Source organism: Streptomyces sp. NPDC023723, assembly GCF_040639815.1.
Classification (GTDB): Bacteria; Actinomycetota; Actinomycetes; order Streptomycetales; family Streptomycetaceae; genus Streptomyces.
The window spans coordinates 427,316-484,986 of sequence record NZ_JBFAAP010000001.1; the positions used below are offsets into that span (position 1 = coordinate 427,316).

Consider the following 57,671-nt stretch of genomic DNA (forward strand, 5'->3'; position numbering starts at 1 on the left):
TGGGCACCCCCGGCGGGCGGCTCGGCGCGGAGGAGACGCACACCGCCTGACGGCGGCCCGCCGGTCCGGTTCAGCCGGGGATGTTGTCGAAGGGGGCGGTCAACTGGCGCAGCAGCCCGGCCAGTTCGACACGCTGGGCGCCGGACAGCTCGGCCAGGATGGCCCGCTCCTGGGCCAGCAGTCCGGCCAGCGCCTGATCGGCCCGGTCCTGGCCCTCGGCGGTGAGCCGGACCAGCACCCCGCGCCGGTCGCTCGGGTCGGGCAGCCGCTCCACCAGGCCCTTCTTGGCCAGCCGGTCGATGCGGTTGGTCATCGTGCCGGACGTGACCAGGGTCTGGGTGAGGAGCTGGCCCGGGGAGAGCTGGTACGGGGTGCCCGCGCGGCGCAGCGCGGTGAGCACGTCGAACTCCCAGGGCTCCAGCTGATGCTCGGCGAAGGCCAGCCGGCGGGCCCGGTCCAGGTGCCGGGCCAGCCGGCTCACCCGGCTGAGCACCTCGAGCGGTTCCACGTCGAGGTCCGGGCGCTCCCGGCGCCACGCTGCGACCAGTCGATCGACCTCGTCCTCCATGACGATCAGTGTAGTGGTTGTGTCGATGTGAAGTCTCTTGATGCCAACTATCTTGACATGAAGATAATTTGAGGGTCAGGCTGGAACACCCGTCGTAGAGGTAGATGTAGACGTAGCCGTAGACCCGCTCCGGGAGGCCCCATGCCCGCCACTGCCCCCACCTGGGACCCCGCCCAGTACCTGCGCCACGCCGGTCACCGCGCCCGCCCCTTCACCGACCTGCTGGCCCGCGTCCCCGGACTGCCCGGCGACCCGCCGCGCATCGCCGACCTGGGCTGCGGCCCCGGCACCGCCACCGTGCTGCTCACCGAGCGCTGGCCCACCGCCCGCGTCACCGGCTACGACAACGCGCCGGCCATGCTGGACCGGGCCCGCGAGCAGGCCGGCCCCACCCCGGCGGGCGGCCGGCTCGACTTCGCCACCGCCGACGTCCGCACCTGGACCCCCGCCGAACCGCACGACCTGATCATCAGCAACGCCACCCTCCAGTGGGTGCCCGGCCACCGCGAGCGGTTCGCCGACTGGATCGCCGGCCTCGCCCCCGGCGGCACCCTCGCCTTCCAGGTCCCCGGCAACTTCGACGCCCCCAGCCACCGCCTGATGCGCGAACTGGCCGCCGCACCGCGGTGGCGGGCCCGCCTCGCCGGTGTCCTGCGGCACGGCGACGCCGTCCACACCCCCGGCGAGTACCTCGCCGACCTCACCGCCCTCGGCTGCGCCGCCGACGTCTGGGAGACCACCTACGTCCACCTGCTGACCGGCCCGGACCCGGTCCTCGACTGGGTGCGCGGGACCGGGCTGCGGCCGGTGCTGGACGCCCTCGACGACGACCCCCAGGCCCGGGACGCCTTCGTCGAGGAGTACCGCACGGTGCTGCGCGCCGCCTATCCGCCGGGGCCGCACGGCACGCCGTTCCCGTTCCGGCGGGTGTTCGCGGTGGCACGCACGGGGGCAGCGGCGTGATCACCGGGACCGGCCGGGTGCGGCTCGCCGCGAACGGGCCGTACGGGCCGTACGGGGAGATCGTCGCGTGCGCGGCCACCGCCCGGGGCGGCGGAAGGGCGCCGTCGAAGGCGTAGTAGAGGGGAAGCCCAGCCGCTCGACCGGTGATTCCGGCTTGGAGACGTCCAGCTGCGTGCCCCGGCCGCCGCGAGGACCGGCGGTGATGGCCGCCGCCGCTAACTCTTGCGGTGCCCGATCAGCCGCGGCTTCTGGTTCAGTCCGTCCAGCCCGTGCCAGGCCAGATTGACCAGATGGGCGGCGACCTCCGCCTTCTTCGGCCGGCGCACGTCCAGCCACCACTGGCCGGTCAGCGCCACCATGCCGACCAGCGCCTGCGCGTACAGCGGGGCCAGCTTGGAGTCGAAGCCGCGGTTCTTGAACTCGCGGCCCAGGATGTCCTCCACCTGGGTGGCGATGTCCGAGATCAGGGAGGCGAAGGAACCCGTGGACTGGGGGATCGGGGAGTCGCGGACCAGGATGCGGAAACCGTCCGTGTACTCCTCGATGTAGTCGAGCAGCGCGAACGCCGCCTGCTCGCACAGCTCCCGCGGGTGCCCGGCGGTCAGCGACGACGTCACCATGTCGAGCAGCCGCCGCATCTCGCGGTCCACCACCACCGCGTAGAGCCCCTCCTTGCCGCCGAAGTGCTCGTACACCACCGGCTTGGACACCCCCGCCTTCGCGGCGATCTCCTCCACCGACGTGCCCTCGAAACCCTTCGCGGCGAAGAGGGTGCGACCGATCTCCAGCAACTGTTGGCGGCGCTCGGCACCGGTCATCCGGGTGCGGCGCGCGCGCCGCGGCTTGTCGTTGCCTGGGGTACTGCTGGAGTCGGTCGCCACGGCTTCCACTATGCCGCCTTGACCGTCTCCTTCCGGCGGCGGGAGCCGTTCTCGTCCGGCTCCCGGCGCGAATCGATACGTGAGCGTGACGGCCAGCGCACGTCGTAGGCCCAGCCGAGCTTCTCGAAGATCCGGATGAACCGCGCCGAGGAGTCGATCTGGCCGCGCTCCACCCCGTGCCGCGCGGAGGTCGGGTCGGCGTGGTGCAGGTTGTGCCAGGACTCACCGCAGGACAGCACCGCCAGCCACCACACATTGCCGGACCGGTCCCGCGACTTGAACGGGCGCTTGCCGACCGCGTGACAGATCGAGTTGATCGACCAGGTGACGTGGTGCAGCAGCGCCACCCGGACGAGTGAACCCCAGAAGAACGCGGTGAACGCGCCCCACCAGGACATCGTCACCAGACCGCCGATCAGCGCCGGCAGCGCCAGCGAGGCCGCCGTCCACAGCACGAACTGGCGGGAGATCGCCCGCAGCGTGCCGTCCTTGATCAGATCCGGCGCGTACTTCTCCTGCGAGGTCTGCTCCTCGTCGAACATCCATGCGATGTGGGCCCACCACAAGCCCTTCATCAGCGCCGGAACCGTCTCCCCGTACCGCCACGGCGAGTGCGGGTCGCCCTCGGCGTCGGAGAACTTGTGATGCTTGCGGTGGTCGGCGACCCAGCGCACCAGCGGCCCCTCGACCGCCATCGACCCGGCGATCGCCAGCGCGATCTTGAGCGGCCGCCTGGCCTTGAAGGAACCGTGGGTGAAGTGACGGTGGAAACCGATGGTGATGCCGTGGCACCCGAGGAAGTAGAAGAAGACGAGGAGGCCGAGGTCCAGCCAGCTCACGCCCCACCCCCAGGCCAGCGGCACCGCCGCCGCCAGCGCCAGGAACGGAACCGTGATGAACAGCAGCAGGGTGATCTGCTCGATCGAACGCTTGCGCTCACCGCCCAGCGTCGCGGGAGCGGCGGCGAGGCCGGGAGAGTCGTCGGGAGCCTTCGGAGAGTCCGGGATCACATCGGAACTCGTGGTCATGCGCGTCCCCTGGGGGGTCGAGGGTAGAGGTCAGGATGCCGGGCCGCGGACACCGTGCGGTCGTTCCTACGGTTCCGTAACCTACGGCAACGTAAGTATGGCAGCGCGTAGTCGCTCAGCAAGAGCCCGTGAGCCTGCGCGTCCCGGTGGACACCTATCCTGGGAGTCGGTCGGACAGCGCGGTCCGCTCTGACTCTTTCCCGGACACCCGGCCCCGTAAGCGGCACCCGCCGCGCGAGGACGCCGTCCGGGTTCCCTCCCAGACGAGCTTCAACACTGCAAGGAGCCGCACCTGTGAGCAGTGCCGACGACCAGACCACCACGGCGACCACCAGCAGCGAACTGCGCGCCGACATCCGCCGGCTGGGCGATCTCCTCGGAGAGACCCTCGTGCGGCAGGAGGGCCCCGAGCTGCTGGAGCTCGTCGAGAAGGTCCGCCGACTCACCCGAGAGGACGGCGAGGCCGCCGCGGAGCTGCTGCGCGGCACCGAACTCCAGACCGCGGCCAAGCTGGTCCGCGCCTTCTCCACCTACTTCCACCTCGCCAACGTCACCGAACAGGTGCACCGCGGCCGGGAACTGCGCGCCAAGCGCGCCGCCGAGGGCGGCCTGCTCGCCATCACCGCCGACCGCCTCAAGGACGCCGACCCCGACCACCTGCGGGAGACCGTCGCCAACCTCAACGTGCGCCCCGTCTTCACCGCGCACCCCACCGAGGCCGCCCGCCGCTCGGTGCTGAACAAGCTGCGCCGCATCGCCACCCTGCTCGACACCCCGGTCATCGAGTCCGACCGGCGCCGCCTGGACACCCGCCTCGCCGAGAACATCGACCTGGTGTGGCAGACCGACGAACTGCGCGTGGTCCGCCCCGAACCCGCCGACGAGGCCCGCAACGCCATCTACTACCTGGACGAACTGCACGCCGGGGCCGTGGGCGACGTCCTGGAGGACCTGACGGCCGAGCTGGAACGGGTGGGAGTGAAGCTCCCCGACGACACCCGGCCGCTCACCTTCGGCACCTGGATCGGCGGCGACCGCGACGGCAACCCCAACGTCACCCCCCAGGTCACCTGGGACGTCCTCATCCTCCAGCACGAGCACGGCATCAACGACGCCCTGGAGATGATCGACGAGCTGCGCGGCTTCCTCTCCAACTCCATCCGCTACACCGGCGCCACCCAGGAACTGCTGGACTCCCTCACCGCCGACCTCGACCGGCTCCCCGAGATCAGCCCCCGCTACAAGCGCCTCAACGCCGAGGAGCCCTACCGGCTCAAGGCCACCGCCATCCGGCAGAAGCTGGAGAACACCAAGACCCGGCTGGCCCGCAACACCCCGCACCAGGCCGGCCACGACTACCTCGGCACCGCCGAACTCCTCGACGACCTCCGCCTGCTCCAGACCTCGCTGCGCGAACACCGCGGCGGACTCTTCGCCGACGGCCGCCTCGCCCGCACCATCCGCACCCTGGCCGCCTTCGGCCTCCAGCTCGCCACCATGGACGTCCGCGAACACGCCGACGCCCACCACCACGCCCTCGGCCAGCTCTTCGACCGGCTCGGCGAGGAGTCCTGGCGCTACGCCGACATGCCCCGCGAGTACCGCACCAAGCTGCTCGCCAAGGAACTGCGCTCCCGCCGCCCCCTCGGCCCGACCCCGGCCCCCGTCGACGCGGCCGGCGAGAAGACCCTCGGCGTCTTCCAGACCGTCAAGCGGGCCCTGGAGATCTTCGGCCCCGAGGTCATCGAGTCGTACATCATCTCCATGTGCCAGGGCGCCGACGACGTCTTCGCCGCCGCCGTCCTCGCCCGCGAGGCCGGCCTCATCGACCTGCACGCCGGCTGGGCCAGGATCGGCATCGTCCCCCTCCTGGAGACCACCGACGAGCTGAAGGCCGCCGACACCATCCTGGAGGACCTGCTCTCCGACCCCTCCTACCGGCGCCTGGTCGCCCTGCGCGGCGACGTCCAGGAAGTCATGCTCGGCTACTCGGACTCCTCCAAGTTCGGCGGCATCACCACCAGCCAGTGGGAGATCCACCGCGCCCAGCGCCGGCTGCGCGACGTCGCCCACCGCTACGGCGTACGCCTGCGCCTCTTCCACGGCCGCGGCGGCACCGTCGGCCGCGGCGGCGGCCCCTCCCACGACGCCATCCTCGCCCAGCCCTGGGGCACCCTGGAAGGCGAGATCAAGGTGACCGAACAGGGCGAGGTGATCTCCGACAAGTACCTCGTGCCGTCCCTGGCCCGGGAGAACCTGGAACTCACCGTCGCCGCCACCCTCCAGGCATCCGCCCTGCACACCGCCCCCCGCCAGTCCGACGAGGCCCTCGCCCGCTGGGACGCCGCCATGGACGTCGTCTCCGACGCCGCCCACACCGCCTACCGGGCCCTGGTCGAGGACCCCGACCTGCCGACGTACTTCCTCGCCTCCACCCCGGTCGACCAGCTCGCCGACCTGCACCTGGGCTCCCGGCCCTCCCGCCGCCCCGGCTCCGGCGTCTCGCTCGACGGACTGCGCGCCATCCCCTGGGTGTTCGGCTGGACCCAGTCCCGGCAGATCGTCCCCGGCTGGTTCGGCGTCGGCTCCGGCCTCAAGGCCCTGCGCGAAGCCGGCCTCGACACCGTCCTGGACGAGATGCACCAGCAGTGGCACTTCTTCCGCAACTTCATCTCCAACGTCGAGATGACCCTCGCCAAGACCGACCTGCGCATCGCCCAGCACTACGTCGACACCCTCGTCCCCGACGAGCTCAAGCACGTCTTCGACGTCATCAAGGCCGAACACGACCTGACCGTCACCGAAGTCCTCAAGATCACCGGCGAGCGCGAACTCCTCGACGCCCAGCCGGTACTGAAGCAGACCTTCAGCATCCGCGACGCCTACCTCGACCCGATCTCCTACCTCCAGGTCGCCCTGCTCAAGCGCCAGCGCGACGCCGCCACCACCGGCCAGGACCCCGACCCGCTGCTCGCCCGCGCCCTGCTGCTCACCGTCAACGGAGTCGCGGCCGGACTGCGCAACACCGGCTGACCCACCCACGGCACCACCGATGCCCCCGCGCCGCACTCCCGGCCCGGGGGCATCGTCATACGGCCACGAACGCCGCCGTCAGCAACACCACTCCCGCCCCCGCCAGCACCCACGCCGCCCGGGTCCGCCGCAGCCCGCCCGCCACCACCACCGACGCCAGCAGCAGCGCACCGCCCATCGGCACCCACGCGTACAGCACACCGGCCGGCCCCGACCGCACCGCCTCGGCATCCTCCGGCTTCAGCACGACCGCGTACGTCTCCCCCTTCGCCACGGCCACCGAATCCGCCAGCTCCACCCGGTCCCGGGCCACCGACCCCGCCGACCCCGGCGTGTACGGACCACTGCACACCCCGTCGGCACACGCCGTCACCTCGACCGTGCCGCGCTCCCGGCCCTTGGTCAGCATCACGTACTGCGCACTGCCCCACGACGCCCACACCCCGGCGATCAGGATCAGCACGGCGACCGTGCCCATCGCCGCCACCCGACCGAACGACACCACCGCAGAAGGCATGGCCGCGATCCTTGGCCATGCCCGCACACAAGGTCAACCTCGGTGGGCGAAACCGGAGCGAACAAGCAGAACGTCAGGAGTTGTACGCCGACTGCGCCCGCTCCAGCCCCTCCAGCACCAGCGCCTCCACCGCGTCCGCCGCCCGGTCCACGAACCAGTCCAGCTCCTTGCGCTCCGCCGACGAGAAGTCCTTCAGCACGAAATCCGCCACCTGCATCCGCCCCGGCGGCCGCCCGATCCCGCACCGCACCCGGTGATACCCCGGACCCATCGCCTTCGTCATCGACTTCAGCCCGTTGTGCCCGTTGTCCCCGCCGCCCAGCTTCAGCCGCAGCACCCCGAAGTCGACGTCCAACTCGTCGTGCACCGCCACCACCCGGTCCGTCGGCACCTTGTAGAAGTCCCGCAACGCCGTCACCGGACCACCCGACAGATTCATGTACGACATCGGCTTCACCAGCACCACCCGCCGCGAGGCCGGCCCCGGCGCACCGAACCGCCCCTCCACGACCTGCGCCTGCGCCTTCCCGTGCCGCTTGAACCGCCCGCCCATCCGCCCGGCCAGCAGCTCCGCCACCATGAAACCGACGTTGTGCCGGTTCCCCGCGTACTCCGGTCCGGGATTGCCCAGCCCCGCGATCAGCCAGGGAGCGCCGGAATCGGTCGTCACGTCCATGTCTCCTCAATACACGGTCAGCCGCTGCCCCCCGAAGGGAACAGCGGCTGATCACCCGATGATGACGGGGCTCAGGCCTCCGCGGCCTCGTCGCCCTCGTCCTCGGCGGCCTCCTCGGCCTGCGCGGCCAGGACCTGGAGGACCACCGTGTCCTCGTCGACACCCAGCTTGGTGCCGGCCGGCAGCGGGATGTCCTTCGCCAGGACGGAGGCACCGGCCTCCAGACCCTCGACGGAGACGGTCACCGACTCCGGGATGTTCGTGGCCTCGGCCTCGACCGGCAGCGTGTTCAGCACGTGCTCCAGCAGGTTGCCGCCCGGCGCCAGCTCACCCTCGGTGTGCACGTAGATCTCGACGCTGACCGTCTCGCCACGCTGCACCAGCTGAAGGTCGACGTGCTCCAGGAAACCCTTGATCGCGTCGCGCTGCACCGACTTCGGGATGGCCAGCTCGCTCGACTTGCCGTCGATGTCCAGCGCGATCAGCACGTTCGGCGTACGCAGCGCCATCAGCAGCTCGTGCCCCGGCAGCGTCAGGTGCAGCGGGTCCGAACCGTGCCCGTACAGCACACCCGGAACCTTGTTGTCACGACGGATACGGCGCGCGGCACCCTTGCCGAACTCGCTGCGCGTCTCGGCGACGATCTTCACCTCGGAAGACATGATCACTCCTCGTAGAACCTAGAGATCGGACGTGGTCACCCGGCCACGAACGGCCTGCTACGAAGAGCGCGTCGATAACGGACAGCCGAACCCGTGACACACGAGTACGGCCTCCCTCGCCGAGCAACTTCGACAGTCTACTCGGCACGGGAGGCCGCACCCAAAACGATCTACGACGATGACGGCTTACTGCTCGTCGAACAGGCTCGTCACCGAACCGTCCTCGAACACCTCACGCACCGCCCGCGCGATCGTCGGCGCGATCGACAGCACCGTGATCTTGTCCAGTTCCAGCTCACCCGGCGTCGGCAGGGTGTTCGTCAGCACGAACTCACTCACCTTCGAGTTCTTCAGCCGGTCCGCCGCCGGACCCGACAGCACACCATGCGTCGCCGTCACGATGACGTCCTCCGCACCGTGCGCGAACAGCGCGTCCGCCGCCGCGCAGATCGTGCCACCGGTGTCGATCATGTCGTCGACCAGGACGCAGATACGTCCCTCCACATCACCCACGACCTCGTGCACCGTGACCTGGTTCGCCACGTCCTTGTCCCGCCGCTTGTGCACGATCGCCAGCGGCGCGCCCAGCCGGTCGCACCACCGGTCCGCGACCCGCACCCGGCCGGCGTCCGGCGACACGATCGTCAGCTTGTCCCGGTCCACCTTCGCGCCCACGTAGTCCGCCAGCAGCGGCAGCGCGAAGAGATGATCGACCGGCCCGTCGAAGAAACCCTGGATCTGGTCGGTGTGCAGATCCACCGCCAGGATGCGGTCGGCGCCCGCCGTCTTCATCAGATCCGCGATCAGCCGCGCCGAGATCGGTTCACGGCCCCGGTGCTTCTTGTCCTGCCGCGCGTAACCGTAGAACGGCACGATGACGGTGATGGAGCGAGCCGAGGCACGCTTCAACGCGTCGATCATGATCAACTGCTCCATGACCCACTTGTTGATCGGAGCCGTGTGGCTCTGGATCAGAAAACAGTCCGCACCGCGAGCCGACTCCTGATACCGCACATAGATCTCACCGTTGGCGAAATCGAACGCCTTCGTCGGGACGACCCCGACACCCAGCTCATGGGCGATCTCCTCGGCAAGCTCGGGGTGGGCGCGGCCGGAGAAGAACATCATCTTCTTCACGCCGGTCGTCTTGATCCCGGTCACAGCACTGTCTCCTCAGAGGTGTCGCAGCCGGAGCAGAGCGGACGTCCCGGCTGGTAAGGGTGCGGGTGTGCACTTATCACGGTACGACGAGTTCGACGCACCGGTTTCCGGTCAGTCCTCGGCACCCGGCTTCCCGGACGCCTCCTCGGCCGCCCTCGCGGCCGCGCTCCCCGGGCGCTTACGAGCCACCCAACCCTCGATATTCCGCTGCTGGCCCCGGGCCACGGCCAGCGAACCGGGCGGCACGTCCTTCGTGATCACGGACCCGGCGGCGGTGTAGGCACCGTCCCCGACCGTGACCGGAGCCACAAACATGTTGTCCGACCCCGTACGGCAGTGCGAGCCGACGGTGGTGTGGTGTTTGTCCTGTCCGTCATAGTTCACGAACACACTCGCGGCACCGATGTTCGAGTACTCACCGATCGTCGCGTCCCCCACGTACGACAGATGCGGCACCTTCGTGCCCTCACCGATCGACGCGTTCTTCGTCTCGACATACGTACCGATCTTGCCCTTGGCCCCGAGCCGCGTCCCCGGCCGCAGATACGCGAACGGCCCGACGGTCGCCTCCGCGCCGACCTCCGCACCCTGCGCGACGGTGTTGTCGACCCGCGCGCCGGCCCCGACCCGGGTGTCCGTCAGCCGCGAGTTCGGCCCGACCTCCGCGCCCTCGGCGAGATGCGTGGCGCCGTGCAGCTGCGTGTTGGGATGGACCGTGACGTCCCGCTCGAACGTGACCGTCACCTCCAGCCACGTCGACGCCGGGTCCACGACCGTCACTCCCGCCAGCATCGCCGCCGTCAGCAGCCGGTCGTTCAGGATCCGCCGCGCCTCGGCGAGCTGCACCCGGTTGTTGATCCCGGCGATCTCCCGGTGGTCGCCGGCCACACAGGCCCCGACCCGGTGCCCGGCCTCCCGCAGGATGCCGAGCACGTCCGTCAGGTACTCCTCGCCCTGGCTGTTGTCCGTCCGCACCTTGCCCAGCGCGTCGGCGAGCAACTGCCCGTCGAACGCGAACACCCCGGAGTTGATCTCCCGGATCGCCCGCTGCGCGTCGTCGGCGTCCTTGTGCTCCACGATCGCGGTGACGGCACCGGTGCCCTCGTCCCGCACGATCCGGCCGTACCCGGTCGCGTCCGGCACCTCGGCGGTCAGCACGGTCACCGCGTTCCCGTCGGCGGCGTGGGTGCCGGCCAGGGCGGCGAGCGTCTCGCCGGTGAGCAGCGGAGTGTCCCCGCACACGACCACGACGGTCCCGTCGACGCGGCCGCCCAGCTCCTCCAGACCCATCCGTACGGCGTGCCCGGTGCCGTTCTGCTGCTCCTGGACGGCGGTACGGGCGGCGGGGGCGACCTCGGCGAGATGCGCGGCGACCTGTTCGCGGGCGTGCCCGACGACGACGACCAGGTGCTGCGGGTCCAGTTCACCGGCGGCGGCGAGCACGTGGCCCACCAGGGAGCGGCCGCAGATGTCGTGCAGGACCTTCGGCGTGGCCGACTTCATACGGGTGCCCTCACCCGCTGCGAGAACGACGACGGCGGCCGGGCGGTTGGCGCTCACGGGATGCCCTTCGGCTGTGAGTGGGGGTGGACATCCGCAGGATACCGGGGGGTTACGTGAGGAACATGGGTGTGGGCCCTGACTGTGCTGTCAGGGCCCACGGTGGCGGGGCTCCCGGGGCAGGAGTCGAACCTGCGTCTTACCTGGATTCAAAGTCCAGTCGCCCCTACCGACAGAGCAACCCGGGAATGCCGGGAGCCAGCCTACGGGGTTCGTTGTTCAGCTGCCACCACTGTCCCCTTCCACCAGCCCTCGATGCGCCGGTACAACTCGGCTCCATCTCTCACGTCGACTCGGAGGCATCCGTAGTAGCTGTCGCCCGTGTTCTTCCGGTTGGTGCGGGGGTTGTGTTTCTTCGTAGTCGTTTTCAGGAACTGGGTCGGGTGGACGCCTACATGGCCCGCCCAGAACTGCTCGGCGGCGGAGACGTCCGCTGTCTCGTGAATGTGCACCGCGAACCGGAGGCGTTCCGGTGGGGTGTCCAGCAGCTTCAGCCAGGCCAAGAAGACGGTGATCATGTCGGGGTCGCTGTTGACAAACGTGACGCGCTCGCGCCGACTCCAGGGCTTGCTCTTGGAGCCCTCGGCCCAATAAAGGCCGACACCCAGCAGGAACAATTCGCGGTCGGTCATGCCGCCGACCTCGTCTGCGGCCGACTGCGTTGTCAGTTGGCGCTCCTCCTCACGCAAAAGCAGCTTGACCTCCCACCCGCGCTTCGCGATGGCCGATGCCTCTTCGCTCGATCGCCGTCGCCGCTCCGGCCTCGGCAGATCCCGTACCCACAGCGAGATCGAGCTCTTGCTGCACCCCAGTTCCACCTGGATCTGGTCGTACGTCCAGCCCTGGAGCCGGAGTTCCCGCGCCTGTTCCCGTAGGTCGTCCTTGGCGTTCGGCCGCTTCGTCCACTCCGGGGGAGGCTCGCCCTCCAGGAGGCGGTTGAGGATGTCGTTGTTGTACACGTGCAGCCGGTCGCGGATCTGGCGGCGGCTGAGGCCCGCGCGGCGCAGCGCCAGTGCCTGTTCGCGCAGGTCCTCGAAGTCGGCGTACTTGTTCGGTGAACGGGTCATGGCGATACCGTCCGGGCGGAATGTGAGGTTCCGGAGGTGAACGGTGAGCGGTTCACGCGTTCGAGGGATATCGCGTCGTATCGCTACCGTACTGTCACCCTCCGTGGTGTAGCCGAAACCAGCAAAACTCCCCGGAAATGCGCGGCCACGCGCCCGTAGGCTGGAGGCATGACCTCGACGGGGGAAGACCATGTGACGGCCCGGGGTGGGCCTTGGTGGTGGGAGCGGCGGCGCGGTGCGGTGCTCGATGTGAGCCTCGCGGCCGTGTCGGCGTTCGAGTGCGCGGCGGAGGGCGTGCCCTTCGCCTGGGACGCCGGGATTCCGGTCGCGGCGGGGGTGCTGTTCGGTCTGCTGGCCGGTGCCGTGCTGCTGGTGCGCAGGAAGTGGCCGATCGCGGTGGTGCTGGTGGCGATCGCCATCACGCCGGCGCAGATGGGCTTCCTGATGGGGATCGTGGGGCTGTACACGCTGGCCGCGTGCGAGGTGCCGAGGCGGATCATCGGCGCGCTGGCCGGGATGTCGCTGCTGGGGACGCTGATCGTGACGTTCGTGCGGGTGCGGCAGGGCATGGCGGCGGGGGAGCTGGGGATCGGGGACTGGTTCGTGCCGTTCGCGGCTCTCGCGACGTCGCTGGGGCTGACCGCGCCGCCGGTGCTGCTCGGGCTGTACGCGGGGGCGCGGCGGCGGTTGATGGAGAGTCTGCGGGAGCGGGCGGACGACTTGGAGCGGGAGCTTCAGTTGCTCGCGGAGCGGGCGGAGGAGCGGGCCGAGTGGGCGCGCAACGAGGAGCGGACGCGGATCGCGCGGGAGATGCATGACGTGGTCGCGCATCGGGTGAGCTTGATGGTCGTGCACGCGGCTGCTTTGCAGGCCGTGGCGCGGAAGGACCCGGAGAAGGCGGTGAAGAACGCCGCGTTGGTGGGGGACATGGGGCGGCAGGCGCTGACCGAGTTGCGGGAGATGCTCGGGGTGTTGCGCAGTGGGGCGCCGCCGGAGCGCTCGGGGGTGCCGCTCGCGGCGGTGGGGGCGGCTGCCGCGGCGGCGGCTTCGCGGGCGGCCGAGGCGGACGGTGAGGGGCCGTCGTTGTCGGAGCTGGACGAGTTGGTGGGGCAGTCGGCGGCGGCCGGGATGGTGGTGGATCTGTCGGTGCAGGGGGACGCGCGGGTGTATGCGCCGGTGGTGGAGCAGACGGCGTTCCGGGTGGTGCAGGAGGCGCTGACGAACGTGCACAAGCACGCGTCGGGGGCGAAGACGTACGTGCGGCTGGCGCATCGGGTGTCGGAGATCGCGATGCAGGTGGAGAACGATCCGCCGCCGGAGCCGGCGTCGGCGTCCGCGGCGGGGCTGCCGTCGGGGGGCAACGGTCTGGTGGGGATGAAGGAGCGGGTCGCGGCGCTGGGCGGGGTGTTTGTGTCGGGGCCGACGGACGCGGGGGGTTTCCGGGTGTCGGCGGTGATTCCCGCGGCGGCGGTTTCCTGACGTCAGACGGTGCTGAGGCGGCTGGGTTCGGTGCCGGTGACGAGGGCGGCGAGGGCGTGGTCGAGGTCGGGGCCGAGGTACCAGTCGCCGGTGTGGTCGAGGGCGTAGACGCGGCCGTGGGTGTCGATGGCGAGCAGGGCGGCGGTGTCGGTCTCGGTGCCGAGGGGGCAGACCTCGGTGTCGAGGGCGCGGCCGAGGTCGCCGAGGGTGCGGGCCAGGTGGAGGCCGTGCAGGGGGTCGAGGTGGAGGGCGGCGGGGGCGATCTGCCGGCCGGGTGCGGCGGGGGTGACGGTGAGGCCGCCGAATTCGGCCCAGGCTTCGACGGCGGCGGGGAAGACGGTGTGCCGGTGGCCGGCGGGTGAGGTGTGCTCGCGCAGGGTGTCGGCCCAGTATTCGGCCTGTTTGATGTCCCAGCGGCCGGGCTGCCAGCCGGCGTCGCGCAGGGCGGCGGCGACGGGGGCGGGGAAGCGGGTGGTGGTGCGGTCGGGGTGCATCGGCCTTCGTTCGTCGTCCGTGCGGGCGGTGCGGGTGGGTGCGGGTCCGGTCAGTCGGTGGTCGTCGTGGAGTCGACGACGCGGACGCCGAAGTGGGCGCTGAGGGCGGTGCAGGTGCGGCAGGGGGCGGCGAAGGTGCCGTGCAGGGGGTCGCCGTCCTCGCGGATGCGGCGGGTGGTGAGCTTGGCGTGTTTGAGGGCCTTGCGGGCCTCGCCGTTGGTCATGGGCCGGCGGGCGGCGCGTTTGCTGCGGGCGGCGTCGGCGGTGGTGAGGTGCCGGGAGATGAGGATGGTCTCGGCGCAGCGGCCGGTGAAACGGTCGCGTTGGGAGCTGGTGAGGGTGTCGAGGAAGTCCTGTACGAGGGGGTGCAGGGCGGGGGGTGTGTCGCCGCGGGCGGCGGTGCCGGTGAGGGTGGTGCCGCGGACGGAGAGGGCGGCGGCGACGGTGGGGAGTATGCCGTCGCGGCGGTGGTGCAGGACGGGTGCGTGGCGGGTTTCGGTGCTGCTCCAGCCGATGCGGGGGTCGCCGGCGCGGGGGTCGTCGGACCGGTCCGTCGCGGGGCCGGCCGGGTGTCCTGCCGGGTGTCCTGTCCGGTGTCCCGTCGGGTGTCCCGTCTGTGTCGCACTCATGATCGTTTTCCCCTCCTGAGCATCCCCCGAAGGTCACAGACTGCCAAATGGCGTGGCTGGTGGGGAAGCTGGGGCGCGGTGACACGCCCGGATATGGGCGGTCTGTCACCGGTGCGTGACGGCTGGTCACGGAAGCGGCGGGGCGCGGCGCCGGTGCCGGTGACCGGTGTCGGCGTACCGCATAGGCTGTCGGCACCGCGTGCGATGGGGTGATCCAGGCAGTGCGCGGGCGATCCACGGACCATCGACGGACATATGCCGCAGGGGGCAACCGCCATGACGACAGGTCGGCTCGGGCTGGGGGTTCCTCCCGGCCGTCAGGCCGGGGGAGGGGCCGTGCCGCCGAACGCGGCCTACGCCGGGCAGGTCGTGCATTTCCCGGATCCGGTGCGGGCGGCGCGGCACCCGGGCGGGGTACGGGTGGACGGGAGCGGGTTCCCGGATTTCTCGCCGTACGCGCGGGCGGCGGCGGAGGTGGCGGAGCCGCCGGGCGGTTTCGGGGTCGATGAACTGCGGCTGACGGACTACGTGTCGGCGAACGCGGCGCTGGCGGCGTCGGGGCACGCGTTGTGGGACACGGTGCCGGCGGTGGCGACGCCGCACGGCTGGACGTGGCATCACGTGGTGGGGTCGCGGCGGCTCGAGCTGGTGCCGGTCGAGGTGAAGGCGTTGCTGCGGCACCACGGCGGGATCGCGACGGCGGCGGTGGATCAGGGCAAGCGGGGGACGCGGCCGTTGCAGGAGACGAGGCCGGCGCATTTCGGGCTGCCGAAGTCGGGGGTGGCGGTGACGGAGCAGCAGGTGCTGGGGGTGGAGGAAGACCTCGGGTACCGGCTGCCGGGCGGGTACCGGTCGTTCCTGAAGGCGGCGGGGGGCTGTGCGCCGGTGGGGACGGCGCTGGACGCGGAGTTGGGGCTGCTGGTGGATCAGCCGTTCTTCACGGTGCGTGAGGAGGCGGCGGTCAATGACCTGGTCTACGTCAACAAGTGTCTGCGGGACCATCTGACCAAGGACTATCTGTGCGTGGCGTTCGTGCAGGGCGGGCTGCTGGCGGTGAAGGTGCGCGGGGAGCGGGCCGGTTCGGTGTGGTTCTGCGCCTACGACGACGCGCGGGATGTGGATCCGGGGTGGTCGCCGGCCGAGCGGGCGGAGCGGTTGCTGCTGCCGTGCGGAGCGGATTTCGACGCGTTTCTGTCCCGGCTGGCGGGTTCGCCGCCGGAGTTGGAGACGGTGGCGGATCTGATGGTGGACGGCGGGTTCGCGCGGGCCGTTCCGGTGGCCGGGGAGTGAGCTGACAGATGGTGACGTTCGCGCAGGCGCAGGAGCGCGCCGAGGAATGGGTCAACGGGGACGTGCCGGCGTACCAGCACCGGGAGGTGCGGGTGCGGGAGTTCGGGCTCGGGTTCGTGGTGTGGGCGGAGGACCGGGCGGACGGGCCGCGGTCGGACGGCGGTGCGCCGCGGCTGGTGATCGCCCGGGACAGCGGGGACGCGACGCTGTGGCCCGGGCTGCCGGTGGGTGAGGTGATCCGCCGGTACGAGGAGGAGTACGGGCGGGCCGGCGCGGTCGCGGGGCCGGCGCCGGCGGCGGCGCGGGTGGATCTGAACCAGACGTCGTTCCTGTTGTCTCCGCCGCAGTGGTTGCAGGAGGCGGCGGACAAGCTGGGGATCGCGGACCGGCGGCGGGGGAGCGGGGCGGCGGATGCCGCGGCGGATCCGGAGCCGGTCGCCGGGGCTGATGCAACTGGCGGGTCCGGGTCCGGTGTGTCCGGGGCCGGGTCGGCTTCCGCGGGGGCCGCTCCGGTGAGTGGTGCGGCGTGGCCGGCCGCGGAGGGTACCGAGGGCATGGATGCGGCGGGCGTGGGCGGTGGTGCGGGGGCCGGTGCGCCGGTCGTGCCGCCCGGGGCGACGCCGTGGGCCGGGACGGACACCAACGGGGACGGCGGTGAGGACCGCTCCGTGCCGCTGCCGGAGACGGTGTTCGCACCGCAGTTGGACGACGACGAGGCCGCCGGCGTGGCCGACGTCGGCGGCAGGGACGCGGCGGAGCCGCCCGGGGCGATTCAGGACGCCGGCACGGCGAAGCTGACGCGGGGTGGCGGGCTGCCGCGGACGGCCGGGGGGCCGGTCGGCGCGGCGGCAACGGCGCCGGCGCCCGGGAGTCCGTCGGTGCCGCCGGTGCCGGGTGCGCCCTCGCCGGCGTCCGCGCCGCCGCCGATGCCGGCTGCGGGCCCGCAGCCGCCGCACGCGCCAGGTGTCCCCGGCGCCCCCGGCGGCGCGTCGCCCGGCGGTGTCCACCAAGCCGCCACGATGCTCGCCGGGCCCGGTGGCACGCCGCCGCCTCCCGGCGTACCGCATCCTCCCGCGCCCCCCGGCGCGCCCGGCGCCGCAGGAGGTCAGGCGGGCGTGCACCACGTCCCCACCGTGCTGGCCGCGCCCCCGGTCGGCGGCCCCGGCACGCCCCCGCCCGCCCCCGGCGTGCCTGCCCCCGGCGTGCCTGCCCCCGGCGTGCCGCAGGGTGCCGTACCGCCTTCGTCGCCGCCTCCGGCGTACGGGTATCCGCCGCGGCCCGCCGGGCAGCCGACCGTCGGTCCCGGGTACCAGGCGGTGCTGCGCTACCGCGCGCAGGACGGTTCCGAGCAGCAGCTGATCCGGCGGTCCGCGCCGGGCACCCCGCATCCGGAGTGGCAGATCTACCACGAGCTGCGGGCCATGAACGTGCCGCCGGACCAGGTGCTGGAGCTGCACACCGAGCTGGAGTCCTGTGAGCTGCCGGGCGCGTACTGCGCGCGGATGATCCGGGAGCAGTGGCCGCAGGCGCGGATCACGTCGATCGCGCCGTACGGCACCGATCACGCGAGCCGGCAGCAGGGCATGGCCCAGCTGATCAGTCATCAGGGCGAGTTGCATCAGGTCGCGGACGGCCCGGCGCGGCCGGCGCCGGTGCGGGCGCCGCTGCCGTCGGTGCCGCCGGCCCCGCCGCTGCCGCCGGAGGGCATCGCGCAGGAGCTGGCGGCGGCGTTCGGGCCGGGGGTGTTCCGGTTCGAGCAGGCGGCGGTGTCCCGGCAGGGGGTGCCGCCGGTGGTGGCGCACACGCTGGTCGTGGCGGGGCTGCCGGTGGACATGGGGCCGTTCTTCTGGGCGCAGGCGCAGCCGGGCCGTCCGGTGCCGACGCTGGCGGAGCTGGCGGCCGAGCGGGGGGTGCGGCCGGCCTCGGACGCCGGTTCGTACCTGGTCGTCGGCAGTGATTTCGGCAAGGCGATCTGTGTGCAGTACGGCACGGCGAACATCGTGGCGGTGCCGGTGGAGGCCGGTCCCGGCGGTGCGCCGGTGCCGCCGCAGTTCGTGAACACGGGGCTGCCGGAGTTCGCGCGCGCTCTGGCGCTGCTGGGGCGGATGTGGCGGCTGCGGTACGGGCTGAACCAGGAGCAGGCGGGCCGCTGGACCGTCGACTTCCAGGCCCAGCTGGCCGCGCTGGACGCGGTGGCGCTCGGTTCGCCGGAGAGCTGGTGGTCGGTGCTGCTGGAGGAGATGTGGGACGGGCTGCTGTGACGCGGGTTGCTGTGGCGCGGGCTGCTGTGACGCGGCGCGGCTGAGCGCCCCCCGCCGGTCGTGAGGGGCCGGGCTTCTCGGATGGGCCGGGCTTTCCGGATGGGCCGGGCTTCCTGGATGGGTCGGGAGGAGCCCGGTCCTTCCCCATGTGCCCGGAGTGTCGCGTTATGAGCACTTACGTCACATCTATAAAGATGTGCGGACATGAGCACCGCACCGATGCCGCCCCGAGGCTTCGTCCCCGTACGGGGACGTGGCTACCGTCCCGAGCAGGTCGAGGCGTGTGCCGCGGTCCTCTTCGAGGAACGGGACGCCGCTTGGGAGCGGGCCGCCCGGCTCACCGTGCTGGCCCGGGAGATGGCGGAGGAGCTGGCCGCGCTGCGGGAGACGGTGGCCGGGCTGGCCCCGCAGGACTACGAGGTGCTCGGCGCGGGCGCCCGCGATCTGTTCCGGGCCGCGGGCGAGGAGGCCGACGCGGTGCGCGAGCGGGCGCGGGCGGAGGGCGAACGCCTGGTGGCTCAGGCGCGGGCGTACGCGGCGGGCGTGACGGAGTCCGTACGGGCGTACGCCGACGCGGTGCGCGCCGAGGCCGATGAGCGGGCCCGGCAGCGGCTGCTCGCGGCGCGGGCCGAGGCCGACGAACTGCGGATCGGGGCCCGGCGCGAGGTGAAGGCGGGGCGCGGTGAGGTGCTGGGCGCGCTGCGCGAGATGCGGCGGCGCACCTCCGGGATGCTCGCCGAGCAGGCCCGGGAGCACGAGGCGCGGTGGGCCGCGGCCGAGCGGGAGGACGCCGAGCGGGCCGCCGCGCTGGACGCGCACCACGCGGAGCTGCTGGACCGCGCCGAGCGGGAGCTGGCCGGCGCGGAGCAGGACCTGGCCGCCGCCGAGGAGTCGGCGCGGCGGCGGCCGGAACAGGCGCGGGACCGGGCGGCCGAGCTGGTCGCCGGGGCCCGGGCGGACGGGGAGCGGATCGCCCGGGAGACGGAGCGGGTGCTGCGCGAGCACGGGGAGCGGTGGGACGACGTGCAGGCGCAGCTGGACCAGGTCCGCGGCCGGCTGAGCGCGCTGACGGGGCGGGCGGTGGAGTGACCCGCCGGCACCGTCGCCCCGGTCAGGAGGCCGGACCTCCGCGTGCGGTGCCCGCGTAGAGGTCCGCCTCCAGGGCCTCGTACCGGGCGCGTTGTTCCTCCGCCGGTTTCCGGCCGGAGAGCAGGGTGCCCAGCCAGCCGAAGGCGAAGCCGGCGGGTATGGAGACCAGGCCGGTGGTGGTGAACGGGAACCAGTTGAAGTCGGCGTCGGGGAAGGCGGCGACGGGGGTGCCGGAGACCAGGCTGGTGCCCGGGGTAAGGGCGAGCACGACGAGGCTGCCGCCGATGAGGGTCCACAGCAGGCCGGTGCGGGTGTAGCGGCGCCAGAAGAGGCTGTAGACCAGGGCGGGGCACAGGGCCGAGGCGCCCAGGCAGAAGGAGAGGGTGGCCAGCGGCTGGAGGCTGCGGTGCTGCACCAGGACGGCCAGCGCGATGGTGGGGATGCCGACGGCGACGGCGGACAGCCGGGCCATGGTCATCTCCCGGCGCGGGGTGAGCGGGCGGGGCCGGGTGGCGAAGACGTCGTGGGCGAGGGAGTTGGCGCAGGCCAGGATCATGCCGGCGACCGAGGCGAGCAGGGTGAGGAACATGGCGGTGCCGACGGTGGTGAACAGGAAGGTCTCCACCATCGTCACGTCGGTGCCGAAGGCGGCGCGGGAGCCCAGCAGGTAGGCCGAGTTGCCGGCGGCGTCGGTCTCGGCGACCGTCTCCCGCCCGACCAGCGCCGTCGCGCCGAACGCGACCACGGTGACGACCACCACGAACAGGGCCGTCAGGGAGACCGCCCAGGACATCGACCGGCGTACCTGGCGGGCGCTGGAGGCGGTGTACATGCGCATGGTGACGTGCGGCAGACAGGCGCCGCCGAGGACGACGGCGAGCTGCGAGGAGAGCATGTCCAGGCCGGGCTGCGGGCCGGCGGCGTACTCCAGGCCGGGGTGCAGGAACGCCTGCCCGGCGCCGCTGTTGCGGGCGGCGGCGTTGAACAGGCTGGCCGGGTTCCAGTCGAACCGGTACAGGAGCAGCAGGGTGACCACGGCGCCCGAGCCGAGCAGCATGACGATCTTCATGATCTGGATGAGGGCGGTGCCCTTCATGCCGCCGATCGCCGCGTAGCTGATCATCAGCGCGCCCACTCCGATGACGCAGCCGGTCTGGAGCGACTCGCTGCTGAAGCCGAGCAGGAACGACATCAGCTGTCCGGTGCCGGCCAGTTGCACCAGCATCATCGGGACCAGCGCGGCCAGGGTGACCGCGCAGGCGGCGACCCGCACCGCGCGGCCGGTCATCCGGCGGGCCAGGACGTCGCCCATGGTGAACCGGCCCGCGTTGCGCAGCGGTTCGGCCATCAGGAACATCAGGAGCAGCAGCGACAGGGCGGTGCTCAGCGCGAGGACCACCCCGTCGAAGCCGAACAGGGCGATCACGCCGCCGGTGCCGAGCACGGTCGCGGCGGAGATGTAGTCGCCGGCGATGGCCAGTCCGTTGCGCAGTGCGGAGAGCGAGCCGTACCCGGTGTAGAACTCGTCCAGGTCGTCGCGGTCGGGGCCGGTCATCACGCACAGCAGCAGCGTGATGGCGGCGACGGCGGAGAACCCGACCAGGAACATCGCCTGGGCGCTCTCGCTGAAGCCGGTCATCGGCGCGCCTCCCGTCGCGCGTCCACTTCGCTCGCCTTGCGGATGCGGTCCACCAGCGGGTCGACGCGGCGCCGCGCGGTGTGCTCGTACAGGACGATCGCCAGCCAGGTGACGGGCAGTTGGAGCAGGGCGAGGAGCATGCCGAGGGGCAGGCCGGCGGTGATGTCACCGGTCAGTGCCGACGGGGCGAACGCGGCCAGGCACAGGAACACCAGGAAGTAGCCGAGCGCGGCGAAGGTGGCGACCCGCCGCTGTCTGCGGTAGGCGGTGCGCAGGGCGCGTACGTCGCCGCGCGCGCGGATGGAGGGCAGGCGGAGTGTCGCGCTGTCCTGCGGTACGGGGGTGAGGAAGGCGGGCACTGGTGGTGGTGGTGGTGGCGGTGACGTGTACGGGTCATGGGACATCCCGTGCTGCTCCTTGCGAGGCTCGGGTCCGCTGTGGACGGACCGCAGGGAGAGGGGGGTGCGGTGCTCGCACGCTACCGGCCGGTTGTGGGACGTGTGGGGTTTTCCCCAAACTGAGTGGTCGGTATGTGGAAAACCCGGGATTCCGGTTCGTTCGGTCCGGCCGCCCGCCGCGGCCGCCCGGTCCCGGTTGTTCAATCCGGCCGTTCAGCCCGGCCGTTCAGTCCGTGAGTACCGGGAACTTGCGCGGGGCGAGGATCAGCAGCACCAGGAACGCCAGCGCCGCCGCCCCCGCCGCGCCGAGGTAGACGGCGTGCACGGCCTCGGCGACGGCCCGCCGCAGGGCCTCGTCCGCCACCCCGGCTCCGGCCGCGGCTCCCGTGCCGGTTCCCGCGTCCAGCGCCCTGGTCACCGAGTCGAGGTCGCTCGCGCCGCCGAGCCGCGCGGCCAGCACCCCGTTGGCGATCGCCCCGAAGACGGCCGCCCCGGCGGTCTGGCCGCTCTGCCGGCAGAACAGCACGGACGCGGTCGCGGTGCCCCGCTGCGACCAGCCGACCGTCGACTGCACGCCGACGATCAGCGGAAGCTGGAACAGGCCGAGCGCGCCGCCGAGCAGCAGCATCAGCAGGGCCGGCTGCCAGGCCGCGCCGGGATACGGCAGGAACGGGAACGCGAACAGGATCAGGGCGGACGTGCCGATGCCGAGCAGGGCGGTGTCGCGGAAGCCGATCCTGCGGTACACGTGCTGGCTCAGCGCCGCCGACACCGGCCAGCTCAGCGTCCACACCGACAGGACGAACCCGGCGGCCACCGGCGCCAGACCCAGTACCGACTGGGCATACGTCGGCAGGAACACCGTGGGCGCCACCATCAGCAGGCCGAGCGCGCCGAGCGCCAGGTTGACGGCGGCGATCGTGCGGCGCCGCCACACCCAGCCGGGCATGATCGGGTCGGCGGCCCGGCGTTCGACGGCCACGACGGCCGCCAGCAGGACCGCTCCGGTCCCGAACAGGGCGAGCGACGGCGCGGACAGCCAGGGCCAGGCCACCCCGCCCTGCACCAGCGCGGTGAGCAGCACGCCGCCGCACCCGAACACGGTCAGCGCGCCCGCCCAGTCGGTACGCGGGCGCGTGCCGTCGCTCTCCCGGCGCGGCTCGTGCAGGTGGCGGACGACGAGCCAGAGGGCGACCGCGCCGACCGGCAGGTTGACCAGGAAGATCCACCGCCAGTCGGCGTAGGAGGCCAGCAGTCCGCCGACGGCGGGTCCGGCGACCGCGGACACCGCCCATACGGTGGACAGCCGCGCCTGTATCTTCGGGCGGTCCTTGAGCGGGTACAGGTCGGCGGCGAGGGTCTGCACCGTGCCCTGGAGCGCGCCGCCGCCCAGGCCCTGCACGACGCGGAAGGCGATCAGCGCGGCCATGTTCCAGGCCAGCGCGCACAGCAGCGAGCCCAGCAGGAAGAGGGCGGCGCCCGCGACGAGTACGGGTTTGCGGCCGAAGGTGTCGGAGAGCCTGCCGTACACCGGGAGGGTGACGGTGACGGCCAGCAGATAGCCGGAGAACAGCCAGGAGAAGACGGAGAAGCCGCCGAGGTCGCCGACGATCTGCGGGACGGCGGTGGACACGATGGTGGAGTCCAGGGCCGCCAGTGCCATCGCCAGCATGAGCGCGGCGACGACCGGTCCGCGCCGGCCGCTGCCGCCGGCCCGCGCGGTGTCACGGGTCGCGTCCTTGGTGCCGTCCACCCGGGAACCCTCCTCAACTGGGGGTATCAGCTTCGCACTTGAGGCCGACGCGGCGGGAGGACGCGGGCCGGGTGGAGGCCGGGTGCGTCCGAGGGTGGAGGGCGACCCTGAGACGCGGTCCACCGGAGGGTGGACTGCCCCTAGGGGTATCTCCGTACTACGGCTCGGGGAGGGTTCGTACCGCCGGAGGACGAGAGTGGCCCCGTGCGGTCCTTAACCTGGTCCTACACCGCTGGGGGGCGGTGAACCGGACCCGCGGGGGTGGGGTTTGCCCCCGGAGAAGACTGCGCTGAACACCATCGCGGACGGGTACCGCAGGCGGCCAGACTCTTCTCCGTCACCACGTAAGCGCACTGCTCGCCGCCGGCACCGGCGGCTCATTCGATGACCGACATAGGAGACTTGCCATGACATCGGCCGTGACCATTCCCGCGCACGGGAGCACTGGAGGACGTACGGCCGTCGCCGCGCGGGCGCGGCAGGTCGTGAAGGCGTACGGGTCGGGGGAGACCCGGGTCGTCGCCCTGGACCACGTCGACGTGGACATAGCGCGCGGGGAGTTCACCGCGATCATGGGTCCGTCGGGGTCGGGCAAGTCGACGCTGATGCACTGCCTCGCCGGGCTCGACACCGTCACCTCCGGGCAGATCCACCTCGCCGAGACCGAGATCACCGGTCTGAAGGACAAGAAGCTCACGCGGCTGCGCCGGGACCGGATCGGTTTCATCTTCCAGGCGTTCAACCTGCTGCCGACGCTGAACGCGCTGGAGAACATCACGCTGCCCATGGACATCGCCGGCCGCCGGCCCGACAAGGCGTGGCTGGGCCGGGTGGTGGACACCGTGGGGCTGGCCGGTCGGCTGGGGCACCGGCCCACCCAGCTCTCCGGCGGTCAGCAGCAGCGGGTGGCGGTGGCGCGGGCGCTGGCCGCCCGGCCGGAGATCATCTTCGGTGACGAGCCGACCGGCAACCTCGACTCCCGGGCGGGCGCGGAGATCCTGGACTTCCTGCGCAGGTCGGTGGACGAGCTGGGCCAGACCATCGTGATGGTCACCCACGACCCGGTGGCGGCCAGTTACGCGGACCGGGTGCTGTACCTGGCCGACGGCCGCATCGTCGACGAGATGCGCAGCCCGACCGCGGACGCAGTCCTGGACCGGATGAAGGACTTCGATGCCCGGGGGCGTACGTCATGACCATGCTGAAGACGTCGATGCGCAACTTCTTCGCGCACAAGGGCCGGATGGCGCTGTCGGCGGTGGCGGTGCTGCTGTCGGTGGCGTTCGTGTGCGGCACGCTGGTGTTCACCGACACGATGAACACGACGTTCGACAAGCTGTTCGCGGTCAGCTCCGCCGACGTGTCGGTCGCCCCGAAGGACGCGGCGGACGAGGACACCCCGCAGAACGGCGTGCCGTTGTCGCTGCCGGCGGCCACCCTTTCGACGATCCGGTCGGCGGACGGCGTGGAGTCGGCCGAGGGCGCGGTCTTCTCGATGAACGTGACCGTGGTCGACGCCGACAACGACAACGTGGGCGCCACCAGCGGCGCCCCGACCATCGCCGGCAACTGGACCAAGAACGACCTGCGGTCGATGGAGATCACCTCGGGGCACGCCCCGCGCGGCCCGACCGAGACGATGGTCGACGCGGACACCGCCGACAAGCACGACCTGAAGATCGGTGACGAGCTGCGCACCATCGCGCAGACCGGCGACTTCAAGGCGCGGATCGTCGGCATCGCCGCCTTCACCGTCACCAACCCCGGTGCCGCGGTGGTCTACTTCGACACCGCCACCGCACAGCGTCAACTGCTGGGCGGGACGGGCCGGTTCAACCAAGTCAACGTGACGGCGGCGGCCGGGGTCTCCGACGCGACCCTCAAGCGGAACGTCGCGCGGGCTGTGGGCGGCGGCTCCGGTTACAAGATCCAGACGGCCAAGGAGGCGTCCGACGAGGGCCGTTCGGAAGTCGGCGAGTTCATGGACGTCATCAAGTACGCCATGCTCGGCTTCGCCGGGATCGCGTTCCTGGTCGGCATCTTCCTGATCATCAACACCTTCTCGATGCTGGTCGCCCAGCGCACCCGTGAGATCGGCCTGCTGCGGGCCATCGGCTCCTCCCGCCGCCAGGTCAACCGCTCGGTCCTGATCGAGGCACTGCTGCTCGGCATCGTCGGCTCCGTACTCGGTGTCGCGGCCGGCGTCGGCATCGCGGTCGGGCTGATGGAGCTGATGTCGGCCGCGGGCATGAACCTGTCCACGGACGACCTGACCGTGAAGGCGGCCACCCCGGTGGTCGGCCTGGTGCTCGGCGTCGTGGTCACCGTCCTGGCCGCCTACCTCCCGGCCCGCCGGGCCGGCAAGGTCTCCCCGATGGCCGCGCTGCGCGACGCCGGCACCCCGGCCGACGGCAGGGCGGGACGCGTCCGCGCCGCGATCGGCGTGGTCCTGACCGGCGCGGGCGGCGCGGCGCTGTACGCGGCGGGCACGGCGGACCGGGCGAGCGAGGGCGCGTCGCTGCTCGGCGCGGGTGTGGTGCTGTCCCTGATCGGCTTCGTCGTGATCGGCCCGCTGCTGGCCGGTGTGGTGGTCCGGGTGCTCAGCGCGGTACTGCTGCGGGTCTTCGGCCCGGTCGGCAGGCTGGCCGAGCGCAACGCGCTGCGCAACCCGCGCCGCACCGGCGCCACCGGCGCGGCCCTGATGATCGGCCTGGCCCTGGTGGCCTGCCTGTCGGTGGTGGGTTCCTCGATGGTCGCCTCGGCCACCAGTGAGCTGGACAAGTCGGTCGGCGCGGACTTCATCGTCGAGGGCAACCAGCGGATCGTGCCGGGGGCCGAACAGGCGATGGAGCGGACGCCGGGCCTGGCGCACGTCACCCGCTACAAGATGCTCGACGCCACGCTGACCTCCCCCGACGGCAAGAAGGACGACGACGGCGTCACCGCCGCCGACGCCACCTACGCCGAGGACCTGCGCCGCCCGACCACGGCCGGCGACCTGTCCGCCGCGTACGGCACGGACGCGATGTCGGTCGGCTCGGACTACGCGAAGAAGCACGGGGTGGGCGTCGGCGACACGATCTCCGTCGCCTTCGAAGGCGGCCGGACGGCGAAGCTGAAGGTCGCCGCCATCACCGACGACGACACGGCGATCGACCAGGGCGCCCGCTACCTCAGCATCGAGACGATGCGGAAGTACGTGCCGGCCGCCGCCGTGCCGCCGAACACGATCATGTTCGCGAAGGCGGCGGACGGCCAGGAGGCCCAGGCGTACGCGGCCCTGAAGAAGTCCCTCGACGCCTACCCGCAGTACCAGGTCCGCGACCAGACCGACTACAAGCAGGAACTGAAGGACCAGATCGGCCAGTTGCTGAACATGGTCTACGGCCTGCTCGCCCTGGCGATCATCGTCGCGGTGCTCGGCGTGGTGAACACGCTGGCCCTCTCGGTCGTCGAACGCACCCGGGAGATCGGCCTGATGCGGGCCATCGGCCTCTCCCGCCGCCAGCTGCGCCGCATGATCCGCCTGGAGTCCGTGGTCATCGCCCTCTTCGGCGCCCTGCTCGGCCTCGGCCTGGGCATGGGCTGGGGCACCACCGCCCAGAAACTCCTCGCCCTGGAGGGCCTGAACGTCCTGGACATCCCCTGGCCGACCATCACCGGCGTCTTCGTCGCCTCCGCCTTCGTGGGCCTGTTCGCCGCGCTGATCCCGGCGTTCCGCGCGGGCCGCATGAACGTACTGAACGCGATCGCCACGGAGTAGCCACCTCCTGAAGACCACCGTGTACGGGGGACACGGGGGAACGGCGCCGGGGAGTCACGGACTCCCCGGCGCCGTCGCGCGCCGGTGCCGGACGCGCCGTGGCGGGACGGGGCGCTGGCCCGTTCGGGACGTCCGGGGGGTGCCGAGGGGATGGGTTCCCGGCGATCAGTTAGACGCAGCGCGACCGGTCGTTACGTTCAGCGCATGACACCCGCGCGGCGCCGGGCCGCCGGTGCGCCGAGGGCGGACGGTTCCACCGAGCTGAGGAGTACACCGTGAACGGACAGCCCATCGCCCGCCCCACCGGCCGCGTCCGCCCCGGCGGGCTCGTCGTGGCCGGGGGCTTGGTGGCCACCGCCGTCGTCGCCGTGGCCCTCAACGCCGCCGTCGCCGCGATCGCCCACGCGGCCGGCGCCTCCGACGACTTCGAGCAGCTCCACCTGTCCGACTACGCCTTCCTCACCGTCGTCGGCGTACTGGCCGGCGCCGGCGGCTGGGCCCTGGTCCGGGCCCGCGCGGCGCACCCCGCCCGGGTGCTGCGCACCTGGATACCGGTGATCCTGCTCATCACCTTCATCCCGGACATCCTCCTCGGCACCTCCGACCAGCCCGGCACGAGCTGGGGCGCGGTCATCGCCCTGATGGTGATGCACCTGGTCGTCGCCGCGGTGGCCATCCCGGCCTTCCGCGTCCTGCTGCCGCTCTCCGACGGACAGGACTGACAGGGACGTCAGCGACAGCGGGGGCAGGCGCACGGCGGATACCGGCTGAAGAGTTCCGGCAAGGTGCCGGGTGTCACGGTCCGCTTGCCCCGTACCTGGGTGCGCGCACCGGTCCGCGGATCGACCCGGTACACCCGGATGGTCATGGCCATTGCCGACCCCCGCCGACCCGTGCGAGCCGGTAGCCGCCCCACAGTTCCTGACCCTCGTCGCACCCCTGCGCTACGGTGGCGCCCCGCTTGCACACTTCGCACCCGCGGGCGTGCTCGAACCAGAGCCGGTAGGCGCGCTGCCAGTCGGCCTCGGCGACGCTCACCGGCCAGCTCCCGTGGTCTGCGGGGCCGTCCAACTGGCGGGTGGCAGCACCCACGCCGGGCTGTACGGAACCGGAACCGGAACCGGCACTGGCACCGCCCTGATCGGGGCGCCCTCCGGGCTCGCGGGCCCGCGCCGGACAGACGGCTCCGGCGCAACGGTCCTCAGCCATCGCAGAACCGTGCGGATAAGGTCTTTCAAAGCGTCGCTCCTCGCAGTGTCGGCCATGCCCCGTGCCGCTTGTGCGGTTGCGGGTTCTCCCGTGGCGGGATGCGGTGGGCCGACGACCCTGGCAATCGGATCGTCGATGTCCGCCTACAGACGGTCTCAAGGGCGCGCGACACCGGGGATATGACAACCTGTGACACGGAGTCGATCTTGTCGGAACGTTCGATGACCATCACCGGCACGCGCAGCACCGGACACCGGAGCCGCACCGAGTACGCCGGCCTGTTCGGCGAGTACCTCGGACCCTTCGCGAACTGTGCCCATTTCTACGTCGGCGGCGCGAAAGGCATCGACTCCCTGGCCCTGCTCTGGCTGGCGCGCAACACCGGGGCCGGACTGACCGTGGTCGTTCCCGGTGTCGTGGACCAGCAGCCCGAAGAGGCACGGCAGGCCATCGCCCGAGTGCGCGACCGCATCGCGGAAGTGGTTCAGCTGCGAGCCCCGGAGCTGAACACGGCCGCTTACCACGCGCGGAACCGGTGGATGGTCGACCGCAGTTCGATGACCATCGGCTTCCCCCGGGTCGGACAGACACAGTCGGGGACCTGGCAGACGTTGACGTACACACACGATGAGGGGAAACCTCATCTGGTCGTGCCCGTTTAGCCGGTCCTCTGCTCCACCATGAGGACATGGACGACAGGGCCGCAGGGGCGGCCGCACTGAAGGCGCTGCGCAAACGGCGTGGCTTGTCCTTGGCCGGTCTGGCCCGAGCAGTGATCTCGCGCGCTGCCGAACTGCGTCAGCCCGCGCTCCCGAACGTGGTCGGCGTCCAGCGTTCGGTCGCCCGCTGGGAGTCCGGGAGGCCGACCCGGCCGGACGAGCGGTACCAGTTGCTCCTCGCCCACGTCTACGCCCGCACCCCTGCCGGTGAGACCGCTCTTGGCGCCGGCTCCGACTTCGCGCACTACTTGGACGCCCTCGGCCTTCTGGGCGAGAGCGAGGCACGCGTCACCGAGCTGCGCACCACTCTTCTCCGGGCGGTGACCGATGACGGCGGCGGGATGCTCGCACTTCTCGCGCCCGGTGTCCGCGCCGACCTCACTGCCGCCCTGGCCGACCCGACGCGGACCGATGAGGACACGCTCGTGGGGCTTGCCTCGGTCGTCGCGGACGTCAACGCGGAGGTCGGCTCACTCCCGATGGTGCGTCTCCAGTTGCTGCTCGCCCCCGCGGTCGAAGCTGCCAGGCGCCTCCTCACCGGCCCGGTCCCGGTTCCTGAGCCACTCGTCGCTCGGCTGCGGACGATCGTGGTCGCGGGAACCGCGCTGGCCGGCAGGCTCGCCTTCGAGACACGGGACGACTCCGCGGCGCGAGCGCTGTACACCGAGGCCACCCGGGAGGCAGGGCTGCTCGATCAGCCGTGGACGCGGGCCGGGGTCCACATGAGTCACGCGCTAGTCACCCTCTACTCGGCCCAGGGACTCGACGGCGCCAGGTGCCTGGCCGATCAAGCGGTACGGGCGGCACACACCGGGGAGAGCACGCTGGTACGGGCTCGCGCGCACGCCTTGCAGGCCGAACTCGCCGCCCGTGCCGGAGAGGGCCGCCAAACAGCCGCCGCCCTGAGGCTTGCCTGGTACGACATGGACGCGGATCACCCCGGAGACCCGGTGCCCACAGCCTTCTCGACGGCACACTTGCGAGGCTTCGAAGGCGTCTGCGAACTGTATGTCGGCGACCCGGCGGCGGCACACGACCGGTTCGCCCATGCGGCCGGTGCGCTGGTCGCTCCCCGGGAGCAGGTACAACGGGCCATCATCACCACCGATCAGGCACTGGCACGGGTCCGGCTCGGCGAACCGCGAGCGGCAGCCGAACTCCTCCACCAGTGCGTGGCCACGGTGGCCGACACCGGCGGCCGGGTGCCGGCGCTCCGGCTGCGGCGAGCACGGCGGGAACTGAGACCTTGGCGGCGCGAGACCTGGGCGGCCGACCTGGACGACCACCTGATGGACGTGCTCGGGGCGTAGTGATCGAGCTACGGCGGTGGGTGACGACGTCGAGGAGATCGGACATCCGGTACTTCATGGTCGCCGACCAGCGGTCCCTTGAGGTCGCCGAGCACGGGCTGTGGGCGCCGCCCCATGACGACCCTCGCGGTGACCGGGCACATGGACTTGACGGAGGGCAGCGTGTCTCTGGTCCGTGTCGCCCTGGACGACTTGCTCAAGCCGTACGTCGACGACGGCGACCTCGTCGGTGTCTCCTGCATCGCCAAGGGCGCTGACTCCCTCTTCGCCGAGACGGTCCTCGCCGCCGGTGGACGGCTCACCGTTGTCATCCCCTCCCGGGACTACCGCCAGAACAAGGTCAAGCCGGCCCATGCCGCACTCTTCGACCGGCTTGTCGAGGCCGCCGAGGAAGTCATCGTCCTCCCGAACGAGACGGCCGACCGGCAGGCGTACGAGGCCGCCAACGCCGTACTCGTCGAACGTGCCGACCGGCTGGTCGCCGTATGGAACGGCGAACCGCCCACCGGCAAGGGCGGCGGGACAGCCGACACCGTCCTGGCAGCGCGGGCTGCGGGTGTTCCCGTGGACGTGGTGTGGCCGGACGGCGCCACCCGCCGGGGCTGAACGCGCCCGTCGACGGGATTCCCCGGCCTTCATCTGTAGTGGCCGGACAGTGGCCATCGGCCTTTCGGTGTTCTGGGCCATCCGACGCAGCGGATCGTTCCAACGGGTGAAGCCCGGCGGGGCGACGTACCCTGGACACCCCCGCCCCGCGCCGCGTGTCGGGCCCTTCGTGTTGTCCACCCAAGGTCCACCCGGGTCCATCCCGGGATTCACAGTTCGGACGGAAAGCCTCTCCATGAGCCTGCACGGTCTGCTCGACGCCGTCGTCAAGGACACCGCCCTCGCGGAAGCGATCGCGGCGGCCGGTGACGGCAACCGCACGCATGTCGACCTGGTCGGACCGCCCGCGGCCCGGCCCTTCTCGGTGGCCGCGCTGGCCCGTGAGTCGGGCCGCACCGTGCTCGCCGTCACGGCGACCGGGCGGGAGGCGGAGGACCTGGCCGCGGCGCTGCGCTCGCTGCTGCCGTCCGAGGGCGTGGTCGAGTACCCGTCCTGGGAGACGCTGCCGCACGAGCGGCTCAGCCCGCGCAGCGACACCGTGGGGCGGCGGCTCGCGGTGCTGCGCCGCCTCGTCCACCCGCGGGCCGACGACCCGGAGACGGGACCCGTCTCCGTCGTCGTGGCGCCGGTGCGGTCCGTGCTCCAGCCGCAGGTCAAGGGGCTGGGGGAGCTGGAGCCGGTGGCGCTGCGCAGCGGGCAGACGGCCGATCTGGAGGAGGTCGTCACCGCCCTCGCCGCCGCCGCGTACGCGCGGGTGGAGCTGGTGGAGAAGCGGGGGGAGTTCGCCGTACGGGGCGGGATCCTGGACGTGTTCCCGCCCACCGAGGAACACCCGCTGCGGGTCGAGTTCTGGGGCGACGACGTCGAGGAGATCCGGTACTTCAAGGTCGCCGACCAGCGGTCCCTGGAGGTCGCCGAGCACGGGCTGTGGGCGCCGCCCTGCCGGGAGCTGCTGCTCACCGAGGAGGTCCGGGAGCGGGCCGCCGCGCTCGCCGAGCGGCATCCGGAGCTCGGGGAACTGCTCGGGAAGATCGCCGAGGGGATCGCCGTGGAGGGCATGGAGTCCCTCGCGCCGGTACTCGTCGACGAGATGGAGCTGCTGCTCGACGTGCTGCCGGACAGCGCGATGGCCGTCGTCTGCGATCCGGAGCGGGTGCGGACCCGGGCCGCCGATCTCGTCGCCACCAGCCAGGAGTTCCTCCAGGCGTCCTGGGCGGCCACCGCCGGTGGCGGCGAGGCGCCGATCGATGTCGACGCCGCCTCCCTGTGGTCCCTCGCGGACGTCCGGGACCGGGCCCGTGAGCTGGGCATGATGTGGTGGTCGGTGTCGCCGTTCGCGGCCGACGACGCCACCGAGGACGCCGACACCCTCAAGCTCGGCATGCACGCGCCCGAGACCTACCGCGGCGACACCGCCAAGGCGCTGGCCGACACCAAGGGCTGGCTGGCCGACGGCTGGCGGGTCGCGTACGTGACGGAGGGGCACGGCACCGCCGCCCGCACGGTGGAAGTGCTGGGCGGGGAGGGCATCGCGGCCCGGCTCGACATCCCCGACGCCAGGTCGGCCGGGCTCGGCGAGCTGAGCCCGTCCGTCGTGCACGTGGCCTGCGGGTCGATCGACCACGGGTTCGTCGAGCCGGGGCTCAGGCTCGCCGTGCTCACCGAGACCGACCTGTCCGGGCAGAAGGCCGCCGGGCGCGAGGGCGCGCGGATGCCGGCCCGGCGCCGCAAGACCATTGACCCGCTCACCCTGGAGGCGGGCGACTACATCGTCCATGAGCAGCACGGCGTGGGCCGGTACATCGAGATGGTGCAGCGCACCGTGCAGGGCGCCACCCGGGAGTACCTGGTGGTGGAGTACGCGCCGGCCAAGCGCGGACAGCCCGGCGACCGCCTCTACATCCCCACCGACCAGCTGGAGCAGATCACCAAGTACGTCGGTGGCGAGGCCCCCACGCTGCACCGGCTCGGCGGCGCCGACTGGACCAAGACCAAGGCGCGGGCGAAGAAGGCGGTCAAGGAGATCGCCGCCGATCTCATCAAGCTGTACAGCGCGCGGATGGCGGCGCCCGGGCACGCCTTCGGGGCCGACACGCCCTGGCAGCGGGAGCTGGAGGACGCCTTCCCCTACGCGGAGACGCCGGACCAGCTCACCACCATCGCCGAGGTCAAGGACGACATGGAGAAGACGGTCCCGATGGACCGGCTGATCTGCGGTGACGTGGGGTACGGGAAGACCGAGATCGCGGTGCGGGCCGCGTTCAAGGCCGTGCAGGACGGCAAGCAGGTGGCCGTCCTGGTGCCCACCACCCTGCTGGTGCAGCAGCACTTCGGGACGTTCGGCGAGCGGTACGCGCAGTTCCCCGTCAACGTCAGAGCGCTCTCCCGGTTCCAGACCGACACCGAGGCGAAGGCGACCCTGGAGGGGCTGCGGGAGGGGTCGGTCGACGTCGTCATCGGTACCCATCGGCTGTTCTCCTCCGAGACCAAGTTCAAGGACCTCGGCCTGGTCATCGTCGACGAGGAGCAGCGGTTCGGCGTCGAGCACAAGGAGCAGCTGAAGAAGCTGCGGGCCAACGTGGACGTACTGACCATGTCCGCCACGCCCATTCCCCGCACCCTGGAGATGGCGGTCACCGGCATCCGCGAGATGTCCACCATCACCACCCCGCCCGAGGAACGGCACCCGGTGCTGACCTTCGTCGGCCCCTACGAGCAGAAGCAGATCGGCGCCGCCATCCGCCGCGAGCTGCTGCGCGAGGGCCAGGTCTTCTACATCCACAACCGGGTCGAGTCCATCGACCGGGCGGCGGCCCGGCTGCGCGAGATCGTGCCCGAGGCGCGGATCGCCACCGCCCACGGCCAGATGTCCGAGCAGGCCCTGGAACAGGTCGTGGTCGACTTCTGGGAGAAGCGGTTCGACGTGCTCGTCTCGACGACGATCGTCGAGTCCGGCATCGACATCTCCAACGCCAACACCCTCATCGTGGAGCGCGGCGACAACTTCGGGCTCAGCCAGCTGCACCAGCTGCGCGGCCGGGTCGGGCGCGGGCGCGAGCGCGGGTACGCGTACTTCCTCTACCCGCCGGAGAAGCCGCTGACCGAGACCGCGCACGAACGGCTCGCCACCATCGCCCAGCACACCGAGATGGGCGCGGGCATGTATGTGGCCATGAAGGACCTGGAGATCCGCGGCGCGGGCAACCTGCTCGGCGGCGAGCAGTCCGGGCACATCGCGGGCGTCGGCTTCGACCTGTACGTGCGGATGGTCGGCGAGGCGGTGGCCGACTACCGGGCCGCGCTGGAGGGCGGCGCGGAGGAGGAACCGCCGCTGGAGGTCAAGATCGAGCTGCCGGTCGACGCGCACGTCCCGCACGACTACGCCCCCGGCGAGCGGCTGCGGCTGGCGGCGTACCGCTCGATCGCCTCCGCGAACAGCGAGGAGGACATCAAGGCGGTCCGCGAGGAACTCGTCGACCGGTACGGCAAACTTCCCGAGCCGGTGGAGAACCTGCTGCTGGTGGCGGGGCTGCGGATGCTCGCGCGGGCGTGCGCCGTCGGCGAGATCGTGCTTCAGGGCAACAACATCCGGTTCGCGCCGGTCGAGCTGCGGGAGTCGCAGGAGCTCAGGCTGAAGCGGCTCTACCCCGGCACGGTCATCAAGACGACCGCCCACCAGGTGCTGGTGCCGCGTCCGAAGACCGCCAAGGTCGGTGGAAAGCCGCTGGTCGGGCGGGAGTTGCTGGCGTGGGTCGGGGAGTTCCTGACCTCGGTGCTGGGGTCGTAGACAGCGGCGGAGGCGGTCCGCGGCACCGCGGACCGCCTCACGCCACTGGGCGCGTCAGCGCTGGTCGTTGCCCCGCTTACCCATGCCGAACCTGTCCTCGGCCTGCTGCTGCGCGGCGTCGACCTGCTTCTCGTACTTGCCGCCGGTCCGCTGGTTGACCTGCTTCTCGGCGGTGTCCGACATCTTCCGGGACTTGTCGGGGTTCTTGCCGGCCATGCTCTTGACCTTGTCGAGGAAGCCCATGCAGCTGCTCCTTCCGAGACGTAACTCTTTTCGACGTTACGCCCCAAATGGGCCGTATGCCTCTTAAGGCACCATTTGGTCTGGACCTCTCTCTCGCTACCGTGGTACGGACGAACAGCAAGGGGAGGCGCGCATGGCGCGGTACGGCAGGATGCGAACCGGATGGGCCGCGGGCGCGGCACTGGCTCTGGCCCTGGTCAGCGGGTGCGAAGAGCTGGAGGACAGCGGTCGGACGGCGGCCGGCAGCGGCGGCAGCGGCGCCGAAGCGGAACCCGCCGCCGGGCCCGCCGTGAGCCCGCTGAAGAACCCGGACGGGACCAAGCCCGGCCTGGCCGTCGTCACCGCCGACGCCGACCGGTCCGCGGCCCGCGAGCTCATCGGGAAACTGGACACCAAGGGCCGCGGCCCGAAGACCGGCTACGACCGGGACGAGTTCGGGTACGCCTGGATGGACACGGCCGACGGCGTGCCGCTCGCGAGGAACGGCTGCGACACCCGCAACGACGTGCTCCAGCGCGACGGCCAGGACGTGAAGTTCAAGTCCGGCTCGGACTGCGTGGTGATCTCCATGACGCTGGCCGACCCGTACACCGCCAAGACCATCGAGTGGCGCAAGCAGGACGCCGCCGAGGTGCAGATCGACCACGTTGTGCCGCTCTCCTACAGCTGGCAGATGGGGTCCTCGCGCTGGGACGAGAAGAAGCGGCAGCGGCTTGCCAACGATCCCCTCAACCTCGTACCGGCCGACGGCTCCGCCAACTCCTCCAAGGGCGACTCCGGACCGGCGACCTGGCTGCCGCCGAACAAGAAGATCCGGTGCGCCTACGCGGTCCGCTTCGCGCAGGTCGCCGAGAAGTACGAGCTCGCGGTGACCAAGCCGGACCGGGCGGCGCTGCTCAAGCAGTGCGGCGGGTGAACCCGGGGCGGACCGGCCGCCCCGGGTGTGCCGCCCGGCGTGGTTACTCGGTGGGTGGTGCGGGGAGTTCGTGCGGGGTGAAGGTGGGGGCGGGTTTGGCCGTGGTGGTGGAGCGGGCGGCGAGGGTGCTGGCGCCGGCTTCGTAGACGCGGGTCTGGTTGCTGCTGGTGCGGAAGGTGTAGGCCCAGGTGGGGCCGTTGGTGTTGGTGTAGAGGAAGGCGGTGGGGTCGGTTGCGGCGGTGTCCCAGTCGAGTTGCTGCCAGGTGCGCCAGGTGCCGGAGCCCTGGGTTTGTTCGCCGGTGTTGTAGGTGTAGCCGTCGTCGGCGCGGGCGACGATTTCGGTGATGCCGGTCAGGGGGCTGATGACGGCGGAGGGTGAGCCGGCGAAGGTGTTGTCGCCGACCTGGGTCCACGCGGCGGGGAAGGTGGTGCCTTCGGTGGTCTGGGTGAGGCTGATGATGTGGCCGGTGGTGTCGCGGGCGAAGACGCCGAGGCGGTAGCCGGGGTAGACGATCACGGACGGGGTGCCGGTGATGGTCCGGTCGCCGAGGGTGGTCCAGGTGCCGACACTGCCGTTGGTGAAGGTGGCGGTGCGCAGGGTGCCGTTCGTGTCGGTGCCGAAGAGCTGGATGCCGTTGCGGACGGTGACGGCGGTGAGCGGTCCGGTGAAGCCCTCGCCGGTCAGCGGCAGCCAGCCCATGAAGTCGACGTTGGCCCGCTGCTGGATCCGGTACCAGGGCTTGCCGTCGGCGTCCACCGCGAACTGGGCGAGGACCCCGTCGGCCGTCTTGGCGGTGACCGGGTGCTCGGCCATCGCGCCGGCCAGGTTGACCCAGTCGCCCCAGTCCGGGCTGCTCGCGGCGTGCCGCCGCCACCAGATCTCGCTGTTGACGTTCTGCGCGGTCAGCGCGGTCCGGCCGTCCGGCTGCTCGGCGAGCTGCGGCTGACCGGAGAAGGCGTCGTTGCCGGAGATGGTGGTCCACTGCACGGAGTTGAAGTCCGACGGGTCGGTCTGCCGGCCGTGCACCAGGCGCCCGATGTTGTCGGTGTAGGCGTACTCGATCTCACCACTGGCCGGTTGCAGCACGCTGTTCGGCGTGAAGGACTCGGCGCTGACCGCCGGGCTGGCCGGGGTGTGGTTCGCGGCCAGCCGGCAGGAGTCCGGGGCGGCGGTCACGCTGGTGTAGCCCGACCACCAGGTGCCGCTGCCGAGCAGCACGTTGTAGGGGTCGAAGTTGTTCGCGTCCTCCCGGAAGCGGTACTGGCGCACCTCTCCGTTGGGCTTGACCCGCAGGATGGTGTCGCCGCCGAAGGACGTCAGGTCCTCGGTGTCGCGCCAGTCCGCCCAGCTGACCGTGCGGTGCTGCTCGATCCACCGCTGGCTGGTGAAGTCGTAGCGCGAGCGGGTCAGGTTGCCGGTCGTCGAGTCCACGCCGTAGACCACGCCCAGTTCGGTGGCGACGATGAAGCTGTAACGCCCCCAGCCCGAGGCGATCTTCTTGTTGCTGTCCGCGGTGAAGGTGTTGCTGGAGCTGGTGTAGTGCGCGTAGCGCAGGTCGCCGTCGCCGTCGACGAACCAGAGGTTGCCGCCCCGGTCCGCGGTGATCTTGTTGCGGTTGGCGTCCAGGCGGTAGCTGGCGTAGGACTCGCTGATCTTGCGGTGGTGGACGTCCCAGGTGGAGGTCGACGAGTCGCGGTGGCTGAAGTACAGGCCGTCCGACTTGATGCCGTAGAAGGTCGCTCCGTTGGCGGTCAGCACGCGCGGGTACTGGTCCCAGCCGGTGTCGATGGTGCTCGACTCGGGCAGCGTGCCGGTCGCGCCGGCCGGGTCGCTGACGTTGCGCCGCAGCAGGCTTCCCTCGGTGGTGACCGAGTAGAGGGCGCCGGTCGACGTGCAGGTGATCTCGTCCGCGGCCTGGGCGCTGCCCGCGGCGGTGGTCATGGCGACGGGCAGCGCGGCGACCGCGGTGGTGATGGCGATCACCCGGCGGCTGAACCGTCCACGGGGCAGGGGTCTCATCTGCATCCTTCCGGACTGTGACTCGGTGGGGTCCGGCCGTCCCGCGGCACCGGGCGGCGGGACGGCGGGCGAACGGGGGTGGCGTGGCTCAGGTCGTCGTTCATGTGAAGACGATGAGAAGGACGGCGGCCGGCGGCGTCAACGTGGCTGGGCACGGGCCGCAGCGGGCGCCGGATGACGGCTTCATCGATGTCCTCCCAGCTCAGTGCGGTGATCCCAGGCAGGAAGGCAGCGAGCCGACATGATCGCGCACCCCCCGGCAGGGGGACGGTAGGCGGCGTTGGGTTAACGCGGCAGTGGCGGGAGGGTGAACAGCCGGCTGGTGTACATGACAATCAGATGGACAGTCGGTGCGCCCCTGGACAAGATCTTCACTCAACTCTCAGGATCCACAAGTCGATTAATGACCCGCGTGTGGTCCTGAGGGGGAACTGTGCCTGGCTTCCGGAGCGTCGCCCGACGACTGCTGGCCCGCCGGCTGTGCCGCAGCCGCTGGGGCATGGCCCTCGGCATCGTCCTGGCGTCGCTGATCGCGGTCAGCTCACTGGAGCTGTCCGGCACCGGCATCCCGCTGTTCCCCGGGGACCCCGAGGGCCGCTCGGCACCGGACCAGCGCTGGGCGTCCGCCGACGGCAAGGACCACCTGGTCGGCGAGAACGACACCAACACCGAGGTACCGCAGAGCCTGCGGTCCAAGTACCCGCTCAAGAACGCCAAGCAGAGCCTCGCCGCGGCCGGGAAGCAGGCCCGCAACAAGGCCGCGGCCGTCACCGCGCCGGCCCCCGGGGTGACCGGCTTCGACGCCGCCCGCAGCAAGGAACTGCCCGCCGAACGCGACGGGTTCAGCCGCACCTACGCCAACGAGGACGGCACCCGCACCACCGAGGTCTCCCCGACCCCTGTCAACTACCGGGACGCAGCCGGTGCCTGGCAGCCCATCGACCCGGCGCTGCGCGCGGACGGCGACGGCTGGCGCAACACCGCCGACGCGGTCGGCGTCCGCGTCGACCAGCGGGCCGACGCCGCCCGCCTGGCCACCGTCGAACTGTCCGGCGGTCAGAGCCTGTCGTACGGACTGAGCGGCGCGGCCGCGGTCCAGGGCCGCGCCGCGGGCAGCACCGTCACCTATGAGGGCGTCCTCGCGGACACCGATCTGCGTCTCGACTCCCAGGCCGGCGGCGTCAAGGAAACCCTCGTCCTGAACTCGGCCGACGCCCCGACCACCTTCGACTTCCCGCTCGCCCTGGACGGGCTGACGGCCCGGATCGTGGCCGGCGCCGTCGAGCTGACCGACGCCGAGGGCCGCGTCGCCGGCGTCATCCCGGCCGGCTTCATGGAGGACTCCGGACACAGCGGCGAGCAGGGCGCCCCCGCCCGCTCCGAGGACGTGACCTACGACCTCGTCGAGCGGGCCGGCGGCGGCCAGACGCTGCGGATCGGCGTCGACGCCAACTGGCTGCGCGACCCGGAGCGGGTCTTCCCGGTCATGGTCGACCCCTCCGTGGACACCTCGTCCGCCGAGACCAGCGTCTACGTCAAGGACGGCGGCGCCTCCGTCGTCGGCACCAGCGAACTCCAGGCCGGCAAGGGCGCCGACGGTGCGACCGCCACCTACCTCGGCTTCCCCTCGCTGGACGAGGAGCTGAAGTACCACAAGATCTTCGGTGCCCAGCTCCAGCTGACCAACTACGACGCCCCCTCCTGCAAGGCCCGCCCGGTCACCGTCCACCCGGTCACCGAGTCCTGGTCCGCGGGCACCGGCCTCAGCTACCCCGGCCCCGCGGTCGGCGGCAGCCTCGCCGCCAAGTCCTTCGCCTACGGCTACATAGCCACCGGCAAGTCGAAGTCCGCCTGCCCCGCCGCCTCCGAGCTGTTCGACCTCGGCAAGTCCGGCCGCGACCTGGTGCAGCGCTGGGTCGACGGCACCCAGGCCAACTACGGCCTGTCGGTGCGCGCGTCGGCCACCGACTCGCTGGGCTGGAAGAAGTTCGCCGGCACCGGCACCGCCAACCCGCCCAAGCTGTACGTCACCCACTCGCCCTACAACGCGAGCTACTCCTTCACCCAGCCGGTCCCCGACCCGCCGGTCCTGCAGAACCAGGCCGGCCAGGTCAAGGTCGCCGTCACCAACAAGGGCGCGCAGACCTGGACGCCCGGCGGGTACTACCTGGCCTACCGGGCCTACGACAAGGACGGCAAGCTGGTCACCCAGCAGCGCGCCGCCAACCTGACCACCAACGTCGCCCACGGCGCCAAGACCACCTTCACCGCCACCATCAAGGCGCTGCCGCCGGGCGCGTACATGCTGGACTTCTCCATGGTGAAGTCCGGCGGCCCGGTCTTCACCGACGAACAGGTCGCGCCCGGCCGGCTCTCCCTCCAGGTCTTCGACATCGCGCCCGTGGTGCAGGAGCAGTACCCGCCCAACGGCTACCAGGCGCAGACCCTCAGCCCGCAGCTGTGGGCCAGCGCCGTCGACATCGACGCGCCCGCCGGGCAGACCCTCCAGTACAAGTTCGAGGTCTGCGAGCAGGGCGACGACGACAAGCCGGTCAACTGCGTCACCTCCGCCTACCAGTCCAGCCCCGCCTACTCCGTCCCGGCCGGCCGGCTGTCCTGGAACAAGACGTACCTGTGGCGCGGCTTCGCCAAGGACGCGAGCAACGAGGTGCCCACCGCGCAGATCGCCATGCTCACCTCGGTGCCGCAGCCGGAGATCACCTCCCGGCTGAGCGAGGGCCAGGACCTCGAGTTCGATCCGCAGGTCGGCAACTACGCGACCTCGGCGATCGACGCCTCCCTGGCCGGCGTCGGCCCCGACATGACGCTCGTACGCACCTACAACAGCCTCGACCCGCGCCGCGACCTGGCCTTCGGCACCGGCTGGACCACCCGCTACGACATCCGGCTCACCCCCGACAACGACGGCACCGGCAACGTCGTCATCCGTTACCCCGACGGCCGGGACGTCCGCTTCGGCAAGAACCCCGACGGCAGCTACGCACCGCCGCCCGGCCGGTTCGCCAAGCTCGCCCAGGACACCACCGCCGGCACCTGGACGCTCCAGGACAAGTCGGGGACGACGTACTCCTTCAGCAGCACCGGCCTGCTCGTCAAGATCACCGACGCGACCTCCAACGTCGTCAACTACACCTACTCGGGCGGCAAGCTCGCCAAGGCCGAGAACCCGCGCAGCAAGCGCTCCCTGACCTTCACCTGGACCGGCAGCCACGTCACCCGGGTCGCCACCAACGCCGTCGACGGCGCCCCGCTGGCCTGGACGTACACCTACACCGGTGACGTCCTGGACCAGGTCTGCGACCCCGCGGCCGGCTGCACCGCCTACACCTACACCGCCGGCAGCCACTACGCGGCCGGGGTGCGCGACTCCCGTCCCGAGTCCTACTGGCGGTTCGGCGAGGAGGAGGGCACGACGGCCGGCAGCGCCATCGAGGTCAACCTCGGCAAGGACCGCGGCACCTACACCGACGTCACCCTCGGCACCGCGGGCGCCGCCACCGGCGACCCCTCCACCGCCGCCACCTTCAACGGCACCACCTCCCGCGTCACGCTGCCCGGCGGCACCCTGAAGGCGAGCCGGGACGCGGCCGTCGAGGTGTGGTTCAAGACCATCGCCAGCGGCGTCGGCGGACCACTGCTCGGCTACCAGGACAAGGCGTGGGGCACCGCCCCCGGCACCGGCGTGCCCACCCTGTACGTCGGCACCGACGGCAAGCTGCGCGGCCAGTTCTGGGACGGCACCGCCCACCCGATGACCGCCACCAGCGTCAACGTCAACGACGGCAAGTGGCACCACGCCGCGCTCTCCGTCTCCGGCTCCACCCAGACCCTCTACCTGGACGGCAAGCAGGCCGCCACCCTGGCCGGCGGCCAGCTCGCGGCACAGAACCTCACCTACAACCAGATCGGCGCGGCCCGCACCAGCTCCCCGGCGAGCTGGCCCGGCTGGGGCACCGCCCAGGCCCGCTCCTTCGCGGGCTCCATCGACGAGGCCGCCGTCTACCACCACCCGCTGGGCTCCCAGGCGGTCGCCACCCACTACGCCCTGGGCACCAAGGCCGCCGACTCCCTCGTGAAGACGGTGCTGCCCAGCGGCCGCACCGCCGCCGAGGTCGCCTACGACACCGCCCGCGACCGGGTCAGCGAGTACACCGACGCGAACGGCGGCACCTGGGAGCTGGGCGCCCCCGCCGTCTTCGGCGACGCGGACGACCTGCGCCGCACCGTCGAGGTGCACGACCCGGTCGACCAGCCGTACTTCTACGAGTACGACGGCATGACCTCGCAACTGCTGCGCTACGGCGAACCGCTGGGCCTGGGCACCCGCCAGTACGACGAGACCCCCTCGCCGTCCCCGTCCACCTCCGCGCCCACCGAGGTCTGCACGGACCCGGACCCCGGCGACCCGATGTTCTGCACCACCCCGCCGGGCAACGACGACGGCAGCCCCGACTTCATCCGGCACCCCGTCGACGGCGTCGCCATCCGCAGCTACACCTACGACGACCGCGGCTACCAGACCGTCACCACCAGCGAGACCGGCGACACCGTCACCCTCGGCTACGACGACCGGGGCAACGTCAACAGCCAGACCACCTGCCGGGCCAAGGGCGACTGCCACACCTCGTACACCACCTACCCGGCCGGCCTGGACGAGCTGGACCTGCGGATCGACCTGCCCACCGAGACCCGCGACGCCCGCTCCACCAGCGCCACCGACAACCGCTACCTGACGACGTACAAGTACGACACCAACGGCAATCTGCTCACCCAGAAGAACCCGGACAGCGGCTCGGTCCTCAACACCTACACCACCGGTGTGGAACCGGCCCGGGACGGCGGCAACACCCCCACCGGCCTGCTGAAGACCAGCACCGACCCGCGCGGCGCCATTACCCGCTACGCCTACTTCAACAGCGGCGACATCGCCGAGGTCACCGAGCCGTCCGGCCTGATCACCCGCTACACCTACGACGCCATCGGCCGCCGGCTCAGCGAGACCGAGATCTCCGACAGCCAGCCCGCCGGCGTCACCACCACCTACCAGTACGACAAGCTGTCCCGGCTGGTGTCCTCCACGGACCCGGGGGTCGGCGACGCCGTCACCGGCGCCCAGCACCAGCAGCGCACCACGACCACGTACGACCCGGACGGCGTGGTGACGGCCACCGAGATCGACGACATCGTCGGCGCCGACCTGCCGCGCGCGATGACGTACGAACTCGACGACCACGGCCGCCCGGTCCGCGTCACCGACGCCGAGGGCAACGAGACCTCCTACGGCTACGACCCGTTCGGCAACCAGACCTTCATGGTCGACGGCAACGGCAACCGCTTCGAGTACGCCTACACCGCCCGCAACATGATCGCCGAGGTGCGCCTGGTCGACTGGGACGGCGACCCCGACGGCGCCGACGGCTCCGGCGAGGACCTGGTCATGCAGTCCTACGCCTACGACATGGCCGGCCGCCTCGCCCAGCACACCGACGCCATGGGCCGCACCCTGGAGTACCAGTACTACGGCGACGACCTGGTCAAGTCGATCACCCTGAAGGGCTTCCACAACGCCGACGGCACCACCCGCGACATCGTGGTGGAGGCCAACGAGTACGACGGCGCCGGCAACGTCACCAAGGAGACCACCGACAACGGGCAGACCGTCACCAAGACGGCCTACGACCCCGTCGGCCGGGTCGCCTCCACCGTGACCGACCCGGACGGCCTGGCCCGCTCCACCAGCTACACCTACGACCAGGCCGGCAACGTCCTCACGACGAAGAACAGCGGCAACCCGTCCCACGTGCCGTGGCCGGTGAGCGCCACCCCCGAGCAGGTCGACTACAAGTACGACACCGCGGGCAACGCCACCCGGGAGATCGTCACCAACGGCACCGAGACGCTGACCACGGTGTACGCCTACGACCAGCGCGGGCTGACGAAGTCCGTGACCGACCCGGCCGGGAACGTCACCGACTACGCCTACGACGCGCTGGGCCGGCAGATCTCCACGCTGGCGCCCGCCGCCGACGCCGAGCAGAACGGCGGCACCGCGCAGAGCACCCGCGCACTGTCCATCGTCGGCTACGACACCTACGGCGCCGCCACCTCCACCCAGGACCCGCTGGGCAACGTCAGCCACGCCGAGTACGACCGGCTGGGACGGCAGACCAGCGCCTCGTCGGCCGCGTACACCGCGCCCGGCACCAGCACGCCTCTCACCCCCACCACCCAGTACCGCTACGACGCGCTCGGCAACGTCACCGAGGCCACCGACCCGCTCGACCAGGTCACCCGCTACAGCTACGACCGGCTGAACCGGGTCACCACCCGCGACGAGCCCACCGGCACCGGCGACGACCGCGCCCAGTGGAAGTACACCTACACCCGCACCGGCGAGGTCCTCTCCGTCACCGGCCCGACCGGCGCCCGCGCCGAGACCACCTACGACGACCTGGACCGCCCGGTCACCCAGACGCAGATCGAACGCAAGCCGACCGAGGACGCGTTCACCACCGCCTACTCCTACGACGACGCGGGCAACGTCACCGCGCAGACCGACCCCAGCGGCGCGAAGACCACGTTCACCTACGACAGCCTCGGCCAGGTCACCCGCCTGACCGAACCCAGCGGCTCGTTCACCGACTTCGGCTACGACCTGGCCGGCCGCGAGGTCCGCCGCTCCGACGGCCTCGGCCGCACCTCGTCGCTCCTCTACGACCAGGCGGGCCGCCTCGTCTCCGAGTCCGACCTGGCCCCGAACAGCAACGCCCTGCGCACCATCGACTACGACTACGACGACGCCGGCAACCTGGTGGGGTCGACCGACCCGCTCGGCCACACCACCAGCTACGCCTACGACGCGCTGGGCCGCCTGACCAAGCAGACCGAGCCGGTCACCGACACCGACTCCATCACCACGTCGTTCGGCTACGACGCGGCGGGCAACCGCACCCGCTACACCGACGGCCGCTCCAACTCCACCATCTACACCTTCAACACCCTCGGCCTCGCCGAGTCGGTCATCGAGCCGGCCACCGACGCCGACCCGGACGCCGCCGACCGCACCTGGACCACCGCCTACGACGCGGCCGGCCAGGCGGTACGCGCCACCGCCCCCGGCGGCGTCACCCAGAACCGGGTCTACGACAACACCGGCCAACTGGTCAAGGAGACCGGCACCGGCGCCGAGACCGCCACCGCCGACCGCTCCTACGGCTACGACGCGGCCGGCCGCCTCACCTCCGCCGCCACCCCCGACGGCGACAACACCTACACCTACGACGACCGCGGCCTGCTGCTGGAGGCCAAGGGCCCGTCCGGCGAGGCGAGCTACACCTACGACGACGACGGCCTGCTCACCAGCCGCACCGACGCCGCCGGCACCTCCCAGTTCACCTACACCAAGCAGCAGCTGACCACGGCGAACGACTCCCTGACCGGAACGTCCCAGAGCTACGCCTACGACACCTCCGGCACCCTCCGCCAGGTCTCCTACGGCGCCGGCCAGAGCCGCAGCTACGGCTACGACGACCTGGGCCGCATCGACACCGACACCCTCACCAACAGCACCGGCCGGGCCGTCACCGCCATCGACTACGGCTACGACGACAACGACCACCTGACCTCGAAGAAGGTCACCGGCAGCAACGCGGCCGACAACACCTACGACTACGACCAGGCCGGCCGCCTCACCTCCTGGACCAACGGCGACGACACCACCGCCTACGCCTGGGACGACTCCGGCAACCGCACCCAGGAGGGCGACAAGACCGCCGTCTACGACGAACGCAACCGCGTCCAGTCCGACGGCGACTACACCTACACCTACTCCGAACGCGGCACCCTGTCCTCCCGCACCAGCTCCGGCCTGACCGAGGACTTCGCCTTCGACGCCTTCGACCGCCTGCTCCAAGCCGGCGACGTGTCGTACTCCTACGACTCCCTGGACCGCGTCGACTCCCGCAACGGCACCGACTTCACCTACGCGGGCCTCAGCCCCGACCCGGTCAGCGACGGCACCTCCTCCTACGGCCGCGGCCCGATGGACGAGCTGATGTCGGTCTCGGAGAACGGCACCGCGCAACTGATCCTGACCGACTCGCACGGCGACGTGGTCGGCGACTTCGACGCCACCGACGCCGACCTGACGGAGCTGACCGACTCCACCACGTACAGCCCGTTCGGCGAGGAGGTGGAGTCCGAGGACACCGGCTCCGGAGTGGCGGGCGAACTCGGCTACCAGGGCGACTACACCGACCCCGACACCGACCAGGTGAACATGGGCGCCCGCTGGTACGACTCCGGCACCGGCACCTTCGACTCCCGCGACTCGGTGGACTACGCGGGCGGCGCCTCCATCCTCGCCAACCGCTACACCTACGGCGCCGGCGCACCACTCGACTACGTCGACGCCGACGGCCACTGGCCCAGCTGCGGCTGGTGCAAGAAGGTCGCCTCCGGGGTGAAGAAGGTCGGCAGCGCCATCAAGAGCGGCGTCAAGAAGGTGGCCAGCAAGGTCAAGTCGGTCGTCAAGAAGGCATGGCGGGTCGCGGTCTCCGCGGTGAAGGCGGTCGGCCGGGCCATCAGCAGGGCGGCCAGCTGGGTCTACAACAAGGCCAGGTCGGCCGTCAGCTGGGCCGTGCAGAAGGTGTCCTCGGCGGTCAGCTGGGTGACGAGCAAGGCGACCTCGGCGGCGAAATCGGCGGCCGCGTGGGCCCGCGAGAAGGCGGCGGCGGCGAAACGCGCCGCGGTGGCCCGCGCGAAGGCCATCACCAAGAAGGCGAAGGCGGCGGTAAGTTACGCGATCCAGCACAGCCCGCTCCCGGAGATAGCGGCGGCGGTGAAACCCCTGATCTCGGTGACCAAGGACATCGTCTCCGCAGCGGCCAACCTCCCCGCCCAGATCGTCGACACCGCCCGCAACGTCATCGCGGACGCGGCCCAGGCGGCCACCGACCTGCGGGACGCGGTGGTCGCGGCGGCCGGCGAGGTCGTGGAGACCGTCTCCAGCGCGGTCCAGGCCGCCACGGAGTTCGCCCGCGCCGCCGCCCCCTACATCCGGGACGGCCTGAAGGCGGGCCTGGAGATCGCGGCCGAGGCCTCCGGCTTCAACGACTTCAAGGACTGCCTGACCAAGGGCGACATGGAGGCGTGCGCCTGGGCGGCGGCCACGGTGGCCGGCGCGCTGGCGGGCGGCGCGGGAGCGGGCGTGGTCCGCGCGGCCAAGGCGGGCCGGATGGCGGCCAAGGCGGCGAAGTACGGCGACAAGATCGCTGAAGCCGCCGACAAGCTGGACACAGCGGTGGAGTACACGTCCTGCGCCGTGGACGTCGCGGGGGTCGCGGCCTCGGCCAACAGCTTCGTCGAAGGCACCAAGGTGGTGATGGCCGACGGCAGCCGCAAACCCATCGAGGACGTGGACGTAGGCGACTCGGTCAAGGCCACCGACCCGACGACAGGCGAGTCCGTATCGTCGGAGAAGGTCACCGCCACGATCACCGGCAAGGGCGAGAAGCACCTGGTCGCCCTGACCATCGACACGGACGGCCCGGCCGGCGACGCGACAGCCGTCCTGACCGCCACGGAGGGCCACCCCTTCTGGGTCCCCGACCTGAACGAATGGCTGGACGCCGGCGACCTGAAGCCGGGCCAGTGGCTGAGCACGGGCTCGGGCACGAAGGTCGAACTGACAGCGGTACGGGCCTGGACCCAGGGCGCGACGGTCCACAACCTGACGGTCGACCGGGCGCACACGTTCTTCGTGGCGGCGGGGGCTGCGCCGGTTCTGGTGCACAACTGTGGGTCCGGCGCCGTCTCACCTAAGGTGATGAACGATCACGTCCTTCCGAGGCATGACGCCAATCACGCGGACGCCTGGAAGTGGGCGGAGAAGTCGAAATTCGAAGACTGGGTCAAGCCGGAACACATTCGGAACTGGTCCAAGCTGGCGATGAGAAAGCCGATGGACAACATGAACCTGGGTACTGGTTCCGCCCACCGGCACGTTCTCGACATCAAAAGCCGTCATCCGATCGGCTATGACGCGGACGGGAACGATCTGTACTCGGTTGCGGTATGGGTGCGGGACGGCGCGGTCGAGAGCGTTCACCCGAACTGACGAGAGGCGGTGACTGATGATCAATGCTCAGGTGCGGACGGAGAGCGGTGAGATCGTGCTGCGCGGAACGCGTGGGCTGGATTGGATGGAAACTTTCCAGCATATCGATGAGGAGAAGTTTCCCTTCCTTGGGAGTCTGCTTCCGTACGCGGACACGATGTTCAATGCACGGCAGGCGGCAAGGCTTCGGCGTGAGATTCTCGACCAGTCTGTCAGGGAAACCCTCGGGCCTGATGCGGTGGCGGAGATCGAGCAGCTCTGTCTCCGGGTGGAGAATGGGTCACATCTCTACCTCTGGTTCCTGGGAGACTAGCCTCGAAGTTTCGTGGCCTGTCACGAAACTTCGAGGCTAGGACTTGAGTGACCTGACGAAGGTAATGAACGCGGCGACCGGGAAGGTGAGGATGCGGGCGGTCGGGGCCGTCTTCGTGTCGCGTATCGCCACGTGGGTGGGGGAGTTGGCTATCTCCACGCAGGCGTTGCCGTCATCCGGGCCTGAGTAGGACGACTTGCGCCAGTTGTCCATGCCGTTCCTCACAACTCTTTCGCCAGCCGGTTGATGAAGTCGCGTGACCGTTCGGGGCTCATCGATACGGCTTCCACCTTACGGAAGCGAGTTCGGACCACGCCCAGTTGTGCCTCGCGGTCGATGAAGGCCGAGCCGTGAGGCACGTCACGTACCACTGTGTCCAGCTTGGGGACGGGCCCGCCCACGTACGTCATGGCGCTGGTGGCTCGGGTGAATCCGTCCAGGTCGAAGGGGATGACGCGCACGGTGATGCGATCAGCCTCGGAGAGCTGCAACAGTGTGGTGAGCTGCGCCCGGGAAGCGGCGCGGTCACCGACTCTGATGCGCAAGGCAGCCTCGTGAATCACCAACTCGTACGGGCTGGTGATGCGCTGGCGCCTCAAGCGGTGCTGCACACGTAGTTCGAGTTCCGCGGGCGTCAGTTCAGGCACCCGTGACGAGAAGATGGCGCGAGCGTATTCCTACGTCTGCAACAGGCCGGGTACGCACAGAACCGCGACTTCGCGCTGGAACGCGGCGTTGTGCTCCAGTTCGGCGAGGTCGAGGAAAGGTGTGGGCAGCAGGCCTCGGTACTCCTTGGCTTTGTCCACGAGAACGGACAGCAAATGTTCACCACTTCGGGAGGCACTTGGCACGTCGGGGATTCGAACGGTGCGTTACACACCGTGGCGGTGCACAGTCCCGCGCCGCAGATGAGAAAACACGTGGAAGGTCCGCCACAGAGCTGCGACGATGCCCCCTGCTTTCTTCACGGAGGACATTTGTTCGTTTTCGTGTGCGCGGGATGTGGCGCCGAGCTGACCATCCCGCTGTCCCCGGTCGCGCTGCCGGTTCATGCCCATCAGAAGTATGGGAACGGGATCCAGCTCCCGGTGCTCATGGAGTCGGGCACATTCGCCGTGGAACCGGAGCCCTGGGGGCCGCCGTGGCGGAGGTGGGAGGAATTCGACCCGGCCGAGGCGGCGGCCCGCGGTATCTACGCTCCGCTCTACGCCTTGTCCGACAGCGCACCCGGCACCGTCGTCATCGCCCCCGGGGATACCCGCGGCACCGTGCTCATCCCGCACGAAGCCGGCGGCTACTGCTGCGGCCTCGACTGGGGTGACGGCCCCAACATGGCCTGCGAGGCGTGCGGCCTGCCGGTGGCGAGCCGGATCGACGACTGCTCACTCTGGCAGGCGGTCTGGCTCGCGCCGGACGCCGTGCACCGCCTCCCCGTCGACGACACCGACTCCGACACCGCAATCCTCTCCTGGGAGGAACTGCTGGAGGAGGCGGTAGCCACGCCCCCGATGGAGCCGGTCAGCAGATGGGGCTCGCTCCGCGGGCTGGACCACTGGTGGTCATGGAGCCCACAGTGGGAAGCGGCAGCCGGTCGGGCCCTGGCCCACCTCCTGGCAGCTTCCGACGGCCGACCGGTGACGGTCCCGCCCGGCCTGATCACGGAAGTGTTCCAACGCGCCCTCGACGCCCTGCTGCCCGCGGACCAGCCAGCGCGACGTGCCGTCCTGGCCGGTCCGGAGCTGTCCGCCCCCGGTCCGGACGCCGACATGATCCTCGTGCCAACCCACCCGCAGACAGGGGAACTCTGGAGCCCGGCCGGCCCGGACACATCTGCACGCCCGGTGCCACTGCCGTTCGGGATATGGATGTGGATGGCCTTCCCCGAACCACACCTCTACCTCCCCACCTCGGGAACCATGCCCGACGGCGTACTGCGCGACGACCCGCCCCCGCCACGCCCCCACCACCTGTTCCGAGCCGACCCGGGAACCTTCCAGCACACCCTGGTCCGATTGCCGGCGGTCCGCAGTCCGCTGCTGCGCGAGATCCTCGACAACCTCACGCACCACATGCAAGCCGGTCTCTTCTAGCCGACTGCCAGACGACGCCGGTGCTCACACTCCGGAGCTGCGCAATCGAACAGCACCAGGTAGTGGTGCCTCCCGAAGTGGTGAACATTTGCTGTCCGTTCTCGTGGATAAAGCCAACTCCTCCCACCAGCCGCGCGCTCGGTCGGTGGTCATGGCGACCAGGGAGTTGACTATCCTCCATGAGCGTGTGGCCGCGGCTGTCGGCACCGGAGGCCGGGTGCCCGCGCTCCGGTTGCGGCGGGCGCGGCAGCAGCTCAGACCTTGGCGGCGTGAGGACTGGGCGGCCGAACTGGACGATCACCTGATGGATGTGCTCGGGGCGTAGGCGAAGACGTCGCCGCCAGAGCCGCCAAGAAGGCAGGCGGTGAGACTCCCGGCCCACCGGACCTCGTCCGAGAAGGTCACCGGCACCATCACCGGCAGGGCGAGATGCACCTGGTTGCCCTGACGATCGACACGGACGGCGCCGCGGGCGACGCGACAGCGGTTCACCACGGCCACGGCCACGGAGGGCCGCCCCTTCTGGGTCCCCGATCTGAAGGAATGGCTGGACGCCGGCGACCTGAAGCCGGGCCAGTGGCTGAGCACGGGCTCGGGCGCGAAGGTCGAGGTGACAGCGGTACGAGCGTGGACCCAGGGCGCGACGGTCCATAACCTGACGGTCGACCGGGCGCACACGTTCTTCGTGGCGGCGGGGGCTGCGCCGGTTCTGGTGCACAACTGCGATACAGGCGGATTGAGCCTTGCGGGTGCACGGCACGTCAGCGGACGCTTCCCCAAGACTGCTAACCCCGGGGAGACGCTCTTCCGTCAGAAGGAGGATGGGACGGTTACTGCGTATGCGCGGTATGATGAGGAGGGTGCAATCTCCCAACGTGCGGACATCGACCCTGATTCGGCGCCGCATGCCGGCATACCGGCCCCGCATATTCTCGGCATGGAGAAGCACACCAATCTAAAAACGGGACAGGTGTTTCGCAACTGGGCAAAAATGCCGCGCCCTCTGCGTCCCGACGATGAGCTGTGCGGCTGTCGGTAGGTACAGTCGAAATTGAATGCTGATAGAAGTGCACCACCTCAGGCGCTCGCAATATCATGGCGGGCGCCTGAGGTATTTGAACTCCAGTTGTGCGGGGCATCTGCATCTCTCTGGGTGGCCGAAATGACCATTCCCTACGTAAGTGACGCGAGGAGTCATCTGTGATTGACCCGACGGATTACCCTGGAATTAGAGCGTGGGTCCAGGAATGGGGAGGGGATGTTGATTATCTGGATTATGTGAAAAGTCGTGGCGATATGGGAATGGTGGTGGCATTTTCTCGGATCTTCTGGCCTCGTTTTGTTGAAGTGGAGGGATGTGTGCTTTGGGATCGGGTATACGAAGAATCGAACTTTGCGGCCTGGCGCGAAAGCCTCTCCGGTGACATGCCGAAAATTGAGGCGACACTGAATCAACTACGAGTCTGGCAGATTGTCGATCCGGGTGACGGTGAAGAGGAGTGGCGGGCGCAGAGGTACTTCGCTGAATGTGTCGCGAAAACGTGGAGTGCCGCACTGTCTGCCGAATTCCCTCATCGGCATTTCGAGGTTCGGGTTATTGATACTGAAGATGGCCCCATTGTTACCTTCTCATCCGGATTGAGATAGATCCAACTGTGGCATGGGGGCGAAAATGAGTGACTTTGTTAGGGAATTCATACCGGAGCGGCACTGTGAGGACACTGCGGGACATGAGTCGACCCGGCGTACGCTGCAGAGGGCTTGAAGTCGCGGACAGCGATCGCGGTGCGATGGGACGAGGGCGACATTGCGCTCCTCATGGTCCAGGACGACTGACGTGACCGCGGAGAAGGCGGTGACCGGGAAGGCGCCCATTTACCGAAATGACAGACAACTTTTACGGAACTCGGCCGGATTACCTCCCGGACTTCATGAATAATCCGGACGGTGGCGACGCCTACGGAGTGGTGAAGTTGAGTCTTGCCGAGAGTCGGCAGTTGGAAGCGGTAAGTCTCAACAGATTTCCTCCCACTTTCAGCGCGGCGCTCGACTGGAAATCTGCCTCGTACGAGGACCGCCTCTGGTGGGGTGACGAGGAAGACTGGGCGAGGATGGCGGCGGAACTGCTCCCTCGGTATGCACGGGATGGATCTCGCGTCGCCCTCTTCTGGGGCAACCTGGCGCTGCCGACCGTCACGCTGAGTGTGGACGTGGTTGTGCGGTATGCGCGGGAGATCCTTGACGCGGGTCCGCACTTCTGGATCTATCCGCTCGATGGTTCCGTTCTCATCGAGTGCCTGATGGATGGACAAGTGACGATCGCAGATATTCCGTCGAGCTGAGTGTGCCGTGCCTGGTCTCCGATGCGTCGGAGTCAATGCGCGGTCCAGGGGTGCCGAATCCAAGTAGGAAGGTGACAGGCGTGACTCAGGTTGTGCCAGTAGAACTGACGGGAATGTCCGACTTGTTTCGCGACTTGGAGGAGTATGTGGTGTCTCTGGACCGGGTCTTGTCGCGAATCGGAGCGGGAGAGGACCCCCTGACGCTCGTCAACTATGTAGTGGAGTACAAGCTTCCCGCACGGCTGGCTCGCGCCCGTGAATTCGTGGGTGACTCCCTGGAACATGTCATTGGGGCGCAGGCCCTGGAGGAGATGGCGGAACAGGTCGAGGCGTACAGCGACAGAAAGTGACGCGGTGTCGATGCCCCGATGCGGCACGGTATGAACGCTGAATTGCCGCGGATCAATCGAGTCGGGTTCGCGGAGTACGACGACAGGGCAGGCATCTTCCGGGAGACGGACCTGCCGGCACTGGCGCAGACGCCGCGTCGGATCCTGGACCTGGTGCTGCCCAATGATTCAGGCTCGGTCGAGACGATGCTGACGGAGGCCCAGGCCGACTTCGTCGTTCCGCTCGGTATGGCCGCTGCGATGCTCGATGGCGGTGGGTACGCGGATGTCGAGCTGGTCTCGGCGGCCTGCGCGGTGCGTTCCTCGGCCGAGCGTTACACGCACGAGTGTCCAAAGAGCCGACTGCCCTTCTGCTGCGACTCCCGCGCTGACCTGACATAAATATCTTGGAGATTCCGTGCATGTCGCAGACAGGACGAGGGCTTGGGTTATCGAGTTGGGGCGACACGACTGGGCCTCGCTTCGATGCGGGTGTGGGCAGACCGGTGCGCACATCGTGTCCTCGCTGGTCACCCTCATCGAGGCCAGGACCCTGGAAGAGACCATCGGGCACACGCTGGACGGTCACTTGGAGCGGGAGGCCATGCTGTTCCAAGTGGCACCACACGCCGTGCCAGTTATGCTCGCGGCTCTGACGGAGGACCTGCCGCAGTACGCCAGGACTCATTTCCTGAACATGCTCTGGTACCTCGTTACAGGAGAGTCCCACTCTACTGAGGTGGAGGCTGGACTGCCTGACTTGGAGATGGACTGTCGATCCGCCGTCAGGGAGGGGATATGGCTGATCTATAAGGAAGCGACGACTAGAGACAGCGAAACCGCTTTGGATATCCTTGAGTTCACGGACGCGGACGCAAGGCGAGTCGAAGATTTCCGGTCAGGCGTGGCTCCGAGCGGGACGGGAATCAAGTGATGAAGTTTCGCGCCCTTCGTCACTCACAGATCGTGCGTTGTGTGGTCACGGGACATCGAGGGCGCTTTGGCGTCGAGGTGAGAGTCGTCGACCCCGAGACAGACGTACCGGCTTTCATCGACTTCATGATGCTGAGCGATAGTGCTCAGCATCCGGCGCCGCCCGACTTTCCGGCCGAGGGCGAAGTGCTTGAGGCCGTGGTTCTGGATGTCATGCCGGACGGAGAGCCGCGGCTGTCAGCTCGCGCGTCCTCGTTGGCGCGTCAGCGGCAACGCGACACTGGTACGTCATGGAGGTGACAGCGTGTTCCCGGTGGAGTTGGTGCGGCTCTTTCCCGGCCGATACTCGAAGCTTGGGGTCAGGCGCTGGAAGCGCTGTCGCTGGGGCGAGATGTCACCTGGATGCGGACGGATCGCGGCCCCGCGGTGAGCGTTCACCTCGAAGGTGAACGGGACTGCTCCGAGGTTCTCGTGGAGGACGAGTCCACCTGCATGGTGATCGTCCGCGCCCCGATCGCCCTGGAAGAGGGGTGGGTCCCCGATCATCAAGCTCGCGTCCGGCGCTTCATCGAGAGCTGCGTTGAGCCCATGCGCGATTGAACGTTCTCGCCCCGCGCCGCGTCGTGGTCATGAACCGACCCGACGTAACGAGGAGCCCCGCCGATGAGTCAACGCATCCTGACAGTCCCCCTGACCATCACTGCCGTGGCCGTGCTGGCCGCCGCCTGCACGGTGTCGGGCGGCGGTGGAGAAGCGGCGGGCTCCTGCGCGATCACGGTCACGTACGGAGGCCGGACCTACACGGATGCGGCCGGCGCTGACTTCACCGTGGGCGCTGCCCTCGGTACCGCGGTGTTCCCGCCCTGTGTCGACACCCCGAACGGTCCTGACAACACGGTTCCTCGCGGACCTGCCACAGCGTACGCCGTCGCGGGCGTGGATCCGCGTACGGCCATCGCGGTGCGGTGGGGCGACGGTGAACTGATGCCGCTCACGGTCCAGCCCGGCTGATGCGAGGGCGAGGATGCTCAGGACTTGAGTGACCTGACGAAGGCAGTGAAGGCGGCGGCCGGGAAGGTGAGGGGGTGGGCAGTCGGGGCCTTTGAGTCGCGTATCGCTACGCGGGTGGGGGCTTGTGAGATTTCGACGCAATCGTTGCCGTCGCCTTCACCGGAGTACGACGACTTCCGCCAGGTGCCACGGTCGGTCTCGGGGGCCATCACAGTTCCTTCGCCAGCTTGTGGATCAAGTCACGCGACCGGTCGGGTGCGAGCGATGCTTCCTCCACCTTACGAAAGCGCGTCCGGTAGGCGGCCAGTTGGGCTTCGGAGTCGATGAATACGGAGCCGTGAGGGGCGTCGCGCACCACTGTGTCCAACCTGGGCAGGGGGCCACCCACGTATGTCATGGAGCTTGATGCTCTGGCAAAGCCGTCCAGGTCGAAGGGGATGACTCGTAGGGTGATGTGCTCCGCTTCGGAGGCCGCGAGCAGGTAAGCCAGTTGAGCCTTCGAGGCGGCCCGGTCGCTGACCCTGATGCGTAGTGCCGACTCGTGGATCACCGCCTCGTACGGGATGGGCGCCGGCGCTTCGATGATCACGCGCCGAGCCAGTCGATGACGTACACGCAGTTCGCGTTCTTCCGTCGGCAGCTCCGGAATCCTGTTGGAGAAGACCGCCCTGGCGTACCCCTCCGTCTGCAACAGCCCCGGTACGAACAGGACGGCTACGTCCTTCCGGAACGTGGCGTGATGGTCCAGCTCGGAGAGATCCAGGAACGACGTGGGCAGCAAGCCCCGGTACTCCTCCCACCAGCCCCGTGTGCGGTCTGTCGCCATGAGGACAAGCGCATTGACAAAGGTCTCGTCCGTGCAGGAGTAGTGGGCAGCGAGCCGACGAAGCCGCTTTTCGCTCACTCCCGCGAGCGCCGACTCGATGTGGGTGATCTGAGCAGGGCTCACTCCAAGCAGTGCGGCTGCCTGGCGCGCACTGAGACCCGCCGCCTCTCGGAGTCTGCGCAGCTCAGTCGCCAGACGCGCCTGATGGGCAGTTGATTCACGCCTCACAGCTTTCGACTGCTCCTCGCCTCAATGCGCCCACGGGCGCGACTCGTTCGGTGTCAGTTTACGTGATCAGCTTGCTCTGTCTCTATGTATAGATCTACCGTCGGTGATGCGAATACCACCCTTTGCAACCGTGGGTCCGGAAGCGCACCGCTCCGCCCTGCCATCGCGGCGCGGCAATGACACCGGCCCGTCGCTCATCACCCCACCCCACACCTGGAGCTGCCCCATGCCCGAAACCGCCCCCTGGGAGTACACCCTCTACATCCCGAACGACGTCCGCGCCGTCACCGTCAGCCGCCGCACCCTCCGCCTGATCCTGACCGTGCACGGTCTGATCCGCCTCGTCGACACCGCCGAACTGCTCGCGGCCGAGCTGGTCTCCAACGCCGTACGGCACACCAAGGGCCCCGCCGGACTCCGGCTGCGCTGGTCGGGCGGCGTGCTGCGGATCGCGGCGTGGGACACCGACCCCGAGCCGCCCGCACCGCCCCCGGCGCCCGACCGGCCCGCCGGTGAACTGGAGGACGGGCGGGGCCTGACCCTGGTGCGGGCCTGCGCCGATCTGTGGGGGTGGCAGCCGCTGGTCGAAGGCGGCAATCGAGGCAAGTTGGTGTGGTGCGAGCTGGCGGCGGCCTGACGTCGTTGTCAGCCGTTTCACTGACTGTTCAGTGGATCCACACAGGGAAACACGAGTCGTTCTCCCGTCCGACACTGCCCAGTTCACCGACCGTTGCCTAACGTCCGGTGATCAAGAGATTCGGCTCCGTGAGGGAAGGACATCGATGAGACACCCGACGCGAAGACGAGCCGGTCGCCGGCTGGCCGCATTCGTGACCGCTGCCGCCGCGCTGCCCGTCGTGGCGCTCGCGCCCACCCCCGCCCAGGCCGCCGCCGCAGTCACCTGTGCCGCCACCGGGCCCACGTACGCCGTGGACACCGCCGGCAACCTGCTGCGCCAGGCCATGCCCACCCCGCTGACCGGCGGCACGATGCCGTCGCCCAGCACCATCGACACCGGCTGGTCCGGCTACGGGCAGGTCATGGCCGGCCCGGGCGGGGAGCTGTACGGCGTCAAGGCCGACGGTCTGTACCTGAGCCGGCGCACCAGTTCCGGCACCTGGGACATCCACCACAAGAAGATCAGCAACAACTTCGGCCAGTATCAACAGGCCGCGAACCGCGACAAGATAACCGTCGACCGCGGCGACCACATCTGGCGACTCGACGAGAACGGCGCCCTGCGCTGGCACCAGTACTTCGCCGACACCAGCTCCTGGTACCCCGGCGGCGACAAGATCGTCGACGCCGACTGGAGCCGCTACGACGCCATCGTCGCCGGTGACGAGGGAGTGATCTACGGACGGGAAGCCGCCACCGGCTCCCTCTACCGCTCCCGCTACGACTTCACCAGCCAGCGCTGGATCGAGCGCCACGTACGGGTGAGCTACTCCGGCTGGAACACCGAGGGCGACCTGGCGTCGCTCGGCGGCGACACCCTGCTGCGCGTGATGCCGGACGGCAACCTGCGTTACTACCGCTACGACGAGGACACCGACGCCTTCGCCGTCGCCGCCAAGGTGATCGGCTCCGACCGCTGGGCCGGCTACCTCAACGTGACCGCCGCCCCCGACACCTGCGCCGTCACCACCGGCCACACCCCGGCCTCGCCCTCGATCGCGCTGGAGGGCGACGCCGCCACCAGCATCCTCCAGTCCTCCGCAGGCACCCTGGAGTACGCCT

At 70.3% G+C, this 57,671-nt stretch carries 48 protein-coding genes, 1 tRNA gene and 2 pseudogenes (2 of these 51 running past the window's edge); 28 read left to right on the forward strand and 23 right to left on the reverse strand.

Features of this window, described 5'->3' with window-relative positions; genetic code table 11:
• A protein-coding gene (locus tag AB0G32_RS02070; RefSeq protein WP_361156806.1) for a response regulator transcription factor crosses the window boundary here: on the forward strand, positions 1-50 show its final stretch. Its footprint begins 727 nt before the window's first position; the window shows 50 of its 777 coding nt (coding positions 728-777); the start codon falls outside the window, past its left edge; it ends in the stop codon at positions 48-50.
• A gap of 20 nt (positions 51-70) precedes the next feature.
• Here the strand turns inward: AB0G32_RS02070 and tamR are convergent, their stop codons facing one another.
• Complete coding sequence (gene tamR / locus AB0G32_RS02075; protein WP_361156808.1) at positions 71-568, reverse strand: MarR family transcriptional regulator TamR; 498 nt, start codon at positions 566-568, stop codon at positions 71-73.
• A gap of 141 nt (positions 569-709) precedes the next feature.
• Here tamR and AB0G32_RS02080 point away from each other — a divergent pair, with 141 nt between their 5' ends.
• Entirely contained in the window at positions 710-1,531 is an 822-nt protein-coding gene (locus AB0G32_RS02080) for a trans-aconitate 2-methyltransferase (protein ID WP_361156811.1), read from the forward strand.
• A gap of 215 nt (positions 1,532-1,746) precedes the next feature.
• On the opposite strand, the gene AB0G32_RS02085 is transcribed toward AB0G32_RS02080, so the two are convergent.
• Positions 1,747-2,424, reverse strand: coding sequence for a TetR/AcrR family transcriptional regulator (locus AB0G32_RS02085; RefSeq protein ID WP_361157162.1), 678 nt, complete (start codon positions 2,422-2,424; stop codon positions 1,747-1,749).
• Complete coding sequence (locus AB0G32_RS02090) at positions 2,421-3,440, reverse strand: acyl-CoA desaturase (protein ID WP_361156814.1); 1,020 nt, start codon at positions 3,438-3,440, stop codon at positions 2,421-2,423. The genes AB0G32_RS02085 and AB0G32_RS02090 overlap by 4 nt, the downstream gene beginning before the upstream one ends.
• 294 nt (positions 3,441-3,734) lie before the next feature.
• Between AB0G32_RS02090 and ppc the strand changes: the two genes are divergently transcribed.
• Positions 3,735-6,473 (forward strand): phosphoenolpyruvate carboxylase, encoded by a 2,739-nt coding sequence (ppc, locus tag AB0G32_RS02095; RefSeq protein ID WP_361156816.1) that lies wholly within the window; start codon positions 3,735-3,737, stop codon positions 6,471-6,473.
• Positions 6,474-6,528: 55 nt separating this feature from the next.
• On the opposite strand, the gene AB0G32_RS02100 is transcribed toward ppc, so the two are convergent.
• From AB0G32_RS02100 to AB0G32_RS02130, 7 genes are all read right to left on the reverse strand, one after another.
• Complete coding sequence (locus AB0G32_RS02100; protein ID WP_361156818.1) at positions 6,529-6,990, reverse strand: hypothetical protein; 462 nt, start codon at positions 6,988-6,990, stop codon at positions 6,529-6,531.
• A 73-nt stretch (positions 6,991-7,063) separates the two neighbouring features.
• A complete protein-coding gene (gene pth, locus AB0G32_RS02105) occupies positions 7,064-7,666 on the reverse strand; it encodes an aminoacyl-tRNA hydrolase (RefSeq protein ID WP_361156820.1) in 603 nt (200 codons plus the stop codon).
• 71 nt (positions 7,667-7,737) lie between these two features.
• Positions 7,738-8,328 (reverse strand): 50S ribosomal protein L25/general stress protein Ctc, encoded by a 591-nt coding sequence (locus AB0G32_RS02110; protein WP_361156821.1) that lies wholly within the window; start codon positions 8,326-8,328, stop codon positions 7,738-7,740.
• A 186-nt stretch (positions 8,329-8,514) separates the two neighbouring features.
• Positions 8,515-9,489 carry a ribose-phosphate diphosphokinase gene (locus AB0G32_RS02115; protein WP_361156823.1) on the reverse strand — a complete coding sequence of 325 codons (975 nt, stop codon included), beginning with the start codon at positions 9,487-9,489 and terminating at the stop codon, positions 8,515-8,517.
• 111 nt (positions 9,490-9,600) lie between these two features.
• Positions 9,601-11,049 (reverse strand): bifunctional UDP-N-acetylglucosamine diphosphorylase/glucosamine-1-phosphate N-acetyltransferase GlmU, encoded by a 1,449-nt coding sequence (gene glmU / locus AB0G32_RS02120; RefSeq protein ID WP_361156825.1) that lies wholly within the window; start codon positions 11,047-11,049, stop codon positions 9,601-9,603.
• A gap of 111 nt (positions 11,050-11,160) precedes the next feature.
• Positions 11,161-11,237 (reverse strand) — tRNA-Gln (locus tag AB0G32_RS02125).
• 15 nt (positions 11,238-11,252) lie between these two features.
• A complete protein-coding gene (locus tag AB0G32_RS02130) occupies positions 11,253-12,116 on the reverse strand; it encodes a hypothetical protein (RefSeq protein ID WP_361156827.1) in 864 nt (287 codons plus the stop codon).
• A 168-nt stretch (positions 12,117-12,284) separates the two neighbouring features.
• On the opposite strand from AB0G32_RS02130, the gene AB0G32_RS02135 reads away from it, so the two are divergent.
• Entirely contained in the window at positions 12,285-13,595 is a 1,311-nt protein-coding gene (locus AB0G32_RS02135) for a histidine kinase (protein WP_361156830.1), read from the forward strand.
• Positions 13,596-13,597: 2 nt separating this feature from the next.
• Here the strand turns inward: AB0G32_RS02135 and AB0G32_RS02140 are convergent, their stop codons facing one another.
• Positions 13,598-14,089 carry an SUKH-3 domain-containing protein gene (locus AB0G32_RS02140; RefSeq protein WP_361156833.1) on the reverse strand — a complete coding sequence of 164 codons (492 nt, stop codon included), beginning with the start codon at positions 14,087-14,089 and terminating at the stop codon, positions 13,598-13,600.
• A gap of 50 nt (positions 14,090-14,139) precedes the next feature.
• The gene (locus AB0G32_RS02145) at positions 14,140-14,718 is read right to left on the reverse strand and encodes a YwqJ-related putative deaminase (protein WP_361156836.1); all 579 of its coding nucleotides are present in this window, start codon (positions 14,716-14,718) and stop codon (positions 14,140-14,142) included.
• A 276-nt stretch (positions 14,719-14,994) separates the two neighbouring features.
• On the opposite strand from AB0G32_RS02145, the gene AB0G32_RS02150 reads away from it, so the two are divergent.
• The 3 genes from AB0G32_RS02150 to AB0G32_RS02160 all read left to right on the forward strand — a co-directional run bounded on the left by AB0G32_RS02150 (position 14,995) and on the right by AB0G32_RS02160 (position 19,358).
• Positions 14,995-16,008: an SMI1/KNR4 family protein gene (locus AB0G32_RS02150; RefSeq protein WP_361156838.1), complete on the forward strand. Its 1,014-nt coding sequence runs from the start codon at positions 14,995-14,997 to the stop codon at positions 16,006-16,008.
• Between the two features lie 8 nt (positions 16,009-16,016).
• Positions 16,017-18,269 (forward strand): SUKH-4 family immunity protein, encoded by a 2,253-nt coding sequence (locus AB0G32_RS02155; RefSeq protein ID WP_361156840.1) that lies wholly within the window; start codon positions 16,017-16,019, stop codon positions 18,267-18,269.
• A 204-nt stretch (positions 18,270-18,473) separates the two neighbouring features.
• On the forward strand, positions 18,474-19,358 hold the full coding sequence (locus AB0G32_RS02160) for a cellulose-binding protein (protein WP_361156842.1): 885 nt from the start codon (positions 18,474-18,476) through the stop codon (positions 19,356-19,358).
• Between the two features lie 22 nt (positions 19,359-19,380).
• Here AB0G32_RS02160 and AB0G32_RS02165 read toward each other — a convergent pair whose 3' ends face one another.
• From AB0G32_RS02165 to AB0G32_RS02175, 3 genes are all read right to left on the reverse strand, one after another.
• Entirely contained in the window at positions 19,381-20,997 is a 1,617-nt protein-coding gene (locus AB0G32_RS02165; protein WP_361156844.1) for a cation acetate symporter, read from the reverse strand.
• Positions 20,994-21,401 carry a DUF485 domain-containing protein gene (locus tag AB0G32_RS02170; protein ID WP_361156847.1) on the reverse strand — a complete coding sequence of 136 codons (408 nt, stop codon included), beginning with the start codon at positions 21,399-21,401 and terminating at the stop codon, positions 20,994-20,996. The genes AB0G32_RS02165 and AB0G32_RS02170 overlap by 4 nt, the downstream gene beginning before the upstream one ends.
• Positions 21,402-21,621: 220 nt before the next feature.
• Positions 21,622-23,148 (reverse strand): MFS transporter, encoded by a 1,527-nt coding sequence (locus tag AB0G32_RS02175; protein ID WP_361156850.1) that lies wholly within the window; start codon positions 23,146-23,148, stop codon positions 21,622-21,624.
• Between the two features lie 407 nt (positions 23,149-23,555).
• Here AB0G32_RS02175 and AB0G32_RS02180 point away from each other — a divergent pair, with 407 nt between their 5' ends.
• The 3 genes from AB0G32_RS02180 (at position 23,556) to AB0G32_RS02190 (ending at position 27,633) form a co-directional block, all read left to right on the forward strand.
• Positions 23,556-24,344 (forward strand): ABC transporter ATP-binding protein, encoded by a 789-nt coding sequence (locus AB0G32_RS02180; protein ID WP_361156852.1) that lies wholly within the window; start codon positions 23,556-23,558, stop codon positions 24,342-24,344.
• On the forward strand, positions 24,341-26,911 hold the full coding sequence (locus AB0G32_RS02185; RefSeq protein ID WP_361156854.1) for an FtsX-like permease family protein: 2,571 nt from the start codon (positions 24,341-24,343) through the stop codon (positions 26,909-26,911). The genes AB0G32_RS02180 and AB0G32_RS02185 overlap by 4 nt, the downstream gene beginning before the upstream one ends.
• 275 nt (positions 26,912-27,186) lie before the next feature.
• The gene (locus AB0G32_RS02190) at positions 27,187-27,633 is read left to right on the forward strand and encodes a DUF6069 family protein (RefSeq protein WP_361156856.1); all 447 of its coding nucleotides are present in this window, start codon (positions 27,187-27,189) and stop codon (positions 27,631-27,633) included.
• A 142-nt stretch (positions 27,634-27,775) separates the two neighbouring features.
• On the opposite strand, the gene AB0G32_RS02195 is transcribed toward AB0G32_RS02190, so the two are convergent.
• Positions 27,776-28,003: a hypothetical protein gene (locus tag AB0G32_RS02195; RefSeq protein ID WP_361156858.1), complete on the reverse strand. Its 228-nt coding sequence runs from the start codon at positions 28,001-28,003 to the stop codon at positions 27,776-27,778.
• Positions 28,004-28,341: 338 nt separating this feature from the next.
• Between AB0G32_RS02195 and AB0G32_RS02200 the strand changes: the two genes are divergently transcribed.
• The 4 genes from AB0G32_RS02200 to mfd all read left to right on the forward strand — a co-directional run bounded on the left by AB0G32_RS02200 (position 28,342) and on the right by mfd (position 34,542).
• A complete protein-coding gene (locus AB0G32_RS02200; RefSeq protein WP_361156860.1) occupies positions 28,342-28,782 on the forward strand; it encodes a hypothetical protein in 441 nt (146 codons plus the stop codon).
• A gap of 26 nt (positions 28,783-28,808) precedes the next feature.
• Positions 28,809-30,149: a hypothetical protein gene (locus AB0G32_RS02205; protein WP_361156862.1), complete on the forward strand. Its 1,341-nt coding sequence runs from the start codon at positions 28,809-28,811 to the stop codon at positions 30,147-30,149.
• A gap of 114 nt (positions 30,150-30,263) precedes the next feature.
• Entirely contained in the window at positions 30,264-30,755 is a 492-nt protein-coding gene (locus AB0G32_RS02210) for a hypothetical protein (protein WP_361156864.1), read from the forward strand.
• Between the two features lie 235 nt (positions 30,756-30,990).
• On the forward strand, positions 30,991-34,542 hold the full coding sequence (gene mfd / locus AB0G32_RS02215; protein WP_361156867.1) for a transcription-repair coupling factor: 3,552 nt from the start codon (positions 30,991-30,993) through the stop codon (positions 34,540-34,542).
• A gap of 54 nt (positions 34,543-34,596) precedes the next feature.
• Here mfd and AB0G32_RS02220 read toward each other — a convergent pair whose 3' ends face one another.
• Positions 34,597-34,785: an antitoxin gene (locus tag AB0G32_RS02220; protein ID WP_361156870.1), complete on the reverse strand. Its 189-nt coding sequence runs from the start codon at positions 34,783-34,785 to the stop codon at positions 34,597-34,599.
• Positions 34,786-34,918: 133 nt separating this feature from the next.
• Between AB0G32_RS02220 and AB0G32_RS02225 the strand changes: the two genes are divergently transcribed.
• Entirely contained in the window at positions 34,919-35,701 is a 783-nt protein-coding gene (locus tag AB0G32_RS02225) for an HNH endonuclease family protein (RefSeq protein ID WP_361156872.1), read from the forward strand.
• Positions 35,702-35,744: 43 nt separating this feature from the next.
• Here the strand turns inward: AB0G32_RS02225 and AB0G32_RS02230 are convergent, their stop codons facing one another.
• The gene (locus AB0G32_RS02230) at positions 35,745-37,721 is read right to left on the reverse strand and encodes a tachylectin-related carbohydrate-binding protein (RefSeq protein ID WP_361156875.1); all 1,977 of its coding nucleotides are present in this window, start codon (positions 37,719-37,721) and stop codon (positions 35,745-35,747) included.
• A 433-nt stretch (positions 37,722-38,154) separates the two neighbouring features.
• On the opposite strand from AB0G32_RS02230, the gene AB0G32_RS02235 reads away from it, so the two are divergent.
• Both AB0G32_RS02235 and AB0G32_RS02240 read left to right on the forward strand, forming a co-directional pair.
• A complete protein-coding gene (locus tag AB0G32_RS02235) occupies positions 38,155-47,859 on the forward strand; it encodes a LamG-like jellyroll fold domain-containing protein (protein WP_361156877.1) in 9,705 nt (3,234 codons plus the stop codon).
• A 16-nt stretch (positions 47,860-47,875) separates the two neighbouring features.
• Positions 47,876-48,172: a hypothetical protein gene (locus AB0G32_RS02240; protein WP_361156880.1), complete on the forward strand. Its 297-nt coding sequence runs from the start codon at positions 47,876-47,878 to the stop codon at positions 48,170-48,172.
• Positions 48,173-48,208: 36 nt separating this feature from the next.
• On the opposite strand, the gene AB0G32_RS02245 is transcribed toward AB0G32_RS02240, so the two are convergent.
• Positions 48,209-48,385, reverse strand: coding sequence for a DUF397 domain-containing protein (locus AB0G32_RS02245; protein WP_361156881.1), 177 nt, complete (start codon positions 48,383-48,385; stop codon positions 48,209-48,211).
• An 8-nt stretch (positions 48,386-48,393) separates the two neighbouring features.
• Positions 48,394-48,966 (reverse strand): annotated as a pseudogene (locus tag AB0G32_RS02250) (DUF5753 domain-containing protein); the annotation flags it as partial.
• Positions 48,967-49,149: 183 nt separating this feature from the next.
• On the opposite strand from AB0G32_RS02250, the gene AB0G32_RS02255 reads away from it, so the two are divergent.
• Positions 49,150-50,262 carry a hypothetical protein gene (locus tag AB0G32_RS02255; RefSeq protein ID WP_361156883.1) on the forward strand — a complete coding sequence of 371 codons (1,113 nt, stop codon included), beginning with the start codon at positions 49,150-49,152 and terminating at the stop codon, positions 50,260-50,262.
• A gap of 297 nt (positions 50,263-50,559) precedes the next feature.
• Here AB0G32_RS02255 and AB0G32_RS02260 read toward each other — a convergent pair whose 3' ends face one another.
• Positions 50,560-50,769: a hypothetical protein gene (locus tag AB0G32_RS02260; RefSeq protein WP_361156886.1), complete on the reverse strand. Its 210-nt coding sequence runs from the start codon at positions 50,767-50,769 to the stop codon at positions 50,560-50,562.
• Between the two features lie 40 nt (positions 50,770-50,809).
• Here AB0G32_RS02260 and AB0G32_RS02265 point away from each other — a divergent pair, with 40 nt between their 5' ends.
• The 8 genes and pseudogenes from AB0G32_RS02265 (at position 50,810) to AB0G32_RS02300 (ending at position 54,877) form a co-directional block, all read left to right on the forward strand.
• The gene (locus AB0G32_RS02265; protein WP_361157165.1) at positions 50,810-51,301 is read left to right on the forward strand and encodes a polymorphic toxin type 24 domain-containing protein; all 492 of its coding nucleotides are present in this window, start codon (positions 50,810-50,812) and stop codon (positions 51,299-51,301) included.
• Between the two features lie 161 nt (positions 51,302-51,462).
• The gene (locus tag AB0G32_RS02270; RefSeq protein WP_361156888.1) at positions 51,463-51,909 is read left to right on the forward strand and encodes a hypothetical protein; all 447 of its coding nucleotides are present in this window, start codon (positions 51,463-51,465) and stop codon (positions 51,907-51,909) included.
• 236 nt (positions 51,910-52,145) lie between these two features.
• Positions 52,146-52,604 (forward strand): hypothetical protein, encoded by a 459-nt coding sequence (locus AB0G32_RS02275; protein ID WP_361156890.1) that lies wholly within the window; start codon positions 52,146-52,148, stop codon positions 52,602-52,604.
• A gap of 80 nt (positions 52,605-52,684) precedes the next feature.
• Positions 52,685-52,954, forward strand: a complete 270-nt coding sequence (locus tag AB0G32_RS02280) for a hypothetical protein (protein WP_361156892.1) — start codon at positions 52,685-52,687, stop codon at positions 52,952-52,954.
• Between the two features lie 30 nt (positions 52,955-52,984).
• Positions 52,985-53,335, forward strand: a complete 351-nt coding sequence (locus tag AB0G32_RS02285) for a hypothetical protein (RefSeq protein WP_361156895.1) — start codon at positions 52,985-52,987, stop codon at positions 53,333-53,335.
• 115 nt (positions 53,336-53,450) lie between these two features.
• Positions 53,451-53,867, forward strand: a complete 417-nt coding sequence (locus AB0G32_RS02290; RefSeq protein ID WP_361156897.1) for a hypothetical protein — start codon at positions 53,451-53,453, stop codon at positions 53,865-53,867.
• Positions 53,868-54,184: 317 nt separating this feature from the next.
• Positions 54,185-54,466: pseudogene (locus AB0G32_RS02295) on the forward strand (DUF5959 family protein); the annotation flags it as partial.
• 63 nt (positions 54,467-54,529) lie between these two features.
• Positions 54,530-54,877: a DUF6281 family protein gene (locus tag AB0G32_RS02300; protein WP_361156900.1), complete on the forward strand. Its 348-nt coding sequence runs from the start codon at positions 54,530-54,532 to the stop codon at positions 54,875-54,877.
• Between the two features lie 17 nt (positions 54,878-54,894).
• Here the strand turns inward: AB0G32_RS02300 and AB0G32_RS02305 are convergent, their stop codons facing one another.
• Entirely contained in the window at positions 54,895-55,086 is a 192-nt protein-coding gene (locus AB0G32_RS02305) for a DUF397 domain-containing protein (protein WP_361156902.1), read from the reverse strand.
• Positions 55,086-55,931 carry a helix-turn-helix transcriptional regulator gene (locus AB0G32_RS02310; RefSeq protein WP_361156904.1) on the reverse strand — a complete coding sequence of 282 codons (846 nt, stop codon included), beginning with the start codon at positions 55,929-55,931 and terminating at the stop codon, positions 55,086-55,088. Before AB0G32_RS02310 ends, AB0G32_RS02305 begins: the two co-directional genes overlap by 1 nt.
• Before the next feature lie 226 nt (positions 55,932-56,157).
• Here AB0G32_RS02310 and AB0G32_RS02315 point away from each other — a divergent pair, with 226 nt between their 5' ends.
• Together AB0G32_RS02315 and AB0G32_RS02320 are read left to right on the forward strand one after the other, a co-directional pair.
• The gene (locus tag AB0G32_RS02315) at positions 56,158-56,568 is read left to right on the forward strand and encodes an ATP-binding protein (protein ID WP_361156907.1); all 411 of its coding nucleotides are present in this window, start codon (positions 56,158-56,160) and stop codon (positions 56,566-56,568) included.
• A 145-nt stretch (positions 56,569-56,713) separates the two neighbouring features.
• Positions 56,714-57,671 carry the start of a tachylectin-related carbohydrate-binding protein gene (locus tag AB0G32_RS02320; RefSeq protein WP_361156909.1) on the forward strand. The gene runs 1,025 nt beyond the window's last position, so the window shows 958 of its 1,983 coding nt (coding positions 1-958); it begins with the start codon at positions 56,714-56,716; the stop codon falls past the right edge of the window.

What these genes read in the sequence shown, in the direction of transcription:
- AB0G32_RS02100 (WP_361156818.1), bottom strand. Translation starts at nt 6,990, where the DNA reads ATGCCTTCTGCGGTGGTGTCGTTCGGTCGGGTGGCGGCGATGGGCACG.
- AB0G32_RS02285 (WP_361156895.1), top strand. Translation starts at nt 52,985, where the DNA reads ATGAACGCTGAATTGCCGCGGATCAATCGAGTCGGGTTCGCGGAGTAC.
- AB0G32_RS02110 (WP_361156821.1), bottom strand. Translation starts at nt 8,328, where the DNA reads ATGTCTTCCGAGGTGAAGATCGTCGCCGAGACGCGCAGCGAGTTCGGC.
- AB0G32_RS02305 (WP_361156902.1), bottom strand. Translation starts at nt 55,086, where the DNA reads ATGGCCCCCGAGACCGACCGTGGCACCTGGCGGAAGTCGTCGTACTCC.
- AB0G32_RS02145 (WP_361156836.1), bottom strand. Translation starts at nt 14,718, where the DNA reads ATGAGTGCGACACAGACGGGACACCCGACGGGACACCGGACAGGACAC.
- AB0G32_RS02170 (WP_361156847.1), bottom strand. Translation starts at nt 21,401, where the DNA reads ATGTCCCATGACCCGTACACGTCACCGCCACCACCACCACCACCAGTG.
- AB0G32_RS02220 (WP_361156870.1), bottom strand. Translation starts at nt 34,785, where the DNA reads ATGGGCTTCCTCGACAAGGTCAAGAGCATGGCCGGCAAGAACCCCGAC.
- AB0G32_RS02160 (WP_361156842.1), top strand. Translation starts at nt 18,474, where the DNA reads ATGAGCACCGCACCGATGCCGCCCCGAGGCTTCGTCCCCGTACGGGGA.
- AB0G32_RS02140 (WP_361156833.1), bottom strand. Translation starts at nt 14,089, where the DNA reads ATGCACCCCGACCGCACCACCACCCGCTTCCCCGCCCCCGTCGCCGCC.
- AB0G32_RS02135 (WP_361156830.1), top strand. Translation starts at nt 12,285, where the DNA reads ATGACCTCGACGGGGGAAGACCATGTGACGGCCCGGGGTGGGCCTTGG.
- AB0G32_RS02185 (WP_361156854.1), top strand. Translation starts at nt 24,341, where the DNA reads ATGACCATGCTGAAGACGTCGATGCGCAACTTCTTCGCGCACAAGGGC.
- mfd (WP_361156867.1), top strand. Translation starts at nt 30,991, where the DNA reads ATGAGCCTGCACGGTCTGCTCGACGCCGTCGTCAAGGACACCGCCCTC.
- AB0G32_RS02130 (WP_361156827.1), bottom strand. Translation starts at nt 12,116, where the DNA reads ATGACCCGTTCACCGAACAAGTACGCCGACTTCGAGGACCTGCGCGAA.
- AB0G32_RS02200 (WP_361156860.1), top strand. Translation starts at nt 28,342, where the DNA reads ATGACCATCACCGGCACGCGCAGCACCGGACACCGGAGCCGCACCGAG.
- AB0G32_RS02275 (WP_361156890.1), top strand. Translation starts at nt 52,146, where the DNA reads ATGACAGACAACTTTTACGGAACTCGGCCGGATTACCTCCCGGACTTC.
- AB0G32_RS02165 (WP_361156844.1), bottom strand. Translation starts at nt 20,997, where the DNA reads ATGACCGGCTTCAGCGAGAGCGCCCAGGCGATGTTCCTGGTCGGGTTC.
- AB0G32_RS02210 (WP_361156864.1), top strand. Translation starts at nt 30,264, where the DNA reads ATGACGACCCTCGCGGTGACCGGGCACATGGACTTGACGGAGGGCAGC.
- AB0G32_RS02150 (WP_361156838.1), top strand. Translation starts at nt 14,995, where the DNA reads ATGACGACAGGTCGGCTCGGGCTGGGGGTTCCTCCCGGCCGTCAGGCC.
- AB0G32_RS02155 (WP_361156840.1), top strand. Translation starts at nt 16,017, where the DNA reads ATGGTGACGTTCGCGCAGGCGCAGGAGCGCGCCGAGGAATGGGTCAAC.
- tamR (WP_361156808.1), bottom strand. Translation starts at nt 568, where the DNA reads ATGGAGGACGAGGTCGATCGACTGGTCGCAGCGTGGCGCCGGGAGCGC.
- AB0G32_RS02230 (WP_361156875.1), bottom strand. Translation starts at nt 37,721, where the DNA reads ATGAGACCCCTGCCCCGTGGACGGTTCAGCCGCCGGGTGATCGCCATC.
- pth (WP_361156820.1), bottom strand. Translation starts at nt 7,666, where the DNA reads ATGGACGTGACGACCGATTCCGGCGCTCCCTGGCTGATCGCGGGGCTG.
- AB0G32_RS02225 (WP_361156872.1), top strand. Translation starts at nt 34,919, where the DNA reads ATGGCGCGGTACGGCAGGATGCGAACCGGATGGGCCGCGGGCGCGGCA.
- AB0G32_RS02080 (WP_361156811.1), top strand. Translation starts at nt 710, where the DNA reads ATGCCCGCCACTGCCCCCACCTGGGACCCCGCCCAGTACCTGCGCCAC.
- AB0G32_RS02090 (WP_361156814.1), bottom strand. Translation starts at nt 3,440, where the DNA reads ATGACCACGAGTTCCGATGTGATCCCGGACTCTCCGAAGGCTCCCGAC.
- AB0G32_RS02240 (WP_361156880.1), top strand. Translation starts at nt 47,876, where the DNA reads ATGATCAATGCTCAGGTGCGGACGGAGAGCGGTGAGATCGTGCTGCGC.
- AB0G32_RS02245 (WP_361156881.1), bottom strand. Translation starts at nt 48,385, where the DNA reads ATGGACAACTGGCGCAAGTCGTCCTACTCAGGCCCGGATGACGGCAAC.
- AB0G32_RS02300 (WP_361156900.1), top strand. Translation starts at nt 54,530, where the DNA reads ATGAGTCAACGCATCCTGACAGTCCCCCTGACCATCACTGCCGTGGCC.
- AB0G32_RS02205 (WP_361156862.1), top strand. Translation starts at nt 28,809, where the DNA reads ATGGACGACAGGGCCGCAGGGGCGGCCGCACTGAAGGCGCTGCGCAAA.
- AB0G32_RS02315 (WP_361156907.1), top strand. Translation starts at nt 56,158, where the DNA reads ATGCCCGAAACCGCCCCCTGGGAGTACACCCTCTACATCCCGAACGAC.
- AB0G32_RS02180 (WP_361156852.1), top strand. Translation starts at nt 23,556, where the DNA reads ATGACATCGGCCGTGACCATTCCCGCGCACGGGAGCACTGGAGGACGT.